Raw genomic sequence first — 43,696 nt, 5'->3', positions numbered from 1 at the left:
CAACCGCTGCGTCCCACAGGCTAGTCGACCTTACACCATAAAGTCAAGTCATTTGTCATAAAATCTCCACTACAACCGTGGGGACTCTGGGTATAAACACTATATTAATTATAATAATCATACTGTTAATAATTTTTACAGCTTTCTCATAATTTTTATAACCTAGCTTTTCACGACTCAAGAAAATTTACCTTTTAATTAGCAACGATAAATAACGATACTATATAATTGTTGCTGAATTACAACGCATGCATCTGGATAACCTGTAATAATTCTTCTTTTGTAAAAGGCTTGGTCAGATATTCATTTGAACCGGCCATGCGGCCTCTTGCTTTATCGAATAATCCATCTTTACTTGACAGCATAATGACAGGAGTAGCTTGAAAACGCGGATTTTTTTTAATTAACTGACATGCTTGATAACCATCCAGCCGCGGCATAACAACATCAATAAAAATAATGTCCGGATGATTTTCAACAATTTTAGCCATAGCGTCAAAACCATCTAAAGCACAAATAATTTCACACCCAAAATCATTCAAAAAAATTTCGGCACTTCTTCGAATTGTGCTGCTATCATCGACAATCAGCACTTTAACACCCCCTAATGGTTTTAAATTCCCCACTTGAACTCCCCCTTGCTTTTAAACCGCTAATTGCATACACATTTAGCTGCCATTCGCATGTATTGTAACGAGCAATTCATTTCCTCCAGAAAGCGGGAATAAAAACGACCAGCAATGTGAAAAACTCCAATCGCCCCAACAACATGGCAAAACTGCAAACCCACGTCTGAAAGTCTGTTAATGATTCATACGTAGAAGCTGGACCAACCCCGCCAAGCCCTGGACCAAGGTTATTGATGCAAGCGACCGCAGCCGAAAAAGCCGTGATTTCGTCCAATCCGCTCAATGTCAGAATCAATGTCATAATAACGATACTGACAGAGTAAATAAAAATGAATACCAAAACCGCAAATACAATGCGACTGGAAATAACTGTTTTTCCAAGTTTTGCAGGTGTAACCGCGTTGGGATGCATCATGGTTATTAACTCGCGATATACTTGATGATAAAGGATTCTCGCACGCATCATTTTAATACCTCCCCCGGTAGAACCGGAAGAAGTACAAAAAGCGGATAAAAAAAGCATGCAGAATGGAATAAAAATTGGCCACACACTATAATCTGTGCTGCTGTAGCCAGTAGTAGTGGCCACAGAAATAACATTAAAGCTAGCATATCGCAAAGCTGTCAAAGGGTCGGTATAAATACCAACGAACCACAGATATAGCGAAAATCCCAGACAGCACGCAAGCATAATAAGCAAAAACCAGCCAGCTTCGGGATCAGACCGATAAGAAATTAAATTTTTAGCGCGCCAAGCGAGAAAATGCGTAGCAAAATTTATCCCCGCTATCAGCATAAAAAACATGGCAACCAATTCGATCAAGGGTGAATCCCAATAACCGAAACTTGCATCATGCGATGAAAATCCTCCCAGTCCGAGCGTGGTAAAAGCGTGCATGACCGCATCAAACCAATCCATGCCTGCCCATCGATAAGCCATTATGCATGCCAGTGTCAACCAGGCATAAATCAACCACAACCCTTTGGCGGTCTCTGCTATCCGCGGCGTTAATTTGCTTTCCTTCATGGGTCCCGGCGTTTCAGCCTTGAAAATTTGCCGCCCACCCACACCCAGTAAAGGCAAAATCGCAACTGCCAGCACAATCAAACCCATGCCGCCTAACCAGACGATTTCACCTCGCCACAAATTGATCGATAACGGCAAATGGTCTAGATTGGTCAATACTGTTCCCCCTGTTGCCGTTAAACCTGAAACCGCCTCGAAATATGCCATACTTACGCTTAACTCGGGCAAATAAAACAAAAACGGCAACATGGCAAAAGCAGGCAAAACCGACCACACAAGCACAACCAGCAAGAAACCATCACGTGTTTGCAGTTCGCGTTTGTAACGGCGCGTGACTAACCACATAATTAAACCAATACCTGATGTCATCAGGATGGATTCTTCAAATACCCAGCCTGCGCCATCGTTGATTAATAAAGCCAAGCCCAGTGGAAACAGCATTGTCAATCCAAATACCATGATCATTTTGCCAAGCACATTGACAACAGCAAGAAGTTGGTTCATTGAACTATTACTCTGCTTATAAAAAACCAACCTTTACCTGGAACAATTTTTCCACTTCCCGGATCATTTTCCGGTTAACTACAAACAGAATGACATGATCCCCTGATTCAATCACCGTATCATGGTGTGCAATGATGACTTTGACTGCAACCTTAGTATTAGCATGCTCTTTAAACGCTGCATCGTAAACATCACTCGCAAGCGGCAAACCGCGCACTATTGCACCAATCGTAGCACCTTTGGGCAATTCGATATCTTCAATTTTCCGGCCTACCACATTGGACGATTGTGGGTCGCCGTGCGCTACCAGTTCAAGCGCTTCGGCCGCTCCACGTCGCAGACTGTGGACCGCCACCACATCACCCTGGCGCACATAAGCGAGTAATGAACCAATGGTAACCTGCGCTGGCGAGATGGCAATATCTATACCGCCACTTTGCACCAGATCAACATAGACACGCCGATTAATCAAGGCAATTACCTTGCGCGCACCCAGACGCTTGGCCAGTAATGCTGCCATAATGTTGTTTTCGTCATCGTTCGTTACTGCGCAAAACATATCCATCTCGGCAATATTTTCGCTTTCAAGCAGTTTTTCATCTGTCGCATCACCATGTAAAACCAGTGTATGATGCAATTCGGCCCCAAGCCGTTCGCTGACTTTATAATTCTGCTCAATGATTCTGACCTGATAATCTTTCTCCAGCGTTTTCCCAAGACGTCTGCCTATCTTGCCGCCACCTGCAATCATGACACGCTTTACCGGTTTATCCATATTACGCAGTTCACGCATTACAGCACGAATATTTTCAGATGCAGCAATAAAAAACACTTCATCTTCCGCCTCGATTATCGTATCGCCCTCAGGAATGATCGGACGGTTCTTACGGAAAATTGCTGCAACACGCGTATCGACGTTCGGCACATGTTTACGCAACTCCTGTAATTGCTGTCCTACAAGAAGCCCACCGTACAAAGCACGCACTGCCACCAGGCTGACTTTTCCCTCGACGAAATCCAGCACCTGTAATGCCTCAGGAAATTCAACTAGATTTTCAATATATTCTGTCAGAATCTGCTCCGGGCAAATCGCGAAATCAACGCAAAAATTTGCTGTCGAAAATATTTCCGAATGCGCAAGGTACTCCGAGGACCGGATACGCGCGATTTTAGTGGGCGTGTTAAATAGAGACGCTGCCAGCTTGCAGGATACAAGATTTGTTTCATCGTGTGCTGTAACCGCGAGCACCATATCTGCATCCTCAGCACCTGCACTCACCAGTATGGATGGATGTGAAGCGTTACCGACTACTGTACGCAAGTCCAATCGATCCTGCAGCAAAGACAACCGTTCTGGATCGACATCGACCATTGTTATGTCGTTGGCTTCACTTACCAGACTTTCTGCAACGGATGCCCCGACCTGGCCTGCTCCAAGAATGATTATTTTCAATTATTTTTCACCTGCGCGCTACAAAGCATGAAAGACTGGCTGCTTCCTAAAAATTTTATTGATGTTCGCGCACCCAATCACGCCAACGTACAAATAAATCCGCATCCAGTGCTGCAATAACAGAACGCCGCCAAGGAGGGCCGGCCCAGTAATCATCATGCTCAAAGCCGGACATATAACCACCCGCTTCTTCCAGTATCAGACTACCGGCCGCATAATCCCATGGCTTTTGACCGCCATGTAAATACAAATCAAAAAAGCCTGCTGCGGTATAACACCATTCCAGTGCGCATGCACCATAATTACGTTGTGAGGCGTACGGCGGATTCGCAGCAACTTCTACTGCAAGCTTTTTACGCAGACGCTTTAAATCAACATTGGCGATTGCAGTCGACAATTTAGATGCATGACTTTTAATCGGTAAGGACTTATCATTCAAAAAAGCGCCGCGTCCCTGCTCAGCATAAAACATTTCATCGGTAGCTGGATTATAAACAACACCTAACACGCTTTTGCCCTGCCTCATCCAAGCGACCGAAATCGCGAAATAAGGCAAGCCATTGAGAAAATTGGATGTACCATCAATTGGATCTATACTCCACAAACCATCTGATTCCCCATTTATTCCACGAAGCCACTGAGTATGTTGTTCTTCCTCAGACATTTCTTCGCCCATCACGGCACCCGGGCGGATGGCGCAAAGCGCTTTAAACAAAACCGCTTGCGCAGCAACATCTGCTTCAGTATAGCTGCTGCCATCAATTTTTATTTGCCTGGTAACCTGCAGATAGCGCGGCATAACTTCTTCCCGCGCCACTTTTCTGACAACTGCAATAACATCGTCTAACACGTTTACTCTGAACGCCACTTGATTGAACATCCGATACTAGGAATTTGATCTTCAGGCCCTCGGCCTGTTTTTGCAACCTGTAGCATGCCTTCAAACAAATCACGCCGCACATCTGGCGCTGCGGCCTCTTTGCGTGACGCATCCAGGCGGCCACGATACTGCAGCTCAAGCGCGCTGTTAAAACCAAAAAAATCAGGGGTACACACAGCCCCGTAGGCTTTGGCGACTTCCTGTGTCTCATCCCATACATAGGGAAATGGATAATTTAACTCCGCAGCAACACGCATCATGTTATCGAACGAATCTTCAGGATAGTCAGCAGGATCATTCGACATAATTGCGACAGCATTAATGCCGTATTGCTTTAATTCGCTTACATCCCGGACAAGTCTATCCTGAATCGCCTTTACATAGGGACAATGGTTGCAAATAAACATGACCAGCAATCCATTTTCACCTTTAGCCGAAGCCAAGTTATGACGCTTTCCGTCAACACCCAATAAATCAAAATCTACCGCTTTCCAACCAAATTCACATACAGGCGTCTCTAAACTTGCCATGTCAATCATTCTCCTTTGTATCTATCGTGCAATGACAATTCAAACTGTCATACATCAATTTACTTGTATAACCTGATCACCCTACAACTCATAGTAAATCCCATGAGCAATCATGATATATTAGCATGAGTATGCAAATTGCCATTGTCACTTAACGCACTAATCTGGAGTATGCCACCTCGTTTTTTTCATGCCGGCGATATTCATGAAGGGCAAACCATTAAGCTAGCATCAACCGTCGGACATCATGCAACCCGGGTGCTGCGCACAAAAACAGGCGATTCCGTTATTTTATTCAACGGAAAAGGCGGAGAATTTTGGGGACGCATTATAAACGACCGAAAAGGTCTCACAACAGTCATTATTGATAAATTTAATGCGGTTGAGCGTGAATCGCTGCTCACAATTGAACTTGTGCAAGCGCTTTGTGCAAATGAAAAAATGGATTTGATTATACAAAAATCCGTTGAACTAGGGGTCACCTGTATCCGGCCAATTACAACCACACGCAGCGTTGTACGACTGACCAACGAGCGCGCAATGAAACGGGTAAGGCACTGGCAGCGTGTAATTATTTCGGCATGCGAGCAATGCGGTAGAAATTTTATACCGACCATCTCTCCCTTGATTTCATTCATCGACTGGGCCAGCCAGAAAAAAAACTGCGAACCAGATCATTTAAACTTTATGCTTTCGGTTACCGGGAGTATCAGTCCAAAAAATTTACCAATATCACAACCGCCTTCACGTTTTACATTAATCATAGGACCGGAAGGCGGATTAACCCCGGAAGAATCAGCTATTCTACAACAAGCGGGCTTTTTGTCTTTACGTTTAGGGAAACGGATATTGAGAACGGAAACAGCCGCACTGGCAACAATTGCCGCGCTACAAATGCACTGGGGCGATTTTTAAGTACATTATTGAACAATATATATTACACAAAGACTGACCATTTAAATTTAAAACCTTATTGTCTTTAGAACTGTTTCCTATGAAAGTTGCCGCAGATTTTGTTGCATGGTTTCGTTCGGTCGCCCCTTATATTCATACATTCAGAGAAAAGGTCTTCGTCATTGGTTTCAGTGGCAAAATGGTCACCGATGAAAATTTTGTCAGTTTTATTCACGATATAAATTTGCTTGCCAGCCTTGGTGTTCGACTAGTATTAGTGCATGGTGCCCGCCCGCAGATTCTCCAACACCTAAACGAAAACCAACTTAAGATCAATTCAGCCAGGGGCATTGACATTACCGATGTTACCTCATTGCAGTTTGCAAAAGAAGCTATCGGACGCACACACCTTGAAATTGAAGCGCTTTTATCCATGGGACTACCGAATTCTCCTATGGCTAATGCTGCCATTCAAGTAGCCAGCGGCAACTTTATTACCGCCTGCCCATTCGGCGTTATCGATGGCGTGGATTTCATGCATACCGGTAAAGTACGCAAAGTCAATGTTTCTGCCATCGAAGCCCGCCTGAGTTTGGGCGATGTCGTATTAATTTCATCGTTAGGTTATTCACCTACAGGTGAGATTTTCAACCTGACGCTGGAAAATGTTGCAACAGAAGTTGCCAGCGCCTTACACGCTGAGAAACTAATTTTTCTCTTCGATTCGCTTGACCAAGATGATACGCTGCTAAATTATGAAAAATCACCATTACCCCGGGAATTGACCGTTGCGCAGTGCAAGTTAATACTTCAGAACGATGTCAACACCTCAACCGTTTTACCTGAAGAGATAACAAAATTGCTTTCATGCGCTATAAAAGCCTGCGAAAGAAATGTAACACGCACGCATCTAGTCAGCCGCCACACGGATGGCGCCATTTTGAAAGAATTATTCACGCATTATGGCATTGGCTGCATGGTTTCCCGGGAATCACTTGAATCAATCCGTAAAGCACGCATTGACGATGTTGGCAGTGTTTTACAATTGATCGAACCACTTGAAACCGAAGGTATACTGGTTCGAAGAAACCGAGAACTACTCGAAACTGAAATTAACCGTTTCATTGTATTCGAGCATGACGGTATGATCATTGGCTGCGCTGCGTTGTATCCGTTTCCTCAGGATCAAATATGTGAATTGGCATGCTTGGCCGTTCATCCCTCTTATCGTAATCTTGGCTACGGCAACCGGCTGTTAAAATCAGTCGAAGAAATCACTTTATCACAGGGACACGACAAGCTATTCGTGTTAACCACACATGCGACGCATTGGTTTATTGAGCATGCGTTTCGAGAGACAACACTGGATAAACTACCCAAACTCAAGCAAGATTTGTATAACTATAAACGTAAGTCCAAGGTGTTCATAAAACTCCTCAAGGCATAGCGTAAGAACCGGTTTGGATCGGCTGATGTTTACTCTGGCTGACCGAATCGCCATAATTACGGATTTATAATTTCACGATACGAGGTTTATTGCAAATGGCAAGAAAGATTCATTGCATCAAATTAGGACATGAAGCTGAAGGACTGGATTTTCAGCCATACCCCGGCGAATTAGGCAAACGCATTTTTGAACATATCTCAAAAGAAGCCTGGAACGAATGGGTCAAGCTTCAAACCATGTTAATTAATGAAAATCGTCTCAATCTTTCTGACAGTAAAGCTCGCCAATATCTGGCCGAACAAATGGAAGCGCATTTTTTCGGTCATGGCATCGAGCAGCCTGAAGGTTATGTTTCACCAGAAAATTAAAACAACTGTACTTGTGACGTGCCCACAGAGATCGAATTAAAGCTGCGTTTTCCACAACAATTTGCAGTACAAATCAAACAGCTACCGTTCTTAAAAATATTCAGCTCTACGAAACCAATTCAGCAGAATCTATACAGTGTATATTACGATACACCTGATTTTATATTGAAGAAAAACCGTATCGCACTCAGACTACGCAAAACAGACGAGCACTGGACTCAGACGATTAAAAGTGGCGGAACGATTCACGATGGTTTGCATCAACACCATGAATGCGAATATACGATTTCCGGTGACAGGCCCGATTTCTCAAAACTATCCAACCAAAAACTCAGGTATTTTTTTTCTGATCGAACGCTCCGTCAGTTGCTGCGGCCTGTTTTTGCAACTGATTTTATTCGGACTGTTTACTTGCTTAAACCTGCGAAGGGCTTCAGACTCGAACTTTGTATCGATGAAGGGCGAATCATTACCAAACGGCTGCATACGGATATTTCAGAGTCAATTTGTGAGATAGAGCTAGAATTGAAGTCTGGCAATATTACGCAATTATTCCAATTTTCAAAAGCACTGCAAAAAAACAGTCCCTGTCCGCTTATTCCGGATAATAAAAACAAAGCGATGCGTGGCTACGCGTTACTTTTACAGAAACCAGGCTCCAAACATCAAAGCGGAGAATCAGGCACATAAACCCGACTCTCCGTTATTCATGTGAATACTCCACCGGCTAAAGCCGGTGGCTTCAGGTTACGGCTAAAAGCCGGATTAGTCGGCCATTTGGCCGACCGTCCGCTTAAAGGCGAGAACTAGAGTAGGCGTCTATGAACACAACCACATCTACCCTAGCGGCTATGCCGCTTCCCCTCATCCAAACTTTTTCCCCAAGGGGAGAAGGTTTTCACAAGTATCCGCCTAAAGGCGGAGGGTTTACATATCTCCTATTAATGATTCTAAATTTTCGCCTTAATAAGCAATAAGGCAAAAATTTAGATGTATTATTTATAAATTTATCGCTGTCTTATTACTGCGTTACTTCACAACCGGATCGAGTTCGCCCTTAGAATAACGTGCCGCCATATCATCGAGTTTGACAGCTTTGATCTTGCTTGCCTGCCCAGCGCAGCCAAATGCTTCGAAACGGGCTTTACAAATTTCTTTGGCCGCAGCTGTCGCTTCCTTTAAAAACTTGCGCGGATCAAAATTACTTTTATCCTGGTTCAGATGACGTCGAATTGCACCTGTCATGGCCAAGCGAATATCGGTATCAATATTGACTTTGCGCACGCCATTTTTGATTCCTTCCTGGATTTCCTCAACTGGCACGCCATAAGTTTCTTTTATGTCACCGCCATACTGCCGGATAATTTCCAGCCAGTCCTGCGGCACGGAACTCGAACCATGCATAACTAAGTGGGTATTGGGAATACGCTGATGAATTTCTTTAATACGCTTGATTGCCAGAATATCACCCGTTGGTTTACGGGTAAATTTGTAGGCACCATGCGAGGTACCGATTGCAATTGCCAACGCATCCACACCTGTTTTCTTAACAAAGTCGGCGGCCTCTTCAGGGTCGGTCAGCAACTGATCGTGCGACAGTTTACCTTCAGCACCATGACCGTCCTCTGCTTCACCCATACCGGATTCCAGGGACCCCAGACAACCCAATTCACCTTCAACAGAGACACCCACCGAGTGTGCTATGCCTACGACCTCAGACGTAACATTGACATTATATTCATAGGATGCTGGTGTTTTCGCATCAGCTTCCAGAGAACCGTCCATCATGACACTTGAGAATCCGCTGCGGATAGCATTAATGCAAACGGAAGGAGACGCACCGTGATCCTGATGCATCACGATTGGAATATGCGGATACGCCTCCACTGCCGCCGCAATCAAATGACGTAAGAAAGGCTCACCTGCATATTTTCTTGCGCCGGCTGAACCCTGCATGATCACCGGGCTATTGCATTCATCAGCCGCCTGCATAATGGCATGGATTTGCTCGAGGTTATTGACGTTGAATGCGGGCAACCCATAATCGTTCTCAGCCGCATGATCCAATAGTTGTCTTAATGATACAAGTGCCATTTATCTCTCCTTCACAAGATTTAAAGATATGTTAATGATTCGGTCAGTATATTAATACTTTATATTCGACAAAATTACCGGGCATGCATAAAAGTTGCATCACTATGCATTCTCCAAGATCGTGTCTTCTTCTTTTATAATGTTTTCACCTACTTTGATTATTTTCATCGTATTGGTTCCACCTGCTTTACCGATAGGTTCACCAATGGTCATAACCATAATATCCCCATTACGTACAATACCTCGGCTAAACAATTCTTTTTCCGCAAGCTCGAGAATTTCTTCGGGGTCATTCAGTCCATCACCAAACTCGACTGGATAAACGCCTCTGAATAGTGTCACCTTCCGGCGTGTACTTTCGTGCGGACTCAGCGCAACAATGGGTACCTTAGAGCTTCTTCGGGACATGAGTAACGCAGTCTCACCGCTTTGCGTCAATGCAGCAATGGCCCGAATCTTTAAGCCGGTTGCCGTAAACATCGTTGCCCTTGCAATCGCTTCTTCAATCGAAACAGGCGGCCTGACCGGCTGACGTCTGTCAATATTTACAAGGTATTCTTTTTCCGCTTCGAGGCACACCCGCGCCATTGCCGCCACAGATTCAATGGGATATTCTCCCGCAGCCGACTCAGCCGACAGCATGACGGCATCTGTTCCATCCAGCACTGCATTTGCCACGTCAGAAACTTCTGCGCGTGTCGGAATCGGGCTGGTTATCATCGACTCCATCATTTGCGTTGCCGTTACAACGATTTTATTATTGCCGCGAGCAGCACGTATCATTTTCTTCTGGAGCGCGGGTACTGCAGCATCCCCGACTTCCACTGCCAGATCCCCTCTTGCAACCATAATCGCGTCGGATGCATCAATGATGTCTTCTAACGCCAGAATCGCTTCTGAACGCTCTATTTTTGCCATGATGAGGCTTTTTCCACCTGCCGCGAGCATCATTTCTCGGGCATTTCTTATATCATCACCTGATCGCACAAAAGAAACCGCCAGATAATCAGCCTTCATTTCGACAGCAATTTTAATGTCTTCCAAATCTTTGGCTGTCAATGCAGGTGCACCTAGCCCACCACCCTTGCGATTAATTCCTTTATTATTGGACAGCACACCACCCTGTTCAACAAGGCAAAAAATCTGGTCACCCTTGACCTTGGTGACATTTAGAATAATACGCCCGTCATCCAGCAACAATGTTGCGCCGGCCTCTAAATCATTAGGTAATTCCTTATAATCAAGACCGACCCTTTCCTGATTACCCAGAATACAGGCAGCATCCAGTATAAACGGATCGCCGACTTTCAGTTTAATTCTGCTTTGCTCAAATTCACCAATACGTATTTTCGGGCCTTGCAGATCAGCCAGCACTCCCACAGTACTGCCCAAAGATTGAGCAATTGAGTGCGTCATCTCTGCATGTTTCAAATGTTGCTCTCGCGTTCCATGTGAAAAATTGATCCGAACCACATCTACGCCAGCTTGTATCATGCGTTCGAGCACTTTCGGATTCACACAGCTCGCAGGACCAAGAGTGGCAACAATTTTTGTTCTGCGAATCATTACACTGTTTGTTTAAAAATTAACTGGCGCGCTTCTCAAGTATTTCAACTGCAGGCAGTTTTTTGCCTTCCAAAAACTCTAGAAACGCACCTCCAGCTGTTGATATATATGATATTTTGTCATAGATATTGTATTTTTGAATTGCCGCTATCGTATCGCCGCCACCCGCTAGTGTAAATGCATTCGTATCAGCTATGGCCCGCGCAATTTTCTCAGTGCCTGCACCAAATTGATCAAACTCGAAAACGCCTACTGGGCCATTCCAGACCACAGTACCCGCTTTCATAATAATATCTGCTAGCGCTTGCGCGCTTTTAGGGCCGATATCAAAGATCATATCATCATCTGCAACGGCCTCTGCATCCTTCAAGATGGCAGACTCGCCGGCATCAAATTTTTTTCCAACTACCACATCGACTGCGATGGGAATAGATGCGCTTCGTTTTCTCATTTTGTCCATGAGCGATTTTGCTGTTGGGATAAGGTCATCCTCACATAATGATTTCCCAATATTTTTTCCGGTCGCTTTTAGAAATGTATTCGCTATACCGCCGCCAACAACCAATTGATCAACTTTTTCCGACAATGATTCCAGCACGGTCAGCTTTGTAGATACTTTCGATCCACCCACGATCGCCACCATAGGCCTTGCCGGCTCGTGCAACGCTTTTGTCAACGCCTCCAGCTCTCCAGTCAATAAAATCCCTGCACAGGCGATTGGCGCATACTGCGCTATACCATGCGTTGAGGCCTGCGCACGATGCGCGGTCCCAAATGCATCCATGACGAAAATATCACACAAACTTGCATATTTCCGTGCCGTTTCTTCCAAATTTTTCTTTTCACCCTTATTGATGCGGCAATTCTCCAATACAATCAACTCGCCTTCGGCAACTTCAAAACCGCCATCTACCCAGTCTTTTATTAATCGAACCGATTTATTTAATCGGGCGGAAATATCATCGGCAACAGGCTTCAGTGAGTTTTCCTCTGTCCATTCTCCCTCTTCCGGACGCCCCAAATGAGACGTTACCATTACTCTCGCGCCGGCATTCAGGCAAAAATTAATCGTCGCCATTGAGGCAGCAATTCGCGCATCCGATGTTACTTTACCATCTTTGACAGGCACATTCAGATCGGAGCGAATAAAAACACGTTTTCCCTTGAGTTCAAGGTCTACAAGTTTAATAACAGACACAGCAGACTACTCCTGATTTATCTTAAAATGAATAAAGGATAGCTTCTGCTACCCTTTATTATGGATTCATCACTAAAAAATTCTTTGGCAGATAACAGTCAACAATTGACTTAATATTCATTAAGTACCATGGATTGTTTCCTATATTCTGCCATGTCAAACCATTTTAATCTTTATTTACTCGCTATGGTACGCACCATTTCCAGCAGTTTGGTTGAGTATCCCCATTCATTATCGTACCAAGCGACAACTTTTACAAAACTTCCATCTAGCGCCATGCCCGCTTCTGCATCAAAAATCGATGTACAGCTTTCTCCACGAAAATCGGTAGAAACCACTTTCTGGTCCGTATAACCCAAAACACCTTTCATCTCGCCATCTGCAGCATCTTTCATAGCTTTACAGATTTCGTCATATGGCACATCCTGTTTCAATTCAACGGTCAGGTCAACCACCGATACATCGGATGTCGGCACACGAAATGCCATGCCGGTTAATTTCTTGTTCAATTCAGGAATAACGACGCCCACTGCTTTGGCTGCACCCGTCGAAGAAGGAATAATATTTTCCAGAATACCACGACCACCGCGCCAGTCTTTATTTGAGGGTCCGTCGACGGTTTTCTGCGTTGCCGTAGCTGCGTGGACTGTTGTCATTAAACCACGTTTGATACCAAATTTATCATTCAATACCTTGGCGATAGGCGCAAGGCAGTTTGTCGTGCAAGATGCATTGGAAACGATAGCCTCACCGTTATAAGTTTTATCGTTCACACCATACACGAACATACGTGTATCATCCTTTGAAGGAGCTGACATGATGACTTTCTTGGCGCCGGCAACCAGGTGTTTTTTACAGGTTTCCTGTGTCAGGAAGAGGCCGGTTGATTCAACCACAACATCCGCACCAACTTCATTCCATTTTAATTCGGCAGGATCTTTAATGGCTGTCAGACGTATACGTTTGCCATTCACAATCAGTGTATTGTCTTCAATCGATACTTCTCCCTGGAAGCGGCCATGCACGGAATCATGCTTTAACATATAGGCAAGGTAATCCGGTTCCAGCAGATCATTTATCGCAACCACTTCAATATCAGGAAAATTCTGTACTGCTGAACGAAAAACCATACGACCAATACGGCCAAATCCATTAATACCTACCTTAATTGTCATACCTAAAACTCCTTAAATAAAAATCCTTTCCGCTTGAATACCGCGCTTTTCAAATGCTGTTAAAACACATCCTTAACTGTTTTAACCACATTTGCAACAGTAAATCCAAAATGCTCGAACAGCACATTTGCCGGGGCCGACTCACCAAAGGTATCGATACCAACAACGCCGCCTTCCAGTCCCACATATTTACGCCAATAATCCGTTACACCCGCTTCAATTGCAACCCTGACTACACCGCGTGGCAACACGCTTTCCCGATAGGCCTGATCCTGGCGATCATATAGTTGCGTGCATGGCATGGAAACCACTCTTGCCTGTATATTTTCTTTTGCCAACGCCGCTTGCGCCTGTACCGCCAGATTGACTTCGGAGCCTGTTGCAATCAAAACCACCTGCGGCTGTCCGTTTCCGGCTTCAGACAAGATATAACCACCTTTATCTATCATTTTGAGCGTCGCTGCATCCCGTTTCTGAAACGGCAAATTCTGCCGACTGAAAATCAATGTGGACGGACCGGTTGTCCGTTCTATCGAGCGCGCCCACGCGACAGTTGACTCAACGGTATCGCAAGGTCGCCATACATCCATATTCGGGATCAGGCGTAATGTTGCGGCTTGTTCTACTGGCTGATGCGTCGGACCATCTTCACCGAGACCGATAGAATCGTGCGTAAATATAAACAAATTACGAATTTTCATCAGCGCAGCCATACGCAGTGCATTACGCGCATATTCCGAAAACATCAGGAAGGTCGCGCCGTAAGGAATCAAACCGCCATGCAATGACAACCCATTCATGATAGCGCTCATACCAAATTCACGTACACCATAATAGATATAATTTCCACCCGTTTCACGGCTCACAGCTTTTGATCCCGACCATAATGTCAAATTAGAACCGGCCAAATCTGCTGATCCACCAATGAGTTCAGGCAATACTGGCGCCAGTCCTTCGATCGCATTTTGCGAAGCTTTACGGCTAGCAATAGTTTCCGCTTTGCCATTGACTTCATTAATCACAGCTTCAACATGGCTTGTCCAATTACTTGGCAATTCGCCAACCATGCGGCGCTTGAACTCAGCCGCTTCAGACGGATACTTGTTGGCATATCCCTCTAATTTCTGATTCCAGTCCTTCTCCAACTGCTTGCCTTTCTTCCGCGCATCCCACTCACTATAGATCTCATCCGGAATTTCAAAAGGCGGATGATGCCAACCGATATGGGGTCGCGTGGCCTCAATTTCAGCCTCGCCCAGCGCAGCGCCATGCACAGAATGTGTATTTGCCAGATTTGGAGAGCCATGACCAATGACGGTCTTGCAGCATATCATGGTGGGTTTATCATTGATTTGTTTTGCCGCCTCAATCGCCGCTTCGATGGCAACCGGGTCATGTCCGTTTACATTAGGCACCACATGCCAACCGTAAGATTCAAACCGTTTAGGTGTATCGTCTGTAAACCAACCTTCTACATGACCGTCAATTGATATTCCATTGTCATCGTAGAAGCATATTAGCTTGCCCAAGCCCAAAGTGCCCGCCAGAGAGCACGCTTCATGAGAAATACCTTCCATCAGGCAGCCATCCCCAAGAAAAGCATAAGTATAGTGGTTGACAATGTCGAATCCCGGGCGATTAAATTCTGTTGCCAAAACTTTTTCAGCAATTGCCATGCCCACTGCATTGGTAACACCTTGCCCCAGCGGCCCCGTTGTTGTTTCAACACCGGGCGTATAGCCATATTCTGGATGTCCCGGCGTTTTGGAATGCAGTTGACGGAATTTTTTAATTTCTTCTATCGGCAGATCGTAACCTGTCAAATGAAGCAGTGCATAAATCAGCATGGAACCATGCCCATTTGACAACACAAAACGGTCACGATCAAACCATGCTGGATTTTCAGGATTATGCCGAAAATGATGTATCCACAATACCTCAGCGATTTCTGCCATACCCATTGGCATACCGGGATGGCCAGAATTGGCCTTTTGCACGGCATCCATGGCCAACGCCCGTATTGCGCTGGTCATGTTTTTAAATACCGGCTTTTCAAAATCTTTGAATGCATCCATTGATACGCGCTCCCTTTAATTTATTCCTTATATTTTTGATATCTGAATTTTTGTTTCAGGCAAATGTTATTTTTACAATAGTTTACCAAAAAGCTGCGCAAGCCAAGCCATTTAGCCAAAACGGATATTATCGCTTAAAATGGTTTAAGAAACAACAACTAAAAGCTTAATTTCGAACAAATCAGAGCTTTACTTTTCAGGTAAAACCTTAGTTTGTTCGGAAGCCAGCTGCAAATTTACAGCTATTTAAACAGTCAATGTTATTTAGCCATATTTGTACCACGAGAAAAATAAACTACAGCGTATTTTCTATTCTTGTCCGCCGACCCGGTCAGATTGAAAGCGGTCGACTTTTTTAGCAACGGTATTGCGAGGTGTAGTAAGTATTGTCAGTAAAACGCCCAACGCAAAAAAAACCAACAGAATAACACTTAAGGGCAATTCCACCGACTGGTGTTGATAGTAATGCAATGTAATATCTTTAGAATTAATCAGAGAAAAACAAATCAGCACGACAAATATGATTAATCGCAGTAGCCATGTTATGAGTTGCATGATAGTCTAGCCTTAAGGGTTTTGATCAATTGCTATTTCGTTTGATGAGAAAATTACTTGCGACGCAGTTTGTTCTGACAAGACGGCGATTCGATATACACGTACTATTTATGCATTAATCAAGCCATCCGTTCAATCAAAAACAATCAACGCCGACAATAAAAACATTTGATTATATTAGTTCTTGTAATCAACACGCTCTCTCATTTCCTTACCCGCTTTAAAATGCGGGACATATTTCGCTGGCACATTTACCTTATCGCCTGATTTGGGGTTTCGGCCGATTCTTGGCGGCCTATAATTCAGATCGAAACTGCCAAAGCCACGAATTTCTATTCGTTGACCTTCGGCCAGGCTTTTTGCCATTGCGTCAATGATCATTTTGACAGAAAGTTCGGCATCTTTTGCTACTAGTTGCGGAAAACGAGCCGCAAGCCGGGAAATCAGTTCAGATTTCGTCATGAATATTCCTTATTGCTCTGTATTTTTACTATCCATCTTAGCTTTGAGTAAAGCACCCAGACTGGTTGTTCCCGCATTTGCAGGTGCTTTAATTTTTTGCATGGCACTGGTTTCATCCGATTTGTCTTTCGCTTTAATCGACAGATTGATGGCGCGATTCTTGCGGTCGACATTGACAATCATTGCTTCCACTTTTTCACCTTCTTTTAAGTGAGTGCGGATATCTTCCACTCGATCTCGCGAGATTTCTGAAGCGCGTAAATAACCTTCGACTTCATCATTCAGAGCGATTACCGCGCCTTTTGCGTCAATCGATTTTACAGTTCCTTCAACAATACTGTTTTTATCATGGACCGCGATAAAACTGTTGAATGGATCGTCCTCAAGTTGTTTGATACCCAACGATATCCGTTCACGCTCCACATCGATAGACAGTATAACTGCTTCAATCTCATCACCTTTCTTATAGCTGCAAACCGCTTCTTCGCCAGGCAGATTCCACGACAAATCCGACAAATGCACCAGTCCATCTATGTTGCCGGGCAGCCCGATGAAAACACCAAAATCGGTAATGGATTTGATCTGGCCTTTCACTTTGTCACCTTTCTCGTGATTCATGGCAAACTCTTCCCATGGATTTACCTGGCACTGTTTCATGCCCAGAGAAATACGCCGACGTTCCTCATCAATCTCGAGTATCATTACTTCGACTTCATCGCCCAGTTGAACTACTTTCGACGGATAAACATTCTTGTTCGTCCAATCCATTTCAGAAACATGCACCAACCCCTCGATGCCCTGTTCTATTTCAATGAATGCACCGTAATCCGTCAGATTGGTCACTTTTCCAAACAGTCGCGTCCGCGGCGGATAGCGGCGCGATAAACCTACCCACGGATCTTCAGTCAATTGTTTCATACCAAGTGAAACACGGTTTTTTTCTTGATCGAACTTGAGTACTTTTGCAGTTACTTCATCACCGATACTAACCACTTCGGACGGATGCTTAACACGTCGCCATGCCAAATCCGTAATATGCAACAGACCATCGATGCCGCCTAAATCAACAAATGCACCATAATCGGTAATATTCTTAACGATACCCTGCACAACGGAACCTTCTTCCAGACTGGCCAGTAACGATTCACGATCTGCTCCCTGCGTTTCTTCGAGCACCGCACGTCGCGAAACTACAACATTATTGCGCTTACGATCCAGTTTGATCACCTTGAATTCCATTTCCTTATTTTCATAAGGCGTGGTGTCCTTTACAGGCCGGATATCCACCAGAGATCCCGGCAAGAACGCACGTATGCCGTTGATCATCGCTGTCAAACCACCTTTCACTTTACCATTGACCATACCGGTTACAATCTTGCCGCTCTCCATGGCCTCTTCAAGTTCATGCCATGCAGTCAACCGCTTGGCCTTGTCACGCGACAGCCGCGTCTCTCCGTAACCGTCTTCTAACGTTTCGATCGCAACACTGACAAAGTCACCGGGCTTCGCCTCGATTTCACCCCTGTCATTCTTAAATTCCTCTACAGGAATGTAACTTTCTGATTTTAGACCGGCATTAACGACAACAATATTATAGTCAACACGCACTACCTCAGCAGTGATGACTTCACCAGCGCGCATTTCCTGACGCGCAAGGCTTTCTTCAAACAGATCAGCAAAGCTTTCTGAGGATTTAGTTACGATGGAAGCATTAGTCATTATAAAAAATACCTGATATTTTCCTTCTTTAACAAGAAGATTGGGCTAGTTAAAAAATTGTTTGAAAATCCTGCACCTGTAATAGGTAACTAAACAAATCGCGGAGCGACGAGTCTACGGGTATAGTACAGTAAACTTTCAAACCCTCTCATTGGCACAGTATTCTCTGTACCATTCAAGCACACTATTTTGTGCCTGCAAAATAGAAAGCGAGGTTGTATCGAGCAACCTCGCATCCGTGTTCTGCCGCAAAGGCGCAACACTACGACTTGAATCACGCTCGTCACGCTTTAGAATATCTCTTTGCAGATCGGCAATGTTAGCATTTATTCCTTTCTCTATCAACTGCTTATACCGTCTTTCTGCACGTGCTTCAGGACTTGCCGTCAAAAAAACCTTTAATATTGCATCCGGAAATATGACTGAACCCATATCGCGCCCATCAGTAACCAAACCTGGCGACTGCCGGAAAGAACGCTGACGCACAATTAGCGCCTCTCTTACACGCGGATAAGATGCAAGCTGTGAAGCCATTTTACCGCACTCCTCAGTACGGATTTTTTCAGTAACCCGCGTATTATCAAGATAGATTTCCTCGCCTTTAAAAACAGCATCCAAATTTAAAGCAATTTCCACAAGCTTAATTTCGTCTGCAGGTCTGACGCCGGTCTGCAGCGCCTTTAATGCCACCAAACGATATAATGCCCCACTGTCCAGATAATGAAAACCAAGCGTTTTTGCTACCAGTTGCGCTACGGTCCCTTTTCCGGATGCCGAAGGCCCGTCAATTGCAACGACCGGAATACTGTTGTTTAAGACCATATACGCTATTTATTCCTCAAAACGTGCAATTTGCTTGAATTGATCGAAATAATCAGGAAAAGTTTTGGATACACAACCCGGATCGTTGATGCGTATAGGTACCCCAAAAGCTGCCAGAGAAAAACACATCGCCAAACGATGATCATCATACGTATCAATCGTCGTACCCGGCGTTAATCCATTTTTGGGCGGTGAAATTCCGATATAATCGGCGCCTTCCTCAATATCCGCACCCAGCTTTTTAAGCTCTTTAGCCATTGCTGAAAGTCTATCCGTTTCCTTCAAACGCCAGCTTGCAATATTTTTAAGCGTCGTTACGCCGTTTGCGAATAATGCGGTAACTGCAAGCGTCATTGCCGCATCCGGCATATGGTTACAGTCCAAATCTATCGCGCGCAAAGGAGGATGCGCCGTCCTTGCGTGCGGACAGCTCGACTCGATCCAGTGCGCATCCATACGAACACATGCGCCCATTTCCTCCAACGCTTCAGCAAACCTCACGTCTCCTTGTACGCTTTCATACCCAACACCATGCACACGCACCGGGCCACTACCAATAGCGCCAGCAGCGAGAAAATATGATGCCGACGACGCATCGCCCTCAACCATGACATCACCGGGACTGCAATAATACTGATGTGCCGGCAAGATAAACCGTTGCCACGATATATGTTCCACAACCACTCCGAATTTCCGCATTTGCGCAAGCGTCAACGCCACATAGGGTTGCGAGATCAAAATGCCGGATACTTCAATCACCGCCTTTTTTCCTGTAACCGGTAGCGCCATCAGCAGTCCAGTCAAAAATTGACTGGATACATCACCTTTTACCGACAAATGGATATCTCCACGGTCCAGTGCCGCCGGATTGATTTGCAACGGCGGATAACCCTGATTGTCCAAATAGGTAATATCCGCACCGATGCTGCGCAAAGCATCGACCAAATCACCAATAGGTCGTTCACACATTCGCGCAACGCCAGACAACCGGTACCGCCCTTCCATTAGCGCCAGCACCGCCGTCAGAGGACGAAAGGCAGTACCTGCATTACCCAGGAACAAATCTGCTTTCCTCACCTTAAACTGACCACCCGTACCGACTATCCGGTAACTGTCATCACCGGTTTGCGTAATATCCACACCTAGTTCGGTCAGCGCCTTGAGCATATAGTCCGTATCATCCGAGGCAAGCAAATCCCGAACATGCGTAACCCCTTGCGCCAGCGCGGCGAGCAATAAGAGTCGATTGGATATGCTTTTGGAACCAGGTAGCCGGATAATGCCCTGCGCTGTTTTGATGGCCGGTAAATCAAGCCAGTTCATGACATCTTATAAATAAAAAAGGATGGATGATAACGCATATCACACAATAAAAATATTTTTATAGAACAACACAACAAGAAATTTTCCGGCAAACAAAACTGAACTGCCACGTATTTCGATACCTATACTTCAAATGTTAAAATTTACATGCCCACAATTCACAATACACTTTATTAACCCCGTTTGTTTAAGGTAATCTATTGACAAATTGCTTTGCAGTTTACAATCAAGTTTCTTGAATCCAAGAATTATACAATTTTAGCATTTAGTATACCGCGCCACGAAAAAATAACATGCGCAAATACAAACCAATGCTAAATGTAAAAAAACAATAATGTCATAACAACATTACAATTAAAGAGGATTAACATGTTTTACATGGAAGATGCAGAAATTGCTTTAATGTTTTCCCTGTTGGCGATTCCAGTCGCGATCTGGTTACAGCTATGGGTAAAAAGCCGAAGGGAAAGCCGCAGAAATATTTCAGGCGAGGAAGAATTTGAAGATACAGGGCGCGCTTTTTTTTCCATTATCATAGAAGGAACAGCGATCATCGGCGGTCTGATTATGATCATCGTGGCCTCAGGGGGCGTGATCAAATATATTATCAACTTTTATATGTAAATATCTGGCCGCAAAACCAGGCATCGGGATAATTCACAACTATCCCGATGCCTGGTTTTGTTTTTCATACGCAAATATCCATCGATGAAAGCAGTTTACACATTATTGTACCCGATACTACCGCGAAGTTTCTTTGCTTGCTCCTGTTGATCGATCAGTCTTTTTAGACTTGGGTTGTGTTCCATCAGCTGACGTCTTCGCTGCCGTTTTGGATTTTTTTTGCTCAAATTCAAATCCAATTTTACCGTCAGGATTTCTGACAAGATATGCTGAAAAAGGCCTGCCTTTTTTGGAAACGAATTTTGTAAGCAGATCCGTTTTTCCAGCCGCAAGCAGTTTTGTTACTTGCCCCGGCTCAATTGGCCGGTCCAGAATAATTTTTCCCATTCTAAAACTACAAGATCGTGATGCGCCCACTGCATTTTCACAGATGTAGTAAATACCATGTTCATATACTGCAGATTGACACAAAGGACATTTTCCGAGTGGCGACTGGTTTGAGAAATCAACAGGCGTTTGGTCTTCCTCGTCATTTCCGAAATCAAACTTCATTTCAAAATCATCTGTTAGCTTGATATTAGCATTGAACAATCGTCCCATTTTGCTGCGGAATCCCTGCAACGGACCAACTTCTTTTTGCGTGATCAGTGTCTCCATCTCATCAACTTCGAACTGACGCCCGGCCAATATTTTCCAGACAGCAAAATCGCATTGCTGACACTTGAATTTTTTATAAGTTTCCTGTACCACACCTCCACATTTAGGACAAGGCGATCTCAGTGTAGAAAAATCCCCTTCAATTGTTTCACCACGGTGCGTTTTTGCCTGTTCGACGAGATGTCGCGTCATATCCGCAATTTTTTCCATAAAGGCACTGCGTTTCAACTCGCCTTTTTCAATCTGCCGCAACTGAAACTCCCAGTTTCCCGTCAGTTCCGGCGAAATCAGTTCCGGAATTTTAAGGCCACGCAACAATGTAATCAGCGAAAATGCTTTTGCAGTCGGATGTAACTCACGACCGACCCTTAACAAATAATTTTCCGAAACCAATCCTTCGATGATTGCGGCCCGGGTCGCGGGCGTGCCCAGCCCCTTTTCACTCATTGCCGCACGCAATTCTTCGTCTTCCACCAGCTTACCGGCACCTTCCATAGCCGACAGCAACGTCGCCTCAGTGAATCTGGCAGGCGGGCGCGTTTGATTGGCAATCACGTTGATTTCCGAAGCTGTTACAGGCATATCTGGATTGACTGCTATCAACGACGCAGCGTCTTCCGCCTTATCCTGCGCCGCCTTGCCATATACTGCCTGCCATCCGGGGTTGACCATGATCTTTCCTTCAGTTTTAAACGGCTCATCTTCAACCCGGGTAATCCGCGTGGTAATCAAAAACTCTGCTGCAGGGTAAAATATTGCAATAAAACGTTTAGTCACCAGATCATAAAGCTTAGCCTCAGCCTCATTGAGCTTCTTAGGATTGAGCAGGGTAGGGATAATGGCAAAATGATCAGAAATCTTGGCATTATTAAAAATACGTTTACTAGGTATTATCCAATTTGACCCCAGTACCCGCTTGGCATATTCCCCATAAGCAGTATCTTCCAGATTAGCCATGGTATCCTTCACAGTTGCAACATAATCCTCCGGCAGGGCACGCGAATCTGTTCGCGGATAGGTCAGAACTTTATGTTTTTCATATAAGGCCTGCGCCAACCCAAGTGTTGCCTTGGCGGAGAATCCAAAACGGCTGTTGGCATCACGCTGCAGACTGGTCAGATCATACAGCAACGGGCATGTTTCTTTAGATGGTTTACTTTCCTCACTGACAATACCCGGTTTTCCTTCACACTCGACACGGATTGCTTCCGCTTTTTCCCGGTCCCAGATACGATCCGGCTTGAGCTCAGCATTGGTTTTATTCTTCTTGAACGTTTCATCAAACCATTTACCAAGATAGCTGCCATTTTCAGTGGCGAATTTTCCCTGCACTTCCCAGTAATCTTTTGGTTTGAATTTCTTGATTTTTTCTTCACGCTCGATAAGAATCGCCAATGTTGGCGTCTGCACACGACCAACTGTTGTTTTATGAAAACCGCCTTCCTGAGAATTAAAGGCAGTCATGGCACGGGTACCATTAATGCCGACCAGCCAATCAGATTCAGAACGGCTGACTGCAGCTTCTGCCAAAGACCATACCTCTGAATTTTCCAAAAGATTTACAAAGCCTTCCCGAATCGCATCCGGCGTCATAGACTGTAACCAAAGCCGTTTAATCGGTTTCTTGGTACCGGTATGACGGACGATATAGTTAAAAATCAACTCGCCCTCTCGCCCTGCATCACAGGCATTGATAATGGTATCAACATCCTTGCGCTTGATCAGTTTGGTCAAAAGCTTTAACCGGGAAGCGGTTTTCTCAATGGGATTCAAATCAAAATGCGGAGGGATTACCGGCAGATTTGCAAAACTCCATTTACCCCGCTTAACCTCGTATTCTTGCGGCACAACGAGTTCCAGCAAATGACCTACAGCCGATGAAACTATATATTCGTCGCTCTCAAAATAATCCGTATACTTTGTGAATCCACCCAATACGCGCGAAATATCGGTTGCAACAGAAGGTTTCTCAGCAATAACCAGTGACTTGCTCATGACTTTTCCTCAAACTGACGAGAATCAGTCATTTTTATAACTACGTTATCATCACACACGGGTCTGCTGCGGCCTTCGCGGAAAACCGGCTCGCCTCCCATAATCATACTGAACACGCGCATTACTGAAAAAACAAATTTCTCATATGAAATGACTGGCAACATAAAAGCAAAAACTCAATGCCTAAAGTGCGAGTCACTCACAATTAATAATTTTTCCAGCACTGCATCATCTGAAAGCTGATTTTGTACCCACAGTTCTGTAAGAACAATTAATTTGATTTTATCCAGACTCGATGAATCTTCGTCCATGGCAATAACGCGATCAATTAACAACTCACGCTGCAACGGATTAATTATCTTCGAATGCTCAAGAAAGATAATAAAACCCCGCCCTTCTGTATCAATTTTTTCCATCTCAAGCGAACTGAAGCAGCGAAATGAATCATTTTTTGCCAAGGAAGCAGGATAATTTCCGGTGTCTTGACGGGCCAGTTCCGAAAGCCAATCCAGCGCCTGATGAATCTCTTCGTCATCAAAACCTGCCATCGCCAGTTTGCGCGTCAACGTTTCCGAATCAGGATAACTACCTGAATCAAAGTAATTTTCGAATAAATAGTACAATATATCAAACATTATATAATTTCAAAAAATAATCTATATCTACAGCCGTACATCGACCCAACATTCCAATACAAAATACGGGAAAATCAATTTCCCGACTGCAACATAAAAGAAAAACCATGTATCGTTTAATTTTATGGCGCTGATTTAACAATCCTTTGATAGCACCCGCCCGGAAGACTGGCTATATGACCATCAAGTTCAAGTGTTAATAGCATGGCGGATACAGACTCAACCGTCAAGCCGCTACGCACACATAACGTATCCACGTCGACCACATCATGCCCCAGGCACTTGAGCAGCCGTATATTTTCATTCGGCGGATCTAGATCATCAGTATTATTCGCATGCTGTCTTTGCTCAATGACTGGGTAACGCAATTCGTCCAGAATATCCTGGATACTTTCAACCAATTTCGCGCCTTCTTTAATAAGGGCGTGACACCCTTTTGACAGTGGAGAATGAATCGAACCCGGTATAGCCAACACTTCACGCCCCTGTTCCAATGCCTGACGTGCTGTAATCAATGAGCCACTGCGCATGGCTGCTTCAACAACCAGGCATCCCTGACTCATACCACTGATAATCCTGTTTCTCCTAGGAAAATTTTTGCCGATAGCCGGAGTACCGAGCGGCAATTCTGAAATCAAAGCGCCATCTTCCGCCAGTTGATGTGCAAGTGAACGATTTCTTGCGGGATAAACAATATCGAGCCCAGTACCCACAACAGCAATACTGGCCGCAGAGCCACGCAGGCCTCCGCGATGCGCCGCGGCATCAATACCCATCGCCATGCCACTGACTATGCTGATTCCAGCATTACTGATTGATTCAGCGAAGGCCTCCGCATTGGATAATCCCTGCGGTGTCGCATTGCGGCTGCCTACAATTGCCAGTGCGTTCTTCTTCAAAAGTTCGCGCCTGCCTTTGAAATATAGTATCGGAGGAGGATCCGCAATACTCAGCAATTGCGCGGGATAGTCATGATCTGCCAACGTGATGACTGAGTTTGCAGCACCTTCAAGCCAGGAAAACGTAGCAGCAACTTTATCTGAATTTGCGCCATTTTTGATATGTCCGACAATCGGTTTTCTGACCACACGCTCCAACGCTGCTGCGGAGGCGGATAAAACCGCCCCCGGCGAACCGAAAGCAACTAACAATTTTCTGATAGACTCGTCGCCCACGCCTTGAATAAGGCAAAGTTGCAGCCAAGATTCAATATCGGTTGCATGTTTCATGTGTTTGCTTTAAGCAAAAATCCGGTCGTCTGTCTGAATATCAAGGCTGTTAGTATTCCTGTAATAAAGATCAGCTGTCAAGCCTGACACGAAAACCAAATAAAACTTTACACACACGCTGCCATGCCGGTTATGGATTTCTTACCGCATCCAGAATCTTAATTGTGCCCGTACCGCGAACAACAAGTGCGTAAGACAGCTGATCAAATACCCTGAATACAAACACCAACCCGGTGCGCTCCTCAGGCAGCTCAACCATTTTCCCATCAGGCAGACGGGTTTGGCTTCTGCGATATACGGCAAGAACATGTCCCATTTCCAGACCATCCCGTATGCCTTTGTTCAGTGTAACAATAGCGCCTCTACTGATTTCAGTTACTCCGCCATACACTGAAATTATACGGCCGTCGACGAAAATATTGGGCGCATGTGGCGCATAATTATTAAAAATCAGTCCGGGGGCAGGAACCAGCCTGTCTCCTTTCAAAATTTCCTGTGTGGAATGTGTAATAACTGCCGTACTGATTTCATCAAACCCTTTAACGCTGGCATTACCCAGATATTCCGCCTCAAACCCCATTACCTGATTATTCCGATCCGGATCTCTCAATGCTTTGCCGGTCCTGAAAATTTGCCATGCTTTACCCAGATTGTCAGGCATATTGGCGACGTACACTGTATTACCTGCGCTCAACACAACCCGGTTATCACTTGTGCCCAATAAATACGGTGCCAGCCCCAAACCATTTTTTTCCACAACAAGCGGCTGACTCAAGAATGGTTCAATAACGGCAGCAGGAATGCTGGGAATGGCGTTTAATTTAGTTTGATCAATGCGGATTTGCGGTGATAGCTTAACCGTTCTCCGGCCTCCCTTACCTTTAATGAGCTGCAAACGGTTCCCTTGCAGGGTTTTTTGCAAAATTATCGTATCACCCGGATAAATTTTATGCGGATTTTTAAGTTGCTCGCGGTTAAGCCCCCAGATCTCAGGCCAGCGCCACGGCTCCTTCAGAAATCGTGCCGCGATGTCCCATAGTGTATCGCCCTCAACTACTTGGTACCGGCTCGGAACATCGTTTCTTAACATGCTATTATCAACAGCTTTTGCAGACAGAGCGGTCAGCAGGCCGAGACACAGAACTATCGATATAATATGCTTTCGCATGAATAACCTCGGAGACAGGAAAGAATTTCAATGAATATAGAATTACTTGTCAATGATACGGTCTATATAAACCGTTTGATTTGTTAAAATAGATAATTTTTTATGGCTATTCTGAAAATTTTACAGTACCCCGATAAAAGGCTTCATACCATAGCTGTCCCCGTTGACGCGGTGAATAATGATACGCGTAAGCTGATCCGGGATATGGCCGAAACAATGTACGCCGCCCCCGGTATCGGCTTGGCGGCAACCCAGATTGACGTCCATGAACGCATCATTGTGCTGGATATTTCTGAAACGCATGACCAGTTACAAGTGTTAATCAATCCGGAAATTACTATGCGTAACGGCACATTCGAGTACGAAGAAGGCTGTCTGTCGGTACCCGGCATTTATGGTAAAGTCAAACGTTCCGAATCGATTACAGTTAAGGCGCTGAATGCAGAAGGTGAACCGTTTACACTCGATGCAACAGGGTTGCTGGCTGTATGTATTCAGCATGAAATGGATCATCTTGAAGGTAAAGTATTCGTCGAATACTGGTCAAAATTCAAGCAATCCAGGGTTTTGGCAAAATTAAAAAAGAACCAACGCAGTGCAATGTAATATTGCTTGATTTTTCAATCCGCGCCAATTTGAACGGCACTCAATCCTAAATACAAAAAAATAAAAAACAAACAGCACCATGAAAATCATTTTTGCGGGAACACCGGTTTTTGCTGCGACCGCACTGAATGCACTGATCACAGCAGATCACGAAATCGTCTCGGTACTTACTCAGCCAGACCGGCCGGCGGGCAGAGGAATGAAAATGGCTGCCAGTGCAGTCAAACAAATAGCCGACACGCATGGATTGACAGTATTACAGCCACCAACGCTCAAAGATCCATCGTGGCATGCATTAATCAGTGAAGTAAACGCGGATGCGATGGTTGTTGCCGCATATGGATTGATTCTGCCAGAATCGGTGCTCTCCATACCACGCTACGGCTGCTTCAACATTCATGCATCCCTGCTCCCCCGTTGGCGCGGCGCAGCGCCTATCCAGCGGGCCATCCAGTCTGGAGACAAGGAAACCGGCATCACCATTATGCAAATGAATGCAGGGCTGGATACTGGCGACATGCTGCTAAAAAAAAGCATCCCCATATTACCCGATGATACAGCCCAGACATTGCATGACAAACTATGTACGGTGGGCGCAGATAGCATTGTCAACGCCCTGAGTCTATTACAGCAGAAAAAACTAATTCCTATAAGGCAGGATGAATCGCAAGCCTGTTATGCGGCCAAAATCCAAAAAAGTGAAGCTAACATTAACTGGCAGCAACCAGCCTTAGAAATTGAACGAAAAATCCGGGCATTTAATCCGGCTCCGGGTACCTATACCACCTTTCAGGAAAATCAAATCAAAATCTGGCAGGCAAAAGCTGTTCCAGGACAATCCGACCAGCCGGGGAAAATAATGGCAATAGAAAAGAATGGCATTATTGTCTCCTGCGGTTCAGGATTGCTGCGGCTTGAAACCGTTCAAAAACCCGGCGGGAAAAAACTGACCGCAGCCGATTTTTCAGCCGGCTTGAAAATCTTTGCTGGTAATCATTTTGGCCCGGCCTAGAACAGCCACTAACGGGGTATTGATTAAGACACAGTTGATTACTGTTGCTGTTGTTAACAACGTGTTGGCCGGTCGTCACAGCTTAACCCGCACACTTCACGATTGCTGGCAAAAACATACAACGCTGTCCGGTCAGCAAAAAGGTGCCATTCAGGATTGCAGTTATGGCGTATTACGTTTTTACGGACAGCTGACCGAAATTCTGGCGATTTTGCTTACAAAAAAACCGTCAGACAAGAATATTTACTGTTTGCTATTAATCGGACTTTATCAACTGCTCTACAGCAGAACCCCGGCATATACAATCATCAATCAAGCTGTCTCTGCCGCGCACAAATTGACGCAAAGTAAAAAGCTGCAGGGTCTGGCCAACGCCGTGCTGCGCAATTTTCTACGGCAAAAAGCCTCCCTGCTGGCGCAAGCGGAAAAAAAAGAAACTGGCCGCTATTCCCATCCGCAGTGGTGGATCAGTAAATTACGCGTGCAATATCCGCAACACTATCGCGCAATTTTGAGCACCGGCAACAAACGTCCGGCGATGACATTACGTGTCAATCAACGAAAAATCAGCGTCGCAGGCTATCAACGGTTACTCACAGAGCAAGGCATGGAATCCTCGTGGATATGGCATGGCGCTTTATTACTTAAAAAACCTGTCAGCGTAGACACGCTGCCCGGATTTAATAAAGGAATGGTTTCAATTCAGGACGCCGGCGCGCAGCTAGCAGCACCATTGCTCGATATTAGCCAGGGAATGCATGTGCTTGACGCCTGTGCTGCGCCTGGCGGCAAAAGCACACACTTGCTGGAATTGGCTGACATATCGTTAACGGCACTGGATCATGATAACGTCCGACTTGCCCAAATCGAACAAAATCTTGAGCGTCTGGAAGTGCATGCATCTCAAGTCATTTGCGGAAATGCATCCGATCCGGATTCATGGTGGGACGGAAAATTATTTGACCGCATTCTCGCCGATGTACCCTGCTCTGCTTCTGGCGTTGTATGCCGTCACCCCGACATTAAATGGCTTCGCCGTGAAACCGACTTACAAGCACTAGTCTCGCAGCAACAGGTAATTTTGGACGCTTTATGGCAAACTTTAGCAAGAAATGGTAAGTTGCTATATGTTACCTGTTCCGTGTTTATGGAAGAAAACAAATGGCTGATCAGACGATTTTTACAGCGCCATACCGATGCGCAAAACATATCTCTTTCCGCACCTGAACTGCACGATGGCCAGTTGTTACCGAATAATTGTCATGACGGTTTTTTTTATACGCTGTTACACAAGCAGTAGACTGTCATGAAATGGCGCAAATTTATTCGTATGTTTTTTATCAGTCTGTTATCAGCGGCATGTTTACATGTTGCAAGTACGCAGGTCTACGGCAGTATTCAAGTACGCTCATTTAAGCTGGCTGCAGTCGATGACGGTTTTTCCGTAAGCATTGATTCCACGATTGAATTAAATCCGACGTTGGTACAAGCGCTGGAAAAAGGCGTTGTACTGTATTTTGTAAACAAATTCACACTGGTCGAACCCCGCTGGTACTGGCTCGATAAAGAGGTTGCGCGCATAAAAACACGAACCGGCCTGCGTTATCATGCACTCACACGGCGCTATATTCTCAGCGATAATACATTTTCGAGAAATTACTCGACACTGAAAGACGCACTCGTTGCATTGCAGCAACTGCGTGATCATCCACTGACAATCTATCATGAACTGAAACCCAATGTTCAGTACCACGCAACACTGAGACTGTGGCTTGATTTGACACGCATGCCCAAACCTTTCCAGGTTGAAGCCCTCGGTTCCAGCGCCTGGAACTTGAGTTCCGATCGCCTGGAATGGCAAATGACGCTGCCTACATCTGGTCAATCGTTTCACATATCCGGCGAAGAATGAAATATGTCTTGATTATCGGCGCCGGGCTGGGGGCTATCATGTTGTTTCTGCTGGCAACCGCCGGCGCGAATACCGATTTTTTTGAACGGCGCTACCAGCTCCTGTTAATCATTAATATTGTCTTTGTGCTGCTCTTTATCGTGGTTGTCGGCTATCTCTTATGGCGCTTCATTCGGCGCCTCAAATCCGGCGTTTTCGGCTCAAGACTGGCCTTGCGTTTGCTATCAATCTTTTCTTTAATGGCTATTTTACCGGGAGCGCTTGTCTATACGGTTTCTGTTCAGTTTCTTGAGAAGAGTATTGAATCCTGGTTTGATGTCAAGGTTGACCGCGCACTTGAAAGCGGTTTGCATTTAGGTCAGACAATGCTGGAAAATTTACTGGAAGAGTTGCAGAAAAAAGCCAAAACAGCCGCATTATCGTTATCCGATCCATCGACATCGCAAGTGTCCGCACTCAGTGAATTGACACTGCAGACACAGATAGAAGAAGCCACCTTATTTAATCAAGAAGGCAAGGTTATTGCATTCTCAAGCGAAAATAATCTGACATTATTTCCTGAGGTGCCCAGTGGTACGGTAATGCGTCACATCAGAACGCAAAAATCCTATAGCGCCATCGAACCGATTACTGATAAAGGGCTGTACCTGCGCGTTCTGGCACCAGTCAATGTATTAAGCCTGGATGACGACATCCGGATTCTTCAGTTATTGCAACCAGTTCCGGAGCAATTAGCGCATAATGCTGAAAAAGTACAGGAGGGCTACTGGGATTACCAGGAACTTTCGCTATCGCGCCATGGCCTGACCCGCCTGTATAGCGTAACCCTGACGCTGGCATTATTATTATCATTGTTTTCTGCGCTGGCGACCGCCTCTATTTTAAGTGAAAATCTGAGCTCGCCACTGGGTATGCTGGCAGAAAGCACCAAGGCAATTGCACAGGGCGACTACAGCCGTCGGCATCTGGTGCAAAGCCGGGATGAATTGGGCATTCTGACCGAATCCTTCAATTTAATGACACAACAGTTGGAAGAAGCGCGCGCCATCGCTCAATATAATCAACATCAAGTGGAGAGCGCGCGCGCACACCTGGAAAGTATCCTTTCAAATTTATCGTCCGGTGTATTGGTTTTTGATGAAAATCTGGCCCTGATCAAAGCTAACAGAAGCGCGGAGCAAATTCTGCAAGCGCCTCTAATCAGTCTGGACGGCTCAGTCATTGATGGCTGTGTTGAAAAAGAACCGCAGGTGAGTGCAATGGTGGCAGAAATCCGAACAGGCTTTAATTCAGGTGAGGCAGGCATGTGGCAACGACAAATAACGCGCACCAGTGATGGCAACAATCAAGTATTGTTATTACGCGGCACACGCTTGCCGGCGATATCCGGTGGCGGTGGCGTCGTTGTATTTGACGACATTACAAGTCTGTTGCAAGTACAACGCGCCGTCGCCTGGAGTGAAATCGCGCGCCGGCTTGCACACGAAATCAAGAATCCGTTAACTCCCATCCAGCTCTCTGCGGAACGACTCGAACATAAACTGGCTGAAAAACTGAATGAACAAGACGCCTTGATTCTGCAGCGTTCAATTGAAACCATTGTCAATCAGGTGGAAGCACTAAAACGCATGGTTAATGAGTTTAATCAATATGCACGCGCACCAGCGCTCGAAATGCGCAAGCTCGATATCAATCAACTGGTCAGAGAAATCCTGTCACTGTACGACTCCAGTAACATCACCCGTAAAAAGCATGCGCATATCCACATCAAGCGGGAGCTGGCCGACGATCTCCCAGCCATTCTTGGAGATTCTGCGCAATTGCGCCAAGTATTTCACAACCTGCTACTCAATGCGCAAGATGCTTTGAACGGAACTGAAAAGCCCGTTATAGAAATTGAAACTGAGGCTACTCAAGATAGTATAAAGTTATCGATTCGGGATAATGGATGCGGCTTCTCTGATGAGGTCAAATCACGGGTTTTTGAGCCGTATGTAACCACCAAGCCCAAAGGCACAGGACTGGGTTTGCCGATTGTAAAGAAAATTGTCGAAGAGCATTCGGGCGCAATCCATATCGAAAACCTGAAGCCGCAAGGCGCCCAGATCATTATTACCCTGCCGGTATCTGAAAATTTTACGTCACTTGGCTAGTGACTAAGTATAAAATAACGATGATGACAAATAATACAATATTGATAGTTGATGATGAGATCGGGATACGCGAATTGCTATCTGAAATTTTACGCGATGAAGGCTATCGCGTCGCACTGGCCGAGAACGCCGAACAGGCGCGTCTCTGGCGCAACCAAACACGTCCCGATCTGGTGTTACTCGACATTTGGATGCCCGACACTGATGGTATAACGCTGCTCAAAGACTGGGCCAGCAGTGGCATGCTGACTATGCCGGTCATTATGATGTCAGGTCATGGCACTATCGATACCGCAGTTGAAGCAACACGTATTGGCGCATTCGGATATTTGGAAAAGCCCATCCCCCTCAAGAAATTGCTCGGTACTGTCGGCAAGGCGATGCGCGGCAGCCAGAATAAACAGCAAACTGCGCTTTCGCTGGCTAGCCTGGGTAAAGGCGCACTGATCGTCGATCTCAAAAAAAAATTGGAGAAAGTCGCCAATCTGAAAACACCGTTGCTGTTAATGGGTGAACCCGGCGTAGGTATGGAGATTTGCGCACATTTTCTGCATCACCCCAATACGCCATGGGTAGAACCGGAATCACTGGCAATTTTAGCTGAAAAGCCCCTGGATCTGCTGGAACAGGCCAGAGATGGGTTGTTGTTTCTGAAAGATATTGGCGAGACCAATAAATTGGCACAAAAAGGGCTGTTATTGCTATTGAGCAAACTGGACAAATATAACGTGCGGCTGATCTGCGCAACATCACAGCCGCTGGCCGAGCTGGCAACGCAGGGCAATTACAATACCAAGTTGTATGAATCACTCAGCGGGCTGACTATCGGGATACCGTCACTGCGTGCGCACCGCGAAGACATTCCCGATCTGGTCAATCAGATTCTGTCCGGTTTCACCGAGTCTGGCGAAGTTTCGCCGGTATTGCAATTTAGCACCGCAGCACTTAATTGTCTGCGTAATTATGACTGGCCAGGCAATCTGACGCAGTTAACAGGCGTTGTGCATTCTTTGGCGTTAACCTGTACAGGTGATGAAATTACCGCGGATATGGTTCAGCAGGCAATGGTTTTTCCGGAATCGACCTCGGCACCTTCACCAGTGCCTGATATTCCGTTTGACTTGTCGTTACGGGAAGCACGCGACCTGTTTGAAAAGACTTATTTTGAGAAACTGATCGAAGAAGAAAACGGTAATATGACACGCGTTGCCGAGCGCGCTGGACTGGAACGCACGCATTTGTACCGGAAGATCAAGCTGCTCGGGATTAAACTCCGGGGAAGTTAGCCTGGATATCGCATTAGCTGCTGGAGTTTAAACGCTGAACTGTTTTTTGAATTGAGCGTGCAGTTGGAGACGCCGCTATTCTGCGGCATAGGAAGCATGTACGTTCTCAATTCAAGGTAGAGAAAGTTAAAAGCCAGCAAGTGGATCCGCGGGTACAAACTGTATTTCGTTAGAGTCCATGAGAACCAATAGGCATCATAATTACAGACCAGGATCTAGCGTACTGGCGCAGTATTCAGGTTAATGAATCAACCCGTTACAGAATTTTATCCTGGCAAGTATAAAAAAAGCACGCCGTGGCGGCGTGCTTTTTTTATACTTGCCAGAAGATCATTATAGCAGCGGAATAATCATCAATGCCACAATATTGATAATTTTGATCAATGGGTTAATTGCCGGACCGGCAGTATCCTTGTACGGATCGCCCACAGTATCACCTGTAACAGAAGCTTTATGCGCTTCGCTGTTCTTGCCGCCAAAATTACCGTCTTCGATATGCTTCTTGGCATTGTCCCAGGCACCACCGCCAGCTGTCATGGAAATTGCCACAAACAAACCGGTCACAATAGAACCCATCAGTACACCACCAAGCGCCTGAGGCCCAAGCAAAACGCCCACCAGTAAAGGGGCCAACACTGGCAGTAATGACGGTATCATCATTTCCTTGATGGCCGCCTTGGTCAACATGTCGACCGCACGTGAATAATCGGGTCTGGCCGTGCCATCCATAATTCCGTCAATCTCGTTGAACTGGCGGCGCACTTCAATGACCACCGAACTGGCAGCGCGCCCAACCGCCTCCATCGACATGGCGCCAAACAGATAGGGAATCAAACCACCGATAAACAAACCGATGATGACCATGTGATTGGACAAATCAAACGTCAACATATGGCCCGCGCTCTCCAGTCCATGCGTATAATCTGCAAATAATACCAGTGCTGCGAGACCGGCTGAACCGATTGCATAGCCTTTGGTCACTGCTTTCGTAGTGTTGCCGACGGCATCGAGCGGATCGGTAACTGCGCGCACGGACTCAGGCATTTCCGCCATTTCCGCTATACCGCCTGCGTTATCGGTAATCGGTCCGTAAGCATCTAGCGCAACGATAATACCCGTCATTGACAACATTGCTGTCGCGGCAATGGCAATGCCATATAAGCCGGCCAGCGAGTAAGCCATCAGAATGCTCAGGCAGACTGCCAAAACCGGTGCTGCGGTCGCGCGCATGGAAACGCCCAGGCCGGCAATAATATTGGTAGCGTGCCCGGTGGTAGAAGCTTCAGCGATATGCTGTACTGGAGGATAATCAGTTGATGTGTAATATTCGGTAATCACGACCATTGCACCCGTCAACAGCAAGCCAATCGCAGCAGCCAGATAAACACGCATTACCAGCGCGCCGCCGGCAACCTCAACACCTGAGACTTCAAGTGACATATCCGCCATAAACCAGACGGTTACGGGCAAATAAGCGAGCAACGCAATACCACCGGCAACAATAAGTCCGCGGTACAATGCTTTCATGATTGTTCCGCCCTCCTGCATTTTGACGTAGTAACAGCCGATAATTGATGCAACGATTGAAGCCGCACCCAGCATCAGCGGATAAACTACAGCGTTCATATCGTTATTGAGAAAGAGTAATGCGCCTAGCAGCATGGTCGCGATAATCGTTACCGCATAGGTTTCAAACAAGTCAGCAGCCATACCCGCGCAATCCCCAACATTATCACCGACGTTATCGGCAATCACTGCGGGATTACGTGGATCATCTTCCGGAATGCCGGCTTCAACCTTACCGACCAGATCCGCGCCAACGTCAGCACCTTTGGTAAAAATACCGCCACCCAGACGTGCAAAAATAGAAATCAGCGAGCCGCCAAAAGCAAAACCAATTAAAGGTTTAATCACTTCACTGACCGGAGTGTCAGCTTCCGCACCGTTAAACAGCCAGGCACTGTAACCTGCAACTCCCAGCAGACCCAGACCAACAACCAGCATGCCCGTGACTGCACCACCACGAAATGCGATTGCAAGTGCCTCATTTAAACCGGTACGGGCCGCTTCCGCAGTGCGCACGTTGGATTGAACGGAAACATTCATTCCGAGATATCCAGCCGCCCCGGATAAAACTGCACCGAGCGCGAAGCCGACCGCGGTATCCCATGTCAATACCAGGCCGATAGCCAAAAACAGAATCAACCCTACAATACCGATGGTTGTATATTGACGATTGAGGTACGCTGAAGCACCTTCCTGTATTGCAGAGGCAATTTCCTGCATGCGTGAATTACCGGTAGACTGGGCGTAAATCCCCCTGATCCATATACCACTGTATATCAGGGCTAGAATCCCACTACCAATTGCGATAATTAAACCGTTAGACATAAAGAACTCCACTTAAAGTCAGACCATCCAAAATCATACGTAGAATTTCGGCCCAATAATTCCACATAATTAAATACTTGTCCAAGATCTTGGCACAAAAGACGCATATTTTATATGCACTTGTTGTTTATATGCATCTTTTCAGCTGCCTAGATTTCAAATCCTTCCAGTTTCTTTTCAACCGCCACATTTTTTAGTCGCACATAATCCGGCAGACCGTTTTTATACGGCGGATAATCCTCGCCTTCTATAAGCGGTAAAAGATACTCGCGACAAGCTTCGCTAATACCGAAGCCGTCTTCACTGATATATTCAGCCGGCATCATTTTTTCAACATTTGCGACATTTGCAAGTTCCGCCATGCCAACTTTCCAGCTATAAGGTGAGTTGGAAACGCGTTCAATTGTCGGCATCACAGAGTTATGACCGGCGATCGCGTACTCAACGGCCGCTTTGCCCACTGCATAAGCCTGTTCGACGTCGGTTTTTGATGCGACATGACGGGCAGCGCGCTGCAGATAATCAGCCACGCCCCAGTGATATTTCAGTCCCAGACCATCTTTAATGATATTGGCCACAACCGGTGCAACACCACCCAGTTGCGCATGGCCGAAAGCATCCCGCAACCCCTGATCGGACAGGAATTTACCATCATCACCCTTAACGCCTTCAGACACGACTACAGAGCAGTAGCCGTATTCCTCGACATAACTGCCGACCTTGGCAAGAAACTTCGCTTTATCAAATGGTATTTCCGGAAACAGAATCACAATCGGAATCTCGCAATCCTTGCTCGATGCCAGACCGCCCGCCGCTGCAATCCAGCCGGCATGACGCCCCATTACTTCCAGCACAAAAACCTTGGTGGAGGTTTTGGCCATGCTGGCCACATCAAAACTGGCTTCACGCGTGGATACTGCAATATATTTGGCAACTGAACCAAAGCCCGGACAACAGTCGGTAATCGGCAAATCGTTATCAACGGTTTTCGGCACATGAATCGCCTGAATCGGATAACCCAGCGTATCGGAAATTTGAGATACCTTGAGACAGGTGTCAGCAGAATCACCGCCACCGTTATAAAAAAAGTACCCGATATTATGTGCCTTGAACACTTCGATCAAACGCTCATACTCACGGCGGTTCTGTTCAATGCTTTTCAGCTTGTACCTGCATGAACCAAACCCGCCCGATGGCGTGTGGCGCAGCGCTGCAATAGCCTCTGCCGAATCGATGCTGGTATCGATCAAGTCTTCGGTCAGTGCACCGATAATGCCGTTGCGGCCCGCATAGACATTACCGATTTTATTGGAATGCTGGCGCGCAGTTTCAATGACGCCGGCTGCCGAAGCATTAATCACAGCAGTCACGCCACCTGATTGGGCATAAAATGCATTTTTTATGGACATAACTCTATTTCTCCTGATTGATCAACTCGTAAGCAAAACCCTACTGTCAAAAGACTCAATCCTTTAATTAAAATACAGATATACAAAAGTCTTATGCAACCGCTATGACTCGTATAATGTTGCAGTGCTGTTTCCTGAAAGCGATGCGATAAAACAATGATGTCAGGCGTGCGGCAGTTATCGTTTTAATGCCGCCAGAATCCTGTCACGAATTTCCTCAACACTCCCGATACCGGAGACCTTGATATAACGGGGAGCGTCATCGGTACCTTCTTCAGACCAGTTGGAATAATAGGCAATCAACGGCTCAGTCTGCTCATGATAAACCGCCAGTCTTTTCCGGACAGTCTCTTCCTTATCGTCATCCCGCTGTATCAATGGCTCATTGGTTATATCATCATGATTTTCAACTTGCGGCGGATTGAAAATGACATGATAGGTGCGGCCCGAGGCAGGATGGACTCTGCGGCCAGACATGCGCCGGATGATTTCATCATCCGCAACGTCAATTTCAACCACACAATCAATCCGTACACCCGCTGCTTTCATGGCGTCCGCTTGCGGGATAGTACGGGGAAAACCGTCAAATAAAAAACCATTGACACAATCCGGTTCGGCAATACGCTCCTTAACCAGGTTGATAATAATATCGTCCGATACCAGACCACCGGAGTCCATGATCTTTTTTGCCATCATGCCCAATTCGGTATTTGCTTTGACGGCATTGCGCAGCATATCGCCTGTCGAAATCTGCGGAATACCAAAATGTTCCTTGATATAATTGGCTTGCGTACCTTTGCCGGCACCAGGGCCGCCTAATAATATGACTCGGATAGCTGTTCTCCCTATTTCTTTCTTTTGTCAATACAGTATGTTCTGCGATAAATGCGTATCATCGACGGCTAAAAGGCAAACGCAACACGCTGTCGCAAAAATATCCGGTCGACATTATAGCTTAGGCTGGCAAGATACTCGAGACTTGTTTTATTTTAGGATCAAAAAAATTAAATAAAAGCAGCTCGCAAACAACAGGCTTCAACAGGCAGACTTGAGTATGCGATAATTTGCCGATTCATTACAGGAAAAAACATGGACGAAAACAGAAGCAAAGCGCTCGCCGCAGCGTTGTCCCAGATTGAAAAACAGTTTGGCAAAGGCTCGATCATGCGCATGGGCGACAACGATGTTGCCAATGATATCCAGGTGGTGTCCACCGGCTCGCTGAGCCTTGATATCGCCCTGGGCGTTGGCGGCTTGCCGCGCGGCCGCGTGATAGAAATATATGGTCCGGAATCGTCTGGCAAAACAACGCTCACCCTGCAGGTAATTGCCGAAATGCAGAAACTCGGTGGAACAGCGGCTTTCATCGATGCGGAACATGCGCTGGATCCGCAGTATGCAAGAAAAATCGGCGTCAACGTGCAGGAGCTTCTGATCTCGCAACCGGACAATGGCGAGCAGGCGCTGGAAATTGCGGATATGCTGGTTCGTTCAAGTTCAATCGATATCGTCGTCATTGACTCTGTCGCCGCACTCACGCCCCGCGCTGAAATCGAGGGTGAAATGGGCGATCCGCAAATGGGTTTGCAGGCCAGGCTGATGTCTCAGGCGCTCAGAAAACTGACCGCAAACATCAAACGCAGCAACACCATGGTAATTTTCATCAACCAGATACGCATGAAAATCGGCGTTATCTTCGGCAACCCCGAGACCACGACCGGTGGCAACGCACTGAAATTCTATGCATCCGTCCGGCTCGAAATCCGCCGCACCGGCGCTATCAAAAAAGGCGAGGAAACTATCGGTAACGAGACGCGCGTGAAGGTGGTCAAAAACAAGGTTGCCCCGCCTTTCAAACAGGCCGAATTCGATATTCTCTACGGTGAAGGAATTTCCCGCGAAAGCGAAATCATCGAACTGGGGGTGCAGCATAAATTAGTTGACAAGGCAGGCGCCTGGTATTCATACAAAGGCGACAAAATCGGCCAGGGTAAAGACAACGTGCGCGAATACCTCAAGGAGCACCACGAAATCGCACAGGAAGTCGAACAGAAAATCCGCGAGGCGATCGGCATTTTCAATCCCGGCAGCTCGCCTCAGATACCCAAAGACGCAGAGTAATGATCGCGCCGGACAGCAACACACCGAAGCTTGAAACACGTGCACTGCGCTACCTGGCAAGGCGCGAATATTCCCGGCGTGAACTGGAGAAAAAGCTGTCTGCCTACGAACAGTCGCCGCAGGCGCTGTCCGAATTGCTCGATCAGCTTGAACGGCAGGGCTACCTGTCCACCGGGCGTTTTGCCGAACAAACCAGCCGAGTGCGCCGCCCTCGTTTCGGCAGTCGGCGAATTGTGCGCGAACTCAAAGAAAAAGGCGTCGATGCGGCACACATTGCCAGCTTGCTGCCGGATCTTCAAGAAACCGATCTCGAAACCGCCAGACAAATCTGGCAAAAAAAGTTCGGCACACCGCCCGCCGACATTAAAGAACGCGGCAGGCAGATGCGCTTTCTGACGAACCGGGGTTTTTCGCCGGACATTATCCGCACGGTATTGCTACAGGCTGAAAAGGATGCACAATGAAATTGATGACTCCTGTAATCACAATCGGATTATTTCTGCTGCTATTGAGCGCGCCAGCGCATGCCGGCAGCATCACGGCGATCCATGAGGTCAACGCTTCGCCGGCCAGCTTTGACGGCAGAACGGTCACGCTCAGAGGCGTCACCAAGGACCCGACGCGCATTCCCGTCATCGATTTAAAAGCTTATGTGCTGGAAGACGGCACCGGTGAAATTATCATACTCACGGGCGACAACCTGCCTGAAATGGGCATAACAATCACGGTGCGCGTGCGCATCGATAACCTTGCAATTATCAAAGGCGAGGCACTGGGCACGACAGTTGTGGAATTGCAACGATATGAATAATTATGCTACCGATGAAAAGCAGCGAAATACGACAAAAATTTCTGGGTTTTTTTGAAGCGCATGGTCACACCATTGTTGCTTCCAGCCCTCTGGTACCCGCTAACGATCCGACACTGCTGTTCGCCAATGCGGGCATGGTGCAGTTCAAGGATGTATTTCTGGGCCAGGATCAGAGAAGCTACACGCGCGCCGCCAGTTCGCAGCGCTGCGTACGCGCCGGCGGCAAACACAACGATCTGGAAAATGTCGGTTACACGGCTCGGCATCATACCTTCTTTGAAATGCTCGGTAACTTCAGCTTCGGCGATTATTTCAAGCGCAACGCGATTCAATTCGCCTGGGAATTTCTGACCGGCACGCTTAACATCCCGCAGGAAAAACTCTGGGTCACTGTCTACGCCGAAGACGACGAGGCCGCAGATATCTGGCTGAATGAAATCGGCGTGAATCCCGGGCGGTTCGTACGCATCAATACCTTGGACAACTTCTGGCAGATGGGCGATACAGGCCCCTGCGGCCCCTGTTCCGAAATCTTTTACGATCACGGTCCCGACGTCGCTGGCGGACCGCCCGGTTCTGCCGATGCGGAAGGCGACCGTTACATCGAGATCTGGAATCTGGTATTCATGCAATATAACCGTGACAGCGGCGGAAAACTGCACCCCCTGCCTAAACCGTCGGTCGACACCGGCATGGGACTGGAGCGGATTTCCGCTGTGATGCAGCAAGTGCACAGCAATTATGACATCGACCTGTTTCAAAGCCTGATCAAGGCAGCCGCGCGCGAGACCGCCACGCAGAATCCTGAAGACAATTCACTCAAGGTCATCGCCGATCATATCCGCGCCTGCGCGTTTTTGATTACCGACGGCGTAATCCCCGGCAGCGAAGGCCGCGGTTATGTATTGCGGCGCATTATCCGCCGCGCTATCCGCCATGGTTATCGTCTTGGACAACAGGAGCCGTTTTTCTATAAACTTGTTGCCGATCTAAACAGCGTCATGGGTGCAGCTTACCCTGAATTATCCGCAGCAAAAGAGCGTGTTGCCGGCGTTCTGCGGCAGGAAGAAGAGCGGTTTTCCGAAACCCTAGAACACGGCATGCAAGTGCTTGAAGGCGCGCTCAGTAAAAAAATCAACGTGCTTGACGGTGAAACGGCGTTCCGTCTGTACGACACCTTCGGCTTTCCGCTCGACCTGACCGCCGACATCGCCCGCGAACGCGGCATCAGCGTCGACAACGCAGGATTCGAAAAAGCCATGGCGCGGCAGCGCGAGCAGGCGCGTGCGGCCAACAAATTCACCATGACCGAAGGACTGGCGTATAACGGCGACCAGACCGTTTTTCATGGCTACGATGCGCTGCAGCACGAAGGTACAATTCTGGCAATCTACAAGGAAGGCACGCCGGCCGATTTTATCGAAGCGGGCGATGAGGCGGTGATTGTGCTGGATCATACGCCGTTCTATGCCGAATCCGGCGGTCAGGTCGGCGACAGCGGCGAATTAATGGCCGCAAACGGCACGTTTGCGGTCACCGATACGCAAAAAATCCAGGCCGATGTGTTCGGCCACAAGGGACTGCTGCAAAGCGGCCGGCTGGTCGTCAAGGATTCTGTTCAGGCCCGTGTCAACCCGCTCACACGCGCCAGCACGGCCAACAACCACTCCGCTACGCATCTGCTGCATGCCGCGCTGCGCAAGGTGCTTGGTAACCATGTAACGCAAAAAGGCTCGCTGGTCGACGCCAGTCGGCTGCGTTTCGATTTTTCACACAATGCTCCGCTGACCGCCGACGAAATCCGTGAAGTCGAACTGCTGGTCAATGAACAAATCCGCCATAACTGGCCAGTCACCGCCGGTCATATGAAATACGACGAAGCCGTCAAACAAGGTGCGATGGCATTGTTCGGCGAGAAATACGCCGACGTGGTGCGCGTAATCAGCATGGGCGATTTCTCCACCGAGCTATGCGGCGGCACGCATGTCGCGCAAATCGGTCAGGTCGGTTTTTTCAAAATCATTGGCGAGACCGGTATTGCCGCAGGCATCCGCCGCGTCGAAGCGGTCACCGGCATGGCTGCCGTCGACTACGTACAGCAACGCGAAGCGCAACTGCAAGCCATCGCACACACGCTCAAGACCAGCCCGCAGGAAATCAGCCAAAAAATCGGTCAGATTATCGACAACGTCAAGCAGACCGAAAAAGAGCTCGCGCAACTCAAAGCCAAGCTGGCCGGGTACCAAAGTATCGATCTTGTCGATCAGGCGCGTGATATAAAAGGCGTCAAAGTGCTCACCGCAAATCTCGAAGGCGCCAACGCCAAATCGCTGCGCGAGACACTGGATAAACTCAAAGACAAGCTCAAATCCTGCGTCATCGTGCTGGCTGCCGTTGATGTTGACAAAGTCGTCCTGATAGCGGGCGTCAGCAATGATCTCACCAAACAGATCAAAGCCGGCGAACTCGTCAACTTCGTCGCCCAGCAGGTCGGCGGCAAAGGCGGCGGGCGGCCGGACATGGCGCAAGCGGGTGGCACACAGCCGGATCAGTTGCCTGCAGCATTGGAGAGTGTTGCGGGTTGGGTGGAAGGAAAAATTTAAGGTAATTATTCAGCGTAAAAAGTGAAAAAAGTGCTTGACAAGGTTTTTGCGCCAAAATGCAGAAGTGGCTGTACAACTATATTCCTTTACAAAGCATACACAGTTAGCCCGTAACGGCCTGTTGCGATGGCCGAGACGGGCAATTTGCACCGCGCGTAAATTGTCTTCGAAATTATTTTCGCATAGAACGCGATCTGAGGCGAAAAATTCTGTTTTAAAAACAGATTGTACAATAGCTGTTAATAGAAAAACAGTTACTGGCAAGGCGAATTTGTTCTGTTCCGAAAAAGCCGAAGAATTCAGCATTTCAGTTGATCACCGTATCTCACTTTATTGATTATAAGAGTATTTTTTGTCACATGT

Annotated in this window: 37 protein-coding genes; 15 read left to right on the top strand and 22 right to left on the bottom strand. The window is 46.6% G+C overall.

The window, feature by feature from the left end:
• Window positions 1-239: 239 nt before the first annotated feature.
• The 5 genes from BMY60_RS09215 to BMY60_RS09195 form a co-directional block, all read right to left on the bottom strand.
• Window positions 240-626, bottom strand: a complete 387-nt coding sequence (locus tag BMY60_RS09215) for a response regulator (protein ID WP_090333106.1) — start codon at window positions 624-626, stop codon at window positions 240-242.
• Between the two features lie 76 nt (window positions 627-702).
• Window positions 703-2,160, bottom strand: a complete 1,458-nt coding sequence (locus BMY60_RS09210; protein ID WP_090333105.1) for a TrkH family potassium uptake protein — start codon at window positions 2,158-2,160, stop codon at window positions 703-705.
• A gap of 16 nt (window positions 2,161-2,176) precedes the next feature.
• On the bottom strand, window positions 2,177-3,613 hold the full coding sequence (gene trkA, locus BMY60_RS09205; protein ID WP_090333104.1) for a Trk system potassium transporter TrkA: 1,437 nt from the start codon (window positions 3,611-3,613) through the stop codon (window positions 2,177-2,179).
• Between the two features lie 55 nt (window positions 3,614-3,668).
• The gene (locus BMY60_RS09200) at window positions 3,669-4,463 is read right to left on the bottom strand and encodes an inositol monophosphatase family protein (protein ID WP_090333102.1); all 795 of its coding nucleotides are present in this window, start codon (window positions 4,461-4,463) and stop codon (window positions 3,669-3,671) included.
• A gap of 2 nt (window positions 4,464-4,465) precedes the next feature.
• The gene (locus BMY60_RS09195) at window positions 4,466-5,023 is read right to left on the bottom strand and encodes a thioredoxin family protein (protein WP_090333113.1); all 558 of its coding nucleotides are present in this window, start codon (window positions 5,021-5,023) and stop codon (window positions 4,466-4,468) included.
• A 171-nt stretch (window positions 5,024-5,194) separates the two neighbouring features.
• Here BMY60_RS09195 and BMY60_RS09190 point away from each other — a divergent pair, with 171 nt between their 5' ends.
• The 4 genes from BMY60_RS09190 to BMY60_RS09175 all read left to right on the top strand — a co-directional run bounded on the left by BMY60_RS09190 (window position 5,195) and on the right by BMY60_RS09175 (window position 8,422).
• A complete protein-coding gene (locus tag BMY60_RS09190; protein ID WP_090333101.1) occupies window positions 5,195-5,938 on the top strand; it encodes a 16S rRNA (uracil(1498)-N(3))-methyltransferase in 744 nt (247 codons plus the stop codon).
• 79 nt (window positions 5,939-6,017) lie between these two features.
• Entirely contained in the window at window positions 6,018-7,364 is a 1,347-nt protein-coding gene (gene argA, locus BMY60_RS09185) for an amino-acid N-acetyltransferase (protein WP_090333099.1), read from the top strand.
• 95 nt (window positions 7,365-7,459) lie between these two features.
• Complete coding sequence (locus BMY60_RS09180) at window positions 7,460-7,732, top strand: oxidative damage protection protein (RefSeq protein ID WP_090333097.1); 273 nt, start codon at window positions 7,460-7,462, stop codon at window positions 7,730-7,732.
• 18 nt (window positions 7,733-7,750) lie between these two features.
• Entirely contained in the window at window positions 7,751-8,422 is a 672-nt protein-coding gene (locus tag BMY60_RS09175; RefSeq protein WP_090333096.1) for a CYTH domain-containing protein, read from the top strand.
• Between the two features lie 339 nt (window positions 8,423-8,761).
• Here the strand turns inward: BMY60_RS09175 and fba are convergent, their stop codons facing one another.
• From fba to aroA, 10 genes are all read right to left on the bottom strand, one after another.
• Window positions 8,762-9,826, bottom strand: a complete 1,065-nt coding sequence (gene fba, locus BMY60_RS09170) for a class II fructose-bisphosphate aldolase (RefSeq protein WP_090333094.1) — start codon at window positions 9,824-9,826, stop codon at window positions 8,762-8,764.
• Window positions 9,827-9,928: 102 nt separating this feature from the next.
• Window positions 9,929-11,392 carry a pyruvate kinase gene (gene pyk / locus BMY60_RS09165; protein ID WP_090333093.1) on the bottom strand — a complete coding sequence of 488 codons (1,464 nt, stop codon included), beginning with the start codon at window positions 11,390-11,392 and terminating at the stop codon, window positions 9,929-9,931.
• Between the two features lie 19 nt (window positions 11,393-11,411).
• On the bottom strand, window positions 11,412-12,590 hold the full coding sequence (locus tag BMY60_RS09160; RefSeq protein WP_090333091.1) for a phosphoglycerate kinase: 1,179 nt from the start codon (window positions 12,588-12,590) through the stop codon (window positions 11,412-11,414).
• A gap of 173 nt (window positions 12,591-12,763) precedes the next feature.
• Window positions 12,764-13,765, bottom strand: a complete 1,002-nt coding sequence (gene gap, locus BMY60_RS09155; RefSeq protein WP_090333090.1) for a type I glyceraldehyde-3-phosphate dehydrogenase — start codon at window positions 13,763-13,765, stop codon at window positions 12,764-12,766.
• Window positions 13,766-13,824: 59 nt separating this feature from the next.
• Complete coding sequence (gene tkt, locus BMY60_RS09150; protein ID WP_090333088.1) at window positions 13,825-15,840, bottom strand: transketolase; 2,016 nt, start codon at window positions 15,838-15,840, stop codon at window positions 13,825-13,827.
• 309 nt (window positions 15,841-16,149) lie between these two features.
• Complete coding sequence (locus BMY60_RS09140; RefSeq protein WP_256250777.1) at window positions 16,150-16,395, bottom strand: LapA family protein; 246 nt, start codon at window positions 16,393-16,395, stop codon at window positions 16,150-16,152.
• A gap of 177 nt (window positions 16,396-16,572) precedes the next feature.
• Window positions 16,573-16,857 carry an integration host factor subunit beta gene (locus BMY60_RS09135; protein ID WP_090333084.1) on the bottom strand — a complete coding sequence of 95 codons (285 nt, stop codon included), beginning with the start codon at window positions 16,855-16,857 and terminating at the stop codon, window positions 16,573-16,575.
• Window positions 16,858-16,866: 9 nt separating this feature from the next.
• Window positions 16,867-18,576 carry a 30S ribosomal protein S1 gene (gene rpsA / locus BMY60_RS09130; RefSeq protein ID WP_090333082.1) on the bottom strand — a complete coding sequence of 570 codons (1,710 nt, stop codon included), beginning with the start codon at window positions 18,574-18,576 and terminating at the stop codon, window positions 16,867-16,869.
• A gap of 138 nt (window positions 18,577-18,714) precedes the next feature.
• On the bottom strand, window positions 18,715-19,398 hold the full coding sequence (cmk, locus tag BMY60_RS09125) for a (d)CMP kinase (protein ID WP_090333081.1): 684 nt from the start codon (window positions 19,396-19,398) through the stop codon (window positions 18,715-18,717).
• Between the two features lie 9 nt (window positions 19,399-19,407).
• A complete protein-coding gene (gene aroA / locus BMY60_RS09120; RefSeq protein ID WP_090333079.1) occupies window positions 19,408-20,721 on the bottom strand; it encodes a 3-phosphoshikimate 1-carboxyvinyltransferase in 1,314 nt (437 codons plus the stop codon).
• A gap of 369 nt (window positions 20,722-21,090) precedes the next feature.
• Here aroA and BMY60_RS09115 point away from each other — a divergent pair, with 369 nt between their 5' ends.
• Complete coding sequence (locus BMY60_RS09115; RefSeq protein ID WP_256250776.1) at window positions 21,091-21,345, top strand: hypothetical protein; 255 nt, start codon at window positions 21,091-21,093, stop codon at window positions 21,343-21,345.
• A gap of 117 nt (window positions 21,346-21,462) precedes the next feature.
• Here the strand turns inward: BMY60_RS09115 and BMY60_RS09110 are convergent, their stop codons facing one another.
• The 4 genes from BMY60_RS09110 to BMY60_RS09095 form a co-directional block, all read right to left on the bottom strand.
• Entirely contained in the window at window positions 21,463-23,997 is a 2,535-nt protein-coding gene (locus tag BMY60_RS09110) for a DNA topoisomerase III (protein WP_090333077.1), read from the bottom strand.
• 176 nt (window positions 23,998-24,173) lie between these two features.
• Window positions 24,174-24,632: a Smg family protein gene (locus BMY60_RS09105; protein WP_090333076.1), complete on the bottom strand. Its 459-nt coding sequence runs from the start codon at window positions 24,630-24,632 to the stop codon at window positions 24,174-24,176.
• 122 nt (window positions 24,633-24,754) lie between these two features.
• A complete protein-coding gene (gene dprA / locus BMY60_RS09100) occupies window positions 24,755-25,861 on the bottom strand; it encodes a DNA-processing protein DprA (RefSeq protein ID WP_090333074.1) in 1,107 nt (368 codons plus the stop codon).
• A 130-nt stretch (window positions 25,862-25,991) separates the two neighbouring features.
• Window positions 25,992-27,029, bottom strand: a complete 1,038-nt coding sequence (locus BMY60_RS09095) for a LysM peptidoglycan-binding domain-containing protein (RefSeq protein WP_090333073.1) — start codon at window positions 27,027-27,029, stop codon at window positions 25,992-25,994.
• 102 nt (window positions 27,030-27,131) lie between these two features.
• Here BMY60_RS09095 and def point away from each other — a divergent pair, with 102 nt between their 5' ends.
• The 6 genes from def to BMY60_RS09065 all read left to right on the top strand — a co-directional run bounded on the left by def (window position 27,132) and on the right by BMY60_RS09065 (window position 33,998).
• Window positions 27,132-27,635 carry a peptide deformylase gene (gene def / locus BMY60_RS09090; RefSeq protein ID WP_090333071.1) on the top strand — a complete coding sequence of 168 codons (504 nt, stop codon included), beginning with the start codon at window positions 27,132-27,134 and terminating at the stop codon, window positions 27,633-27,635.
• Between the two features lie 79 nt (window positions 27,636-27,714).
• Window positions 27,715-28,647 carry a methionyl-tRNA formyltransferase gene (fmt, locus tag BMY60_RS09085; RefSeq protein WP_090333070.1) on the top strand — a complete coding sequence of 311 codons (933 nt, stop codon included), beginning with the start codon at window positions 27,715-27,717 and terminating at the stop codon, window positions 28,645-28,647.
• Between the two features lie 19 nt (window positions 28,648-28,666).
• Window positions 28,667-29,947, top strand: a complete 1,281-nt coding sequence (gene rsmB, locus BMY60_RS09080) for a 16S rRNA (cytosine(967)-C(5))-methyltransferase RsmB (RefSeq protein WP_090333110.1) — start codon at window positions 28,667-28,669, stop codon at window positions 29,945-29,947.
• Between the two features lie 6 nt (window positions 29,948-29,953).
• A complete protein-coding gene (locus BMY60_RS09075) occupies window positions 29,954-30,559 on the top strand; it encodes a DUF4390 domain-containing protein (RefSeq protein ID WP_256250775.1) in 606 nt (201 codons plus the stop codon).
• On the top strand, window positions 30,556-32,712 hold the full coding sequence (locus tag BMY60_RS09070; RefSeq protein WP_090333068.1) for a sensor histidine kinase: 2,157 nt from the start codon (window positions 30,556-30,558) through the stop codon (window positions 32,710-32,712). The genes BMY60_RS09075 and BMY60_RS09070 overlap by 4 nt, the downstream gene beginning before the upstream one ends.
• Before the next feature lie 23 nt (window positions 32,713-32,735).
• On the top strand, window positions 32,736-33,998 hold the full coding sequence (locus BMY60_RS09065; RefSeq protein WP_177166641.1) for a sigma-54-dependent transcriptional regulator: 1,263 nt from the start codon (window positions 32,736-32,738) through the stop codon (window positions 33,996-33,998).
• A 333-nt stretch (window positions 33,999-34,331) separates the two neighbouring features.
• On the opposite strand, the gene BMY60_RS09060 is transcribed toward BMY60_RS09065, so the two are convergent.
• The 3 genes from BMY60_RS09060 to adk form a co-directional block, all read right to left on the bottom strand.
• Window positions 34,332-36,389, bottom strand: coding sequence for a sodium-translocating pyrophosphatase (locus BMY60_RS09060; protein ID WP_090333065.1), 2,058 nt, complete (start codon window positions 36,387-36,389; stop codon window positions 34,332-34,334).
• A 149-nt stretch (window positions 36,390-36,538) separates the two neighbouring features.
• Window positions 36,539-37,798, bottom strand: a complete 1,260-nt coding sequence (locus tag BMY60_RS09055; RefSeq protein WP_090333063.1) for a 6-phosphofructokinase — start codon at window positions 37,796-37,798, stop codon at window positions 36,539-36,541.
• Between the two features lie 177 nt (window positions 37,799-37,975).
• Window positions 37,976-38,632 carry an adenylate kinase gene (gene adk / locus BMY60_RS09050; RefSeq protein WP_090333061.1) on the bottom strand — a complete coding sequence of 219 codons (657 nt, stop codon included), beginning with the start codon at window positions 38,630-38,632 and terminating at the stop codon, window positions 37,976-37,978.
• Between the two features lie 255 nt (window positions 38,633-38,887).
• On the opposite strand from adk, the gene recA reads away from it, so the two are divergent.
• From recA to alaS, 4 genes are read left to right on the top strand one after another with little or no spacing between them, the layout of a single operon-like run.
• Window positions 38,888-39,919: a recombinase RecA gene (gene recA / locus BMY60_RS09045; RefSeq protein ID WP_090333060.1), complete on the top strand. Its 1,032-nt coding sequence runs from the start codon at window positions 38,888-38,890 to the stop codon at window positions 39,917-39,919.
• Window positions 39,919-40,383: a recombination regulator RecX gene (recX, locus tag BMY60_RS09040; protein WP_090333058.1), complete on the top strand. Its 465-nt coding sequence runs from the start codon at window positions 39,919-39,921 to the stop codon at window positions 40,381-40,383. The genes recA and recX overlap by 1 nt, the downstream gene beginning before the upstream one ends.
• On the top strand, window positions 40,380-40,730 hold the full coding sequence (locus BMY60_RS09035) for a hypothetical protein (protein WP_090333057.1): 351 nt from the start codon (window positions 40,380-40,382) through the stop codon (window positions 40,728-40,730). The genes recX and BMY60_RS09035 overlap by 4 nt, the downstream gene beginning before the upstream one ends.
• A gap of 11 nt (window positions 40,731-40,741) precedes the next feature.
• Window positions 40,742-43,333, top strand: coding sequence for an alanine--tRNA ligase (alaS, locus tag BMY60_RS09030; RefSeq protein ID WP_090333107.1), 2,592 nt, complete (start codon window positions 40,742-40,744; stop codon window positions 43,331-43,333).
• Window positions 43,334-43,696: the final 363 nt, after the last annotated feature.

It is taken from the genome of Nitrosomonas sp. Nm51 (assembly GCF_900111165.1).
In the GTDB taxonomy this organism is placed as follows: Bacteria; Pseudomonadota; Gammaproteobacteria; order Burkholderiales; family Nitrosomonadaceae; genus Nitrosomonas.
This window is presented reverse-complemented; position numbering and strand designations above follow the sequence as displayed.

Bases quoted from the DNA above. Each gene is read 5' to 3' on its own strand.
- BMY60_RS09095 (WP_090333073.1), bottom strand. From the start codon at position 27,029: ATGCGAAAGCATATTATATCGATAGTTCTGTGTCTCGGCCTGCTGACC.
- recX (WP_090333058.1), top strand. From the start codon at position 39,919: ATGATCGCGCCGGACAGCAACACACCGAAGCTTGAAACACGTGCACTG.
- BMY60_RS09195 (WP_090333113.1), bottom strand. From the start codon at position 5,023: ATGGCAAGTTTAGAGACGCCTGTATGTGAATTTGGTTGGAAAGCGGTA.
- fba (WP_090333094.1), bottom strand. From the start codon at position 9,826: ATGGCACTTGTATCATTAAGACAACTATTGGATCATGCGGCTGAGAAC.
- gap (WP_090333090.1), bottom strand. From the start codon at position 13,765: ATGACAATTAAGGTAGGTATTAATGGATTTGGCCGTATTGGTCGTATG.
- recA (WP_090333060.1), top strand. From the start codon at position 38,888: ATGGACGAAAACAGAAGCAAAGCGCTCGCCGCAGCGTTGTCCCAGATT.
- BMY60_RS09070 (WP_090333068.1), top strand. From the start codon at position 30,556: ATGAAATATGTCTTGATTATCGGCGCCGGGCTGGGGGCTATCATGTTG.
- pyk (WP_090333093.1), bottom strand. From the start codon at position 11,392: ATGATTCGCAGAACAAAAATTGTTGCCACTCTTGGTCCTGCGAGCTGT.
- BMY60_RS09140 (WP_256250777.1), bottom strand. From the start codon at position 16,395: ATGCAACTCATAACATGGCTACTGCGATTAATCATATTTGTCGTGCTG.
- BMY60_RS09105 (WP_090333076.1), bottom strand. From the start codon at position 24,632: ATGTTTGATATATTGTACTATTTATTCGAAAATTACTTTGATTCAGGT.
- aroA (WP_090333079.1), bottom strand. From the start codon at position 20,721: ATGAACTGGCTTGATTTACCGGCCATCAAAACAGCGCAGGGCATTATC.
- BMY60_RS09115 (WP_256250776.1), top strand. From the start codon at position 21,091: ATGTTTTACATGGAAGATGCAGAAATTGCTTTAATGTTTTCCCTGTTG.
- rpsA (WP_090333082.1), bottom strand. From the start codon at position 18,576: ATGACTAATGCTTCCATCGTAACTAAATCCTCAGAAAGCTTTGCTGAT.
- fmt (WP_090333070.1), top strand. From the start codon at position 27,715: ATGAAAATCATTTTTGCGGGAACACCGGTTTTTGCTGCGACCGCACTG.
- BMY60_RS09190 (WP_090333101.1), top strand. From the start codon at position 5,195: ATGCCACCTCGTTTTTTTCATGCCGGCGATATTCATGAAGGGCAAACC.
- BMY60_RS09180 (WP_090333097.1), top strand. From the start codon at position 7,460: ATGGCAAGAAAGATTCATTGCATCAAATTAGGACATGAAGCTGAAGGA.
- BMY60_RS09135 (WP_090333084.1), bottom strand. From the start codon at position 16,857: ATGACGAAATCTGAACTGATTTCCCGGCTTGCGGCTCGTTTTCCGCAA.
- BMY60_RS09110 (WP_090333077.1), bottom strand. From the start codon at position 23,997: ATGAGCAAGTCACTGGTTATTGCTGAGAAACCTTCTGTTGCAACCGAT.
- dprA (WP_090333074.1), bottom strand. From the start codon at position 25,861: ATGAAACATGCAACCGATATTGAATCTTGGCTGCAACTTTGCCTTATT.
- BMY60_RS09060 (WP_090333065.1), bottom strand. From the start codon at position 36,389: ATGTCTAACGGTTTAATTATCGCAATTGGTAGTGGGATTCTAGCCCTG.
- tkt (WP_090333088.1), bottom strand. From the start codon at position 15,840: ATGGATGCATTCAAAGATTTTGAAAAGCCGGTATTTAAAAACATGACC.
- BMY60_RS09065 (WP_177166641.1), top strand. From the start codon at position 32,736: ATGACAAATAATACAATATTGATAGTTGATGATGAGATCGGGATACGC.
- cmk (WP_090333081.1), bottom strand. From the start codon at position 19,398: ATGGTCTTAAACAACAGTATTCCGGTCGTTGCAATTGACGGGCCTTCG.
- alaS (WP_090333107.1), top strand. From the start codon at position 40,742: ATGAAAAGCAGCGAAATACGACAAAAATTTCTGGGTTTTTTTGAAGCG.
- def (WP_090333071.1), top strand. From the start codon at position 27,132: ATGGCTATTCTGAAAATTTTACAGTACCCCGATAAAAGGCTTCATACC.
- BMY60_RS09210 (WP_090333105.1), bottom strand. From the start codon at position 2,160: ATGAACCAACTTCTTGCTGTTGTCAATGTGCTTGGCAAAATGATCATG.
- argA (WP_090333099.1), top strand. From the start codon at position 6,018: ATGAAAGTTGCCGCAGATTTTGTTGCATGGTTTCGTTCGGTCGCCCCT.
- BMY60_RS09055 (WP_090333063.1), bottom strand. From the start codon at position 37,798: ATGTCCATAAAAAATGCATTTTATGCCCAATCAGGTGGCGTGACTGCT.
- BMY60_RS09035 (WP_090333057.1), top strand. From the start codon at position 40,380: ATGAAATTGATGACTCCTGTAATCACAATCGGATTATTTCTGCTGCTA.
- BMY60_RS09075 (WP_256250775.1), top strand. From the start codon at position 29,954: ATGAAATGGCGCAAATTTATTCGTATGTTTTTTATCAGTCTGTTATCA.